At 33.7% G+C, this 57,671-nt stretch carries 51 protein-coding genes and 1 tRNA gene (2 of these 52 only partly in view); 41 read left to right on the top strand and 11 right to left on the bottom strand.

The genetic code is table 11. From position 1 onward, the window contains the following. Positions 1-158 carry the 5' portion of a dihydropteroate synthase gene (folP, locus tag Q0951_RS08400; protein ID WP_299336146.1) on the bottom strand. The gene continues 613 nt to the left of window position 1, outside the view, so only the first 158 of its 771 coding nucleotides appear in the window; its start codon is at positions 156-158; its stop codon lies beyond the left edge, outside the window. 130 nt (positions 159-288) lie between these two features. Between folP and Q0951_RS08395 the strand changes: the two genes are divergently transcribed. From Q0951_RS08395 to Q0951_RS08335, 13 genes are all read left to right on the top strand, one after another. After that, positions 289-828 (top strand): DUF1599 domain-containing protein, encoded by a 540-nt coding sequence (locus tag Q0951_RS08395; protein ID WP_299336125.1) that lies wholly within the window; start codon positions 289-291, stop codon positions 826-828. Positions 829-847: 19 nt separating this feature from the next. After that, a complete protein-coding gene (locus Q0951_RS08390; RefSeq protein ID WP_299336124.1) occupies positions 848-1,942 on the top strand; it encodes a BT_3928 family protein in 1,095 nt (364 codons plus the stop codon). 88 nt (positions 1,943-2,030) lie between these two features. Then, positions 2,031-3,107 carry an ABC transporter permease gene (locus Q0951_RS08385; protein WP_299336145.1) on the top strand — a complete coding sequence of 359 codons (1,077 nt, stop codon included), beginning with the start codon at positions 2,031-2,033 and terminating at the stop codon, positions 3,105-3,107. Between the two features lies 1 nt (position 3,108). Next, positions 3,109-3,600, top strand: coding sequence for a TlpA disulfide reductase family protein (locus Q0951_RS08380; RefSeq protein ID WP_299336123.1), 492 nt, complete (start codon positions 3,109-3,111; stop codon positions 3,598-3,600). Between the two features lie 37 nt (positions 3,601-3,637). Beyond that, positions 3,638-4,387, top strand: a complete 750-nt coding sequence (tpiA, locus tag Q0951_RS08375) for a triose-phosphate isomerase (RefSeq protein WP_299336122.1) — start codon at positions 3,638-3,640, stop codon at positions 4,385-4,387. Between the two features lie 126 nt (positions 4,388-4,513). Next, complete coding sequence (locus tag Q0951_RS08370) at positions 4,514-4,987, top strand: hypothetical protein (RefSeq protein ID WP_299336121.1); 474 nt, start codon at positions 4,514-4,516, stop codon at positions 4,985-4,987. 45 nt (positions 4,988-5,032) lie between these two features. Beyond that, positions 5,033-6,355, top strand: a complete 1,323-nt coding sequence (locus tag Q0951_RS08365; protein WP_299336120.1) for a hypothetical protein — start codon at positions 5,033-5,035, stop codon at positions 6,353-6,355. 53 nt (positions 6,356-6,408) lie between these two features. Beyond that, on the top strand, positions 6,409-7,422 hold the full coding sequence (locus tag Q0951_RS08360; protein WP_299336119.1) for a LamG-like jellyroll fold domain-containing protein: 1,014 nt from the start codon (positions 6,409-6,411) through the stop codon (positions 7,420-7,422). A 58-nt stretch (positions 7,423-7,480) separates the two neighbouring features. After that, positions 7,481-9,418 carry a sensor histidine kinase gene (locus Q0951_RS08355; RefSeq protein ID WP_299336118.1) on the top strand — a complete coding sequence of 646 codons (1,938 nt, stop codon included), beginning with the start codon at positions 7,481-7,483 and terminating at the stop codon, positions 9,416-9,418. Next, positions 9,408-10,043, top strand: coding sequence for a response regulator transcription factor (locus tag Q0951_RS08350; RefSeq protein WP_299336117.1), 636 nt, complete (start codon positions 9,408-9,410; stop codon positions 10,041-10,043). The genes Q0951_RS08355 and Q0951_RS08350 overlap by 11 nt, the downstream gene beginning before the upstream one ends. A 75-nt stretch (positions 10,044-10,118) precedes the next feature. Further along, positions 10,119-10,955: a 50S ribosomal protein L11 methyltransferase gene (prmA, locus tag Q0951_RS08345; RefSeq protein ID WP_299336116.1), complete on the top strand. Its 837-nt coding sequence runs from the start codon at positions 10,119-10,121 to the stop codon at positions 10,953-10,955. A 234-nt stretch (positions 10,956-11,189) separates the two neighbouring features. Then, a complete protein-coding gene (locus tag Q0951_RS08340; RefSeq protein WP_299336115.1) occupies positions 11,190-12,221 on the top strand; it encodes a M57 family metalloprotease in 1,032 nt (343 codons plus the stop codon). Between the two features lie 120 nt (positions 12,222-12,341). Further along, entirely contained in the window at positions 12,342-12,617 is a 276-nt protein-coding gene (locus Q0951_RS08335) for an ATP-dependent Clp protease adaptor ClpS (protein ID WP_299336114.1), read from the top strand. Here Q0951_RS08335 and Q0951_RS08330 read toward each other — a convergent pair whose 3' ends face one another. The 4 genes from Q0951_RS08330 to Q0951_RS08315 form a co-directional block, all read right to left on the bottom strand. Then, positions 12,618-12,887: a heavy metal-associated domain-containing protein gene (locus tag Q0951_RS08330; RefSeq protein WP_299336113.1), complete on the bottom strand. Its 270-nt coding sequence runs from the start codon at positions 12,885-12,887 to the stop codon at positions 12,618-12,620. A 3-nt stretch (positions 12,888-12,890) separates the two neighbouring features. Next, positions 12,891-14,297, bottom strand: a complete 1,407-nt coding sequence (locus Q0951_RS08325; RefSeq protein ID WP_299336112.1) for an MBL fold metallo-hydrolase — start codon at positions 14,295-14,297, stop codon at positions 12,891-12,893. An 87-nt stretch (positions 14,298-14,384) separates the two neighbouring features. Next, positions 14,385-14,798, bottom strand: coding sequence for a DUF6691 family protein (locus Q0951_RS08320; RefSeq protein ID WP_299336111.1), 414 nt, complete (start codon positions 14,796-14,798; stop codon positions 14,385-14,387). Position 14,799: 1 nt separating this feature from the next. Beyond that, positions 14,800-15,360: a YeeE/YedE thiosulfate transporter family protein gene (locus tag Q0951_RS08315; protein ID WP_299336110.1), complete on the bottom strand. Its 561-nt coding sequence runs from the start codon at positions 15,358-15,360 to the stop codon at positions 14,800-14,802. 149 nt (positions 15,361-15,509) lie between these two features. Here Q0951_RS08315 and Q0951_RS08310 point away from each other — a divergent pair. After that, positions 15,510-15,583 (top strand) — tRNA-Arg (locus tag Q0951_RS08310). Between the two features lie 279 nt (positions 15,584-15,862). Here Q0951_RS08310 and Q0951_RS08305 read toward each other — a convergent pair. Next, a complete protein-coding gene (locus Q0951_RS08305) occupies positions 15,863-16,507 on the bottom strand; it encodes a response regulator transcription factor (protein WP_299336109.1) in 645 nt (214 codons plus the stop codon). A 391-nt stretch (positions 16,508-16,898) separates the two neighbouring features. On the opposite strand from Q0951_RS08305, the gene Q0951_RS08300 reads away from it, so the two are divergent. Genes Q0951_RS08300 through Q0951_RS08205 form a run of 20 tightly spaced genes read left to right on the top strand, consistent with a single transcriptional unit; the run spans position 16,899 to position 43,265 of the window. Further along, positions 16,899-17,528, top strand: coding sequence for a DUF4255 domain-containing protein (locus Q0951_RS08300; RefSeq protein ID WP_299336108.1), 630 nt, complete (start codon positions 16,899-16,901; stop codon positions 17,526-17,528). A gap of 3 nt (positions 17,529-17,531) precedes the next feature. Continuing rightward, positions 17,532-19,466 carry a phage tail sheath C-terminal domain-containing protein gene (locus Q0951_RS08295; protein ID WP_299336107.1) on the top strand — a complete coding sequence of 645 codons (1,935 nt, stop codon included), beginning with the start codon at positions 17,532-17,534 and terminating at the stop codon, positions 19,464-19,466. 26 nt (positions 19,467-19,492) lie between these two features. Then, positions 19,493-19,924: a phage tail protein gene (locus Q0951_RS08290; RefSeq protein ID WP_299336106.1), complete on the top strand. Its 432-nt coding sequence runs from the start codon at positions 19,493-19,495 to the stop codon at positions 19,922-19,924. Between the two features lie 3 nt (positions 19,925-19,927). Further along, positions 19,928-20,380, top strand: coding sequence for a phage tail protein (locus Q0951_RS08285; RefSeq protein ID WP_299336105.1), 453 nt, complete (start codon positions 19,928-19,930; stop codon positions 20,378-20,380). A gap of 19 nt (positions 20,381-20,399) precedes the next feature. Further along, positions 20,400-20,570, top strand: a complete 171-nt coding sequence (locus tag Q0951_RS08280) for a DUF5908 family protein (protein ID WP_299336104.1) — start codon at positions 20,400-20,402, stop codon at positions 20,568-20,570. After that, positions 20,567-21,334, top strand: a complete 768-nt coding sequence (locus Q0951_RS08275) for a hypothetical protein (RefSeq protein ID WP_299336103.1) — start codon at positions 20,567-20,569, stop codon at positions 21,332-21,334. Before Q0951_RS08280 ends, Q0951_RS08275 begins: the two co-directional genes overlap by 4 nt. Before the next feature lie 5 nt (positions 21,335-21,339). Continuing rightward, positions 21,340-23,001, top strand: a complete 1,662-nt coding sequence (locus Q0951_RS08270; RefSeq protein WP_299336102.1) for a phage baseplate assembly protein V — start codon at positions 21,340-21,342, stop codon at positions 22,999-23,001. Position 23,002: 1 nt separating this feature from the next. Next, positions 23,003-23,293 carry a PAAR domain-containing protein gene (locus Q0951_RS08265; RefSeq protein ID WP_299336101.1) on the top strand — a complete coding sequence of 97 codons (291 nt, stop codon included), beginning with the start codon at positions 23,003-23,005 and terminating at the stop codon, positions 23,291-23,293. 1 nt (position 23,294) lies between these two features. Further along, entirely contained in the window at positions 23,295-23,708 is a 414-nt protein-coding gene (locus Q0951_RS08260; RefSeq protein ID WP_299336100.1) for a GPW/gp25 family protein, read from the top strand. Between the two features lie 5 nt (positions 23,709-23,713). Beyond that, positions 23,714-26,842 carry a hypothetical protein gene (locus tag Q0951_RS08255; RefSeq protein WP_299336099.1) on the top strand — a complete coding sequence of 1,043 codons (3,129 nt, stop codon included), beginning with the start codon at positions 23,714-23,716 and terminating at the stop codon, positions 26,840-26,842. Next, complete coding sequence (locus Q0951_RS08250) at positions 26,839-29,874, top strand: hypothetical protein (protein WP_299336098.1); 3,036 nt, start codon at positions 26,839-26,841, stop codon at positions 29,872-29,874. The genes Q0951_RS08255 and Q0951_RS08250 overlap by 4 nt, the downstream gene beginning before the upstream one ends. Further along, complete coding sequence (locus Q0951_RS08245; protein ID WP_299336097.1) at positions 29,871-32,426, top strand: hypothetical protein; 2,556 nt, start codon at positions 29,871-29,873, stop codon at positions 32,424-32,426. Before Q0951_RS08250 ends, Q0951_RS08245 begins: the two co-directional genes overlap by 4 nt. Before the next feature lie 21 nt (positions 32,427-32,447). Further along, positions 32,448-32,987: a hypothetical protein gene (locus Q0951_RS08240; RefSeq protein WP_299336096.1), complete on the top strand. Its 540-nt coding sequence runs from the start codon at positions 32,448-32,450 to the stop codon at positions 32,985-32,987. An 11-nt stretch (positions 32,988-32,998) separates the two neighbouring features. Further along, the gene (locus Q0951_RS08235; RefSeq protein WP_299336095.1) at positions 32,999-34,390 is read left to right on the top strand and encodes a contractile injection system tape measure protein; all 1,392 of its coding nucleotides are present in this window, start codon (positions 32,999-33,001) and stop codon (positions 34,388-34,390) included. A gap of 10 nt (positions 34,391-34,400) precedes the next feature. After that, positions 34,401-35,222: a peptidoglycan-binding domain-containing protein gene (locus tag Q0951_RS08230; protein ID WP_299336094.1), complete on the top strand. Its 822-nt coding sequence runs from the start codon at positions 34,401-34,403 to the stop codon at positions 35,220-35,222. 11 nt (positions 35,223-35,233) lie between these two features. Then, positions 35,234-35,875, top strand: coding sequence for a hypothetical protein (locus Q0951_RS08225; protein ID WP_299336093.1), 642 nt, complete (start codon positions 35,234-35,236; stop codon positions 35,873-35,875). A 12-nt stretch (positions 35,876-35,887) separates the two neighbouring features. Further along, positions 35,888-37,429, top strand: coding sequence for a DUF4157 domain-containing protein (locus Q0951_RS08220; protein ID WP_299336092.1), 1,542 nt, complete (start codon positions 35,888-35,890; stop codon positions 37,427-37,429). Positions 37,430-37,441: 12 nt separating this feature from the next. After that, positions 37,442-41,275: a DUF4157 domain-containing protein gene (locus tag Q0951_RS08215; protein ID WP_299336091.1), complete on the top strand. Its 3,834-nt coding sequence runs from the start codon at positions 37,442-37,444 to the stop codon at positions 41,273-41,275. Positions 41,276-41,284: 9 nt separating this feature from the next. Beyond that, positions 41,285-41,971 carry a hypothetical protein gene (locus Q0951_RS08210; protein ID WP_299336090.1) on the top strand — a complete coding sequence of 229 codons (687 nt, stop codon included), beginning with the start codon at positions 41,285-41,287 and terminating at the stop codon, positions 41,969-41,971. Between the two features lie 10 nt (positions 41,972-41,981). Further along, positions 41,982-43,265, top strand: a complete 1,284-nt coding sequence (locus tag Q0951_RS08205; RefSeq protein ID WP_299336089.1) for an ATP-binding protein — start codon at positions 41,982-41,984, stop codon at positions 43,263-43,265. Between the two features lie 206 nt (positions 43,266-43,471). On the opposite strand, the gene Q0951_RS08200 is transcribed toward Q0951_RS08205, so the two are convergent. Further along, positions 43,472-43,624 (bottom strand): SsrA-binding protein, encoded by a 153-nt coding sequence (locus Q0951_RS08200; RefSeq protein ID WP_299336088.1) that lies wholly within the window; start codon positions 43,622-43,624, stop codon positions 43,472-43,474. Positions 43,625-44,234: 610 nt separating this feature from the next. Here Q0951_RS08200 and Q0951_RS08195 point away from each other — a divergent pair. Beyond that, a complete protein-coding gene (locus tag Q0951_RS08195; RefSeq protein WP_299336087.1) occupies positions 44,235-46,250 on the top strand; it encodes an endonuclease in 2,016 nt (671 codons plus the stop codon). Between the two features lie 45 nt (positions 46,251-46,295). Here the strand turns inward: Q0951_RS08195 and Q0951_RS08190 are convergent, their stop codons facing one another. From Q0951_RS08190 to Q0951_RS08180, 3 genes are all read right to left on the bottom strand, one after another. Beyond that, positions 46,296-48,509, bottom strand: a complete 2,214-nt coding sequence (locus tag Q0951_RS08190) for a M56 family metallopeptidase (protein WP_299336086.1) — start codon at positions 48,507-48,509, stop codon at positions 46,296-46,298. A gap of 2 nt (positions 48,510-48,511) precedes the next feature. Further along, complete coding sequence (locus Q0951_RS08185; RefSeq protein ID WP_299336085.1) at positions 48,512-48,871, bottom strand: BlaI/MecI/CopY family transcriptional regulator; 360 nt, start codon at positions 48,869-48,871, stop codon at positions 48,512-48,514. Between the two features lie 163 nt (positions 48,872-49,034). Next, a complete protein-coding gene (locus tag Q0951_RS08180) occupies positions 49,035-49,877 on the bottom strand; it encodes a hypothetical protein (RefSeq protein WP_299336084.1) in 843 nt (280 codons plus the stop codon). A gap of 168 nt (positions 49,878-50,045) precedes the next feature. On the opposite strand from Q0951_RS08180, the gene Q0951_RS08175 reads away from it, so the two are divergent. Continuing rightward, positions 50,046-50,993, top strand: coding sequence for a calcium/sodium antiporter (locus Q0951_RS08175; RefSeq protein ID WP_299336083.1), 948 nt, complete (start codon positions 50,046-50,048; stop codon positions 50,991-50,993). Between the two features lie 59 nt (positions 50,994-51,052). Here Q0951_RS08175 and Q0951_RS08170 read toward each other — a convergent pair whose 3' ends face one another. Next, a complete protein-coding gene (locus Q0951_RS08170; RefSeq protein WP_299336082.1) occupies positions 51,053-52,066 on the bottom strand; it encodes a glutamine synthetase beta-grasp domain-containing protein in 1,014 nt (337 codons plus the stop codon). Positions 52,067-52,255: 189 nt separating this feature from the next. Between Q0951_RS08170 and Q0951_RS08165 the strand changes: the two genes are divergently transcribed. From Q0951_RS08165 to prfA, 5 genes are all read left to right on the top strand, one after another. Further along, entirely contained in the window at positions 52,256-54,442 is a 2,187-nt protein-coding gene (locus Q0951_RS08165) for a glutamine synthetase III (RefSeq protein ID WP_299336081.1), read from the top strand. Positions 54,443-54,668: 226 nt separating this feature from the next. Continuing rightward, complete coding sequence (locus tag Q0951_RS08160; RefSeq protein ID WP_260097877.1) at positions 54,669-54,809, top strand: hypothetical protein; 141 nt, start codon at positions 54,669-54,671, stop codon at positions 54,807-54,809. A gap of 226 nt (positions 54,810-55,035) precedes the next feature. Further along, complete coding sequence (locus Q0951_RS08155; RefSeq protein WP_299336080.1) at positions 55,036-55,716, top strand: Curli production assembly/transport component CsgG; 681 nt, start codon at positions 55,036-55,038, stop codon at positions 55,714-55,716. A 36-nt stretch (positions 55,717-55,752) separates the two neighbouring features. Further along, the gene (locus tag Q0951_RS08150) at positions 55,753-56,931 is read left to right on the top strand and encodes an AIR synthase related protein (RefSeq protein WP_299336079.1); all 1,179 of its coding nucleotides are present in this window, start codon (positions 55,753-55,755) and stop codon (positions 56,929-56,931) included. Positions 56,932-57,328: 397 nt separating this feature from the next. Continuing rightward, positions 57,329-57,671: the 5' portion of a peptide chain release factor 1 gene (gene prfA / locus Q0951_RS08145; RefSeq protein WP_299336078.1), read on the top strand. It continues 734 nt past the right edge of the window; the window shows 343 of its 1,077 coding nt (coding positions 1-343); it begins with the start codon at positions 57,329-57,331; the stop codon falls past the right edge of the window.

The raw sequence follows: 57,671 nt of genomic DNA, 5'->3' as shown, positions 1-57,671 counted from the left end.
CTTACATGATCTGCATTAGGTCTTGAGCTGTATGCACCTACATCAATAAAGGTAGCACCTTCCTCTAACATTTGGTCTACTTGCCTCATAATTGACGAAGTATTCCTGAACTTTCCACCATCATAGAATGAATCAGGCGTCACGTTTAAAATACCCATGACTTTTGGAGTACTGAGGTCTATTAATTGTCCGTTGCAATTGATACTTTTATTCAAAACTATATAGTGTGGTTAAAGTTTTTAAATCTGATTAATTTATGCGAAATTTACGGAAAATTAAATGTTTTAAATGCAAGATACTTCAAAACAATATGATGATGTGATTTCGCAGTGCCGAAGTCTTTTTATTAATAAAATGAAAGACTACGGAAGTGCTTGGCGAATTCTGAGATTACCATCATTGACCGATCAAATATTCATTAAAGCGCAACGTATTAGAAGTTTGCAACAAAATAGTGAGCGTAAGGTTGATGAAGGTGAAGTGAGTGAGTTTATTGGAATTATCAATTACTGCACAATGGCTTTGATTCAATTAGAGAAAGGTGTGGTTGAACAACCAGACTTGGCTTTAGATGATGCTATAGAGCTTTATGATGATAAAATTGCGATTACCAAACAATTGATGATGGATAAAAATCATGATTATGGTGAAGCATGGAGAGACATGCGTGTGAGTAGTTTAACAGATTTGATCTTACAGAAATTACTTCGTGTCAAACAAATAGAAGATAATGCAGGAAAAACAATTGTCAGTGAAGGTATTGATGCTAATTATCAGGATATGATTAATTATTCGGTATTTGCATTAATTCATTTAAGTGAAGAATAACTAATCAACAACAACACCAATGAAAGCTTTAGTCAATATTTGTCGCATACTCGTAGGAGGGTTATTTATCTTTTCAGGTTTTATTAAACTCAATGATCCATTAGGCTTCTCATACAAACTTCAGGAATATTTTAGTTATGATGTGTTAGATATTCCGTCATTAATACCATATGCGTTAGGTTTAGCAGTTTTTGTTGTGGTATTTGAAGTGGTTTTAGGGGTGTTTTTACTCATTGGATATAAACCTAAATTTACAGTTTGGAGCCTATTAGCCATGATTGTGTTTTTTACATTCTTGACCTTCTATGCAGCTTACTTTGATAAAGTAAAAGATTGTGGATGCTTTGGAGATTTCTTAAAATTATCCCCTTGGCAATCATTTTGGAAAGATGTGATTTTACTTGTAATGATCGTGATTTTATTCATAGGGAAACGCCATATAAAGCCCGTATTATCTACTTTTGGTTTATCTCTTACAGCACTATTGAGCTTCATTATTTGCCTTTGGTTTGGCTATCACGTATTGATGCATTTACCAACTTTCGATTTTAGAGCTTATAAAATAGGTGATAATCTTCAGGAAAATATGACATTACCTGAGGATGCTCAAAAAGCAGTTACAGATTATATATGGACTTACACAATCAATGGTGAAGAAAAAACCTTGACAGATAGAGGTCGCGGACCAAAAACATATGATAAGATTATTGGTGTGGAAACTAAGATTATTGAAGAAGGGGATGTGCCTAAAATTCAGGATTTCTCTATTGAATCTGAGGATGAAGACCTCACACAACAGTTTTTAGCCGAAGATAAACTAGTTATTGTTGTAGCTTATAGTCTTGAAAAAGCTGAAGCAGAAGGTATGAAGTCATTGAAAGCTATGGCAGATGATGCTCTAAATAATGGCTATACTGTTATTGGGTTAACAGCATCTGGAGAGGCTAAGAAACAAGAAGTTAAAGATACCTATAAATTGGATTTTGATTTTTATCTATGTGATGAAAAAGTACTCAAAACTATTGTTAGAGCAAATCCAGGAGTCATTGTTCTTGAAAAGGGGACAGTAACACAAAAAGCACACTATAATGATCTTGACGAGCTTGAGTTTTAGTATAATGTTAAGTCGTCTATAGTTTATTGTTGCGTTGCAATCCCGTGACTGAAGCAGAATCTATTTTTTCACTAAAACACCAAAACACCTGATCAGATACATATTAAATAAAGCCTTTTACGCATTACTTACACTATTTGGTGTAGTAACAGTAATCTTTATCCTATTTAATGTATTACCCGGAGATCCTGCTCAAATGATGTTAGGTCAAAATGAAGATAGCGAGCAAATAGCCGTTGTAAAAGCTAAATATGGTTTCGATAAACCAATTGGAACTCAGTATTTATATTATCTCAATGATCTGTCTCCAATATCTTTTCATTCTACAAACACTCAAGACTACACATTTTTATCCGCTGGAAAATATACAGCATCACAACTATTTACCATAGGAGAAACAACAACAGTTCTCAAGTTTCCGTATTTACGGGAATCATTTACTAAGCAAGGTAAAAAAGTATCTCAGGTCATAGGAGAAACATTACCCAATACGTTTGTTCTAGCCGTTTCAGCTATTATAATTGCTATTGTTTTGGGTATTATCTTCGGAATAATATCTGCACTTTATAAAGACCAATGGATAGATAAAGCCATTCAGATTTTGAGTACCTTAGGTATGAGTGTGCCTTCCTTTTTTAGTGCAATTTTATTTGCATGGTTCTTTGGTTTTGTATTGCACGAATACACGAATTTAGAAATGACTGGAAGCTTATATGAGCTTGACGATTTTGGTGAGAAAGTACATATTAAATGGAAAAATCTGATACTCCCAGCCATCGTATTAGGAATTCGTCCATTAGCAGTCGTGATACAACTTATGAGAAACTCACTATTAGAGGTATTTAACCAAGATTACATTAGAACAGCAAGAGCAAAAGGGTTAAGTGAATTTCAGATCATTAGAAAACATGCGGTAAAAAATGCTTTAAACCCAGTGGTTACAGCTATTTCGGGTTGGTTTGCATCTATGTTGGCAGGCGCTGTTTTTGTAGAGTATATCTTTGGTTGGAACGGACTTGGAAAAGAAATCGTTAATGCCTTGAATACTCTTGATTTACCAGTAATCATGGGATCAGTATTAGTGATTGCAATGTTGTTCATAATCATTAATATATTTGTAGATGTGATTTATGGATGGCTAGACCCAAAAGTAAAATTAGAATAATATGAAGCAGCTAATTACATTAGTTTTAGTAAGTGTTTTCTTTATAAGTTGTGAAGCACAACCTGAGCCAAGTGAGTTTTCAGAAGCGGCTCTCAATGATACTTTTCTAAATTTAGAAGGAGATACAATGACCTTAGAATCTATTTTAGAACAATACAAAGACAAAACCATTTTAATTGATGTTTGGGCAACTTGGTGTAGAGACTGTATTGTTGGTTTACCAGACCTCAAAGCGATTCAAAGTGAGCATCCCGATGTGGTTTATTTATTTTTGTCAATGGATAAAACTCAGGAAAGCTGGAAAAATGGAATTGAGAAGTACAATATCACAGGCGAGCATTATTTTATGCCTTCAGGTTGGGATGGTCCTTTTACCGAATTTGTAGATCTAGATTGGATACCAAGATATATGATCATAGATAAAGAGGGCAAGATCAAATTATTTAGAGCCATAAAGGTCAATGATCCTAAAATTAAAAAACATTTAAATTAGATAGTAATGTCTTCGGAAACATAAAAAATATAGAACGATGAGAAAACATATTGTAGCAGGAAACTGGAAAATGAATAACGGTTTAATTCAAACGGAATCATTGATTGCAGAGCTAAAAACCAAGCAGAAAACATCAGATGCAGAAGTGATGATTGCACCTTCATTCACTAATTTGTGGCATGCTTTTGAATCTACAAGGCAACATGATATTGAGGTAGTAGCTCAAAATATGCACTTTTCAGAAAAAGGCGCATATACTGGAGAGGTTAGTGCAGGTATGCTAAAAAGTATAGGTATTAAAACGGTAATTTTAGGTCACAGTGAACGTCGTGCTTATTTTAATGAAACCGATGAATCCCTCGCTAAAAAAGTCGATACTGCGTTAGCACACGACATGCGAGTTATTTTTTGTTTTGGCGAAGAATTATCAGATCGCAAAGCTGGTAATGAAGAGGCTGTTGTTGAAAGTCAGATTAAAAATGCGTTATTTCATTTAGAAGCAGATGCTTTTAAACATATCGTATTGGCTTATGAGCCTGTTTGGGCTATTGGAACCGGAGAAACTGCAAGTCCGGAACAAGCACAGGATATGCATGCTTTTATAAGAAAAACACTAGAGAGTAAATATGGACACACTGTTGCCGATGACATGACCATTCTTTATGGTGGAAGTGTAAAACCAAATAATGCAAAAGAGATTTTTTCAAAACCAGATGTTGATGGTGGATTGATAGGAGGAGCATCGCTCAAAGCAGACGATTTCTATGCCATTGTAAATGCATTTTAGTTAGCAGCTAATTCCATCCGAAATATCTAAGGGTATTCACTGAATTTTTTAAATCAGAGAATACCCTTACTTTTTTTTTAGATACTCAATTTAACTTGCAACTAGTTAATTTAAAAGTATTTAAAAATGAAAAATCAAAAATTTTATTTGGCAATCTTACTCATGTGTTGCTTGTCACTTTTTAGTGTGGATTGTGAAAACAATAATGGTATAATTGAAGGTGAAGAAGGCATCATAGAAGAAAGTAATCCACCTGAGATTACAGTGCTCAGTCCTAATGAAGACGCACAGTTTTATACCGAAGGCGGTACTGATTCTCCTGACTATATAGTCATTGAAGCTACTGCAACAGATGAATCTAAAATTGAAATAGGTTCAGTGACCATCTTTAATAGTTCTGGTGTGCAGGTAGATTATTATGAAGAAACCTCTGCAACACAAAATGGTCAATCAATAACTTCAATTTACACCTCATTTAGCACCTTCGAATCTGGAGACTACACGTTGGAATATAAATTTATGGATATGGCAGGAAATGTGTCTTTTGAAACAAGACAAGTAACCTGCATTTTTTCTGAAATCGAAGGAAGTGAGAATTAATCTCAACATAGAAGTATAAAAATTGAATAATCTAATACAGGTATCATGAAAACATTTACAAAACTCTTATTTATTATTAGTTTGAGTATTATTACAGCATGCTCTGAGGACGCTAATTTTACTGAAATAGAGGATCTTTCATTAATAGATATTGTAATAACAATTGACGAAAACCCCGAACAAGGACAAGTTCTTGGTAGTGTAGAAAATGTAGAAAACTTAAACGGTATAACATTTCAATTGATATCACAAACTCCAGAAAATGCATTTGGAATAGACCTAGAGAATGGGACATTCTATGTTAACGATGAAACACTTTTCGATTTTGAAGAAAGGCAAGTCCTAACAGCAATTGTTAGCGCAAGTTTGGGAGATAGGTCATCAGAATCTACAATTACAGTCAATTTAAATGATGTTGATGAAAATACTATTTCACTGCAATTATTTGGATCTGATAGAGAGTATGAAACTGTACTTAGAGTTGATTTTTATAATAATGGAGATGTTATAGAAACAGAGTTAGCAAATACTGTCAATGATGCAGAAGGTATAGCTTTATATGCTAATAATAGATTGTATTATGGGTCTACATCTAATACGTCTGAAGTAGATGTTCACTCGGTTAATACAGATGGTACAGGATTACAAAGTTACAGAGTTTCTGAGCAAGATTATTTGTTTAGTGCAGTAGCTTCAGATCAAACACAGCAAATGACTTATTACTTTTTAGAAGGAGGAAATCTTGATGTTTTAGATCATCACAGACTGTTTAAAATGAATTCAGATGGAACAAATCAGGAACTCCTTGTTCAAACTAGTTTTGGTACGAGAGCTAATGCTGTCAAAAAAATAATCATTGATGAAAATAATAGTTCAGGAACCAATAATGAGAGAACACCTTTTTTATATATGCATGATCGTCACTCAATTTTTGCTTATGATCCAAATAATGATAATAATCTAGAAGATACAGCAATCTTTAGTTCTAATCAATATGATATTGTTGATATGGATATTGATTTTAATACTGGTATGGTATATATGGTGTTATCCTATTTTTCAGGTGTAGACAAACATTATATAATTGCAACTACAAATTTAACCGGATCCGAAACTAATTTCAATGCTGGTACTGTTGCAGAAAATGATCCTGTGACCTCAATTTTTTATCCGCATAGAGTAAAACTGGATATCGAACATCAACAAGTGTATTGGTTTATTGAGACTGAAGATTTACAACAATCTATTTTGAAACGTTCCAATTTTGATGGCTCGGAAGTAACAACAATCTGGGAAACAAATACTTGCTTATGTGTTGGCGAATTGGAAGATATTAGGATAGAGGATTACACAATTTTTATTCCATAGAGACTCAATGGGGTTTAATTACAACAGAAAGAATCAACAATAAAATTTTTAATATGAAAACTATAAAACAAATATTGACCTTGATTATCATCACATTTTTTGCAACGCATGTTTATAGTCAATGCGCAGATCTTCCTACAGATGCATTGAGTTGGTGGACTGGTGAGAATAATGCTAATGACATCATAGGAACAAACAATGGAACAGAGCTTAATGGTTTAAATTATACCAATGGAATGGTTGGAGATGCATTTTTATTTAATGGTATTGACGATCTGGTTTTAGTACCTGATAGTGCGAGTTTAGATTTAACCGGAGATATGACTTTGATGGCATGGATTAGACGAATTGGATATGATAATCCGCATCAAACTGTAATTTGTAAAGGAGCTGGTTTTGTGCCAAATGATGAGCCAGCCGTATTTGTTTTGCGTTTTGAGTTTGATCTCACTGAAGTCTTGTTTGAAGATGTCAATGGCAATAATGTCATGCTTAATGGACCAGCTTTTGAAGATTCTGCATATCATCATTATGTCTATGTACGTGAAGGAAATGAGCATAGACTCTATGTTGACGGGTTTTTATTCGATAATCAAACCTTTACTTCGTCTCCAGCTAGTACTGTAGGTTTGCCATTAACTATTGGTGCACAATATCACAATCCATCAGGAGGTTCTAATGATTATGATTTTAATTTTCATGGGGAAGTTGATGAAATAATACTATTCAACAGAGGCTTGTCAACTAATGAAGTTACATCTATTTTCGATGCAGGTGTATTTGGTGCCTGTCAGGATGGATTAAGTGTTGATGAGGTTACCTTAACTCATTCTGATGTCATGGTCTATCCTAATCCATTTTCCGAAGCTACCAAAATACAATTGGAAAAACCGTTGCAGAATGCCAATTTAGTGATTATTGATATGTATGGTAGAGAAGTGAAACGAAAAACTGCACTTTATGGATCAGAGATTATTTTAAACGCAAAGGATTTAAATAGTGGTGTTTATATGCTAATTATACAGCAAGGAACATCTAAAGTCTCTACCAAAATTGTGGTAAAATAAATTCAGATAAATACATCACTAAGATTATTATTAAATTAGAGCATAAATCCACCTTATTTTGAAATACATCACTTTTTTGTTCTTCCTCATTACGTCTATTCTTTTTGCTCAGCCTCAAAAAGACATTGATAGTATGTATCAAGTTGTAAGAGAAAGTTTAAATGATACTATTAAGGCCAATACGCATTATGAATTAGCCTGGTCTTTGAAACTAAAGAATTTGCCTAAGGCAAAAGCACATATGGATTCGGCCATGTCGTTCTATCAAGGTTTGAAACTGCCAAGAAAAGTAGCGCTTAGTCATTTTCAATATTCGGTTTTGCATCGTATTGCAGGAGATTATAATAAAGCAATAGAAAGTTTAACCAAGTATCAAAATTATGTGGAGACAGTTAATGACACTACAAATTTGACTTATGCTTATTATGAGAAGGGTGTAATTTATTCTCAAAAGGGTGATTTGCATGAAAGCCTGGAGGCGTTTTACAAAGCCAATACCTTATCTGAAGCTACTCAGAATTTAGATATGTCAGGAACAACTTTAAATAGTATAGGGTTGGTTTATAATGACTTGCAGAAGTATGACGAAGCAATAGAAGCTTTCAATAAAGTATTAGTTATTTATAAAGAACTAAATATTACATCAGAGCATTTGGGAGATGTTTATAATGGTATGGGTTCGGCTTATAAACATCAGAAAAAATATAGTGAAGCTAACATTTATTTTGATAAAGCATTAGCAAATTATCATGACAATAATAGTGCTTTTGGTGTAGCCATTTCAAACTTTCATAAGGGTTTAATTTGTAATGAACAAAAACAGTACAAGAAAGCACTAACATTCTTTAAAATAGCTTACGATATTCAGAAAGAAAATGGTTTTGAAACAGAATTGATTTTGACTTTGTCAAGTTTTGCTGAAGCACATTTCGAATTAGGTCATTATTCAAAAAGCGAATCGTTATTGAATGAGGGGTTAGGTTTGGAGATTGAAAGTAAGTTATCTGCTAGAGACCTTTATTTTGAACTGTATCGAATTAACGCTAAAAAAAACAATTATAGTAAAGCACTTCAGTTTCATGAACTATATGTAAAATATAAAGACAGTGTATACAATGAAGAGAATATAAATTCTATTAATCTACTTCAGAAACAATTTGAAACTGAAAAGAAAGACAAAGAAATTGTAACTCAGAAGTTAGCCTTACAAGAACAAGAAAATGAAATACAAAAACAACACACCCAATTGGGTTATATCACAGGAATTGCCATTTTTTTACTTATTGCGGCATTGCTTACTTGGCTCTTATTTCAGCAAAAACAAAAACGAAAAAACCAAGAACTCATCGCGCTTAAAAGAGAGTATCAGATCAAATCTCTGGAGTCTTTGATAGAAGGAGAAGAAAAAGAACGTTTCCGAATAGCAAAAGAATTGCATGATGGTGTTAATGGCGACCTGTCAGCGATAAAATATAAGTTATCTTCACTACTAGAAATGAATAATAAAGTTATTAAAGAAGCCATAACAATGATCGATAGTTCCTGTGAGCAGGTAAGAGCCATTTCACATAATTTGGTGCCACCTTCATTGGATAGTTTTAATTTAGTAGAAGCTACAGAAAATTACTGTATTAATCTAAATGCCACTAATAAAGAGCGCATTACATTTCAGCATATTGGCAGTGAAGTACAATTATCGAAGAAGGCAGAAGTTAATGTATTTAGAATCATTCAGGAACTTGTTTTCAATGCTATAAAACATGCCGAAGCTGATGAAATTAGCGTACAGATAAGTAGCAGAGATAATCAGGTGCAAATTACTGTTGAAGATGATGGAAAAGGTTTTGATAGCAATGCCAAGCAGACGGAAGGTATTGGATTGAGTAATATTCAATCAAGAATTGATTATCTTAACGCAAACTTAGATGTTGTATCTAATAAAGAAGGAACATCTTATTCAATTGAGATTGATTTAAACACATTAAATGAAGATTAAAATTGCAATAACCGATGATCACGTCATGGTATTAAAAGGTATCGAGACCATGATGAATACTACGTCAGAGGTATCTGTTGTAGCAACTTTTACCAATGCCCAAGATACTATAGATGGACTAAAAAAAGGCACTCCTCACGTGTTGTTACTAGACATAAATTTACCTGACATTAATGGGATAGATCTTAGCAAGAAACTTCTTAAAGTGTATCCTGAACTCAAGATTATAGCACTTACAAATTTTGAAGATATTTCTTTTGTAAAACGCATGCTAAAGAATGGAGTACATGGTTATTTATTGAAAAATGTGGACAAAAGCGAATTAGTTGAGGCATTGCAAACAGTATTATCGGGTAATTTATACATTCAAAAGAGTATCAATGATAAGTTGTTGAATCAAATGTCTTCTAAACCAATTAGCAACGGATTAAATATTAAATTAACCAGAAGAGAGCACGATGTTTTAGTTGGAATTTCTGAAGAACTTACCACTCAACAAATCTCAGAAAAACTATTTATTAGTCCTAAAACTGTTGAAACGCATCGCATGAATATTATGAGTAAGCTAGGTGCAAAAAATAGTGTTGGTATTATTAAAATAGCAATCGAAAAACAGTTATTGTAGGTTACTCTTTTTTAAAAGTTATTAGGTATTTGTATGGAAAAAATTAAATGTAACTTTACAGCCTAAATAAGTAGCATGTCAAACATCATCTATATAGGTTATTATTTCAAAGTACAACCACTTCAACCTGCTGTTGAAATTCTTATCGCTGAATTAGGTTATGCTGGTTTTGAAAGCTTTGTTGAAACCGAAGACGGTGTCACCGCTTATATTCAAAAAGAGGAATGGAATGACAGTATTCTGGATGATATTCAGATTTTAAATTCTGAAGCATTTGAGATCTCATATACGTTTGAAGAGATAGAGCAAACCAACTGGAATGCAGAATGGGAAAAAAACTTCAACCCAATAGTCGTTGATAACGCTTGTTCAGTTCGTGCACCTTTTCATGAAAAACCAGACACCAAATACGATATTATTATCGAACCTAAAATGAGTTTTGGTACTGGGCATCATGAAACTACGCATATGATGATTCAATATATTATAAAGAATGATTTTGAAGGGAAGTCAGTGTTAGATATGGGGTGTGGTACTGGAGTTTTAGCGATTCTTGCTGAAATGAAAGGCGCTAAACCAATTGACGCCATTGATTATGATAACTGGTGTTATCTCAACAGTCTTGAGAATGTTGAACGCAATAATTGCAAGCATATTACTGTTCTTGAAGGTGATGCAAGTTTGTTGCCTGGACGACACTATGATATTTTAATTGCTAATATCAACCGAAATATCTTACTCAATGATATGGAGACTTATGTTAATGCACTTAATGAAAACGGACTCATGTTTTTAAGCGGATTTTACAATGACGATATTCCGATTATTAAAGCCGAATGTATGACTTATGGATTAAAACATATCGAGACTTTGGAGCGTAATAATTGGGTGGCATTAAAATTTAAAAAATAAGGATTACACAAGGTTTTTGAAAAACTCCGACGAATTACTTAAAATTTTAACATAAAAATGATGCTCATTACAAAAATTACGGAAAAACCGTAATTTTTTTATTTAACGTTTCTTTAACTTTGTTGTGGTAATTATCAAAGTCTAAATAACCTGTTTTTTTAAAGTATGAATTAACAAATTTATTTAGCTCACCCAATTTACGTAAATACTTTTATTAACTTAATTTACTCAAAAATGAAAAATTTAAAATTTTTGACCTTAGCTGGTCTATGTCTAATATTTTCTTTTCAATCTTGTGAAAAAGAAAGTGTCACTGAGGACATGTCTAATCTAGATGAGGACATAATTATCAATATGAACAATCTGGAGAATAGAACTTTAATTACTGACACAGAATTATTGAATGCTATTCATACCTTGGATATCGATGTTGGTATTATTTCTAAAGGAGACTTTCACTTACCAGACGGAACTGTAGAAGAACGAATTTATATTGGTAGTGATATTGTTTTTACAAGAGAAGAACTAAATACGTTAGCAGGTATAGGTGATGGTTTAAATCGTCAATATAGAACCTTTAATTTAGTATCAGCAAGTAATCAAACTATAAATATCTTAGGATACACAGGAGGAAGTCAAGCATTATCTAGTAAGGCGCAAACTGCTTTAACTAGAGCTGTTGCTAATTATAATAACATTAGTAATATGACGCTTCAATTTAATTTATCGTTTGGTACTAATTATCAAGCAGCAGATATGGTGGTTTATGATAATTCTATTAATAACCCAGGAAATGGAGGAGTTGCTGGTTTTCCGAACTCATCTGGCCAACCTAACAAGTTTGTTCAGATTTATGGTATAGAGCAATTTTCAACTAATGTCAATGAGCATGTCATTACTCATGAGATAGGGCACTCTATTGGTTTCCGTCATTCAGATTGGTTCGATCGTTTAAGTTGTCCATCATCAAGTCAAGGTAATGAAGGGTCAGGTTCAGATGGTGCTGTACATATATCTGGAACGCCTACAGGAAGAGATTTAAGTTCAGTTATGCAAGCTTGTTTTTCTACAAGTGTAAGTGGTAATTTTAATGGAAATGATGTTACAGCTTTACGTGCCATGTATCCAGCAAGTTCTTCTGGTCCTTGTGATGGTGTTTCCGAATGGCAAAGTGGAGTAAGTTATAGTATTGGAGACCGTGTTACTTATTTTGGTAACCTTTACGAACGTGTTAGTGGTGGTTGGACTTTGATAGGATCATGTTAATTTAATATAAATCATAAGTTCAAATCCTAGCACTACAATAATTATAAAAGACTTCTGTTCTATGAATAGAAGTCTTTTTTATTAATGAGTTTTTTTTTAAATTTATATAAAAATTAGTTGATGAGCACCAAAGAAAAAATCCAGGAAGAACTTCTCGTTGAAACCTCGGAGTTACCTTTAAATGAAATTGTGTTATACAATGACGATGTCAATACGTTTGACCATGTTATTGATACTTTGATTTACGCTTGTGATCATACTCCTGAACAAGCTGAACAATGCTCAATATTAGTTCATTATAAAGGACAGTGTGTGGTTAAAACTGGGGAATATAAAGAGCTCGAACCTCGCTGTACGATGCTTTTAGAAGCTGGTTTGAGCGCAGAGATTATTTAACTATTTATTCATTCTTCCCACTGCACAGCTTACAAATGACTTTGCTTTTTTAGTTAATGGATTGGCTTCGCCTTCTACTGGATAACCTAGTGTAGATAATAACGTTTTAACAGTTTCAATTTGTGTCTCATTCTCATGATTGAAACTAACAGTATGGTTATCATTATCTACAATTACTCCTGTGATTCCGTCTAAGTTCTCTAAACGCGTAACTATGGTGTTAGCGCAACCTCCACATTTAAGGTTTTGTATATTGAATGTACTTTTCATAACTTATAATGTTGATGGACAAACAAAGTCCGTAGTTTTTAAATCTGTTTTTTTGATAGCTCCAAAACCTCCAGCAATATCTACTAAATTATGAAACCCTCGAGCTTTTAAAATGGATGCAGCGATCACACTTCTATAACCACCTGCACAATGTATGTGATACGTTTTGTCTTTTGACACTTGATTCATATTGTCATTGATATAATCTAGTGCAAAGTGTTGAGCATCTTCAAGATGACTACTTGCAAATTCACCATCTTTTCTTACATCTAATATATTGAGCTCGTCTTTTTGGGCTCTCTTAGCAAATTCTTCAGCAGAAATTGATTCTAAAGTATCAATCTCTCTTCCTGACGCAGTCCAAGCTTCAATTCCACCAGCTAAATAACCAAGTGTATTGTCGTAACCTACACGGGATAATCGTGTAACGGCTTCTTTACTTTTTCCTTCAGGAACCACTAACAAAATAGGCTGCTTTATATCAGAAATCAATGCGCCAACCCAAGGAGCAAATCCACCATTTAATCCAATAAAAATAGAATTTGGAATGTGCCCTTTTATATAATCACTTTGAGGTCTTACATCAAGAACCATTGCTTCTTCATGATTAGCCATGGCTTCAAAATCTTCGGGAGATAAAGCAATATTTCCAGTTTTTAAAACAGTATCAAAAGTTGTATAACCTGTTTTGTTCATCATTGCATTTTTTGCAAAATATTGAGGAGGAGGTGCTATGCCTTCCAATACTTCTTTTACAAATTCATCTTTGGTCATGTCTTCTCTAAGTGCATAATTGGTTTTTTTTTGATCACCTATAGTGCCTATGGTTTCTTTACTCAGATTTTTTCCGCAGGCAGAACCCGCACCATGTGCAGGATAAACAATAACGTCATCTGCTAATGTCATTATTTTATCTCGCAGAGAATCATATAACATAGCGGCTAGGTCTTCTTTGGTTAGATCAGACTTTATAGCTAAGTCTGGTCGTCCCACATCACCTAAAAAGAGAGTGTCTCCGGAGAAGATTGCATGATCTTTTCCTTTATCATCAATTAATAAATAGGTTGTTGATTCTAAGGTGTGACCTGGCGTATGCAATGCTTTAATAGTTATGTTTCCAAGCTTAAATTCTTCATTGTCTTTTGCTGAGTAAATATCGTATGAAGTTTCAGCACCTGGACCATAAATAATTGTAGCTCCTGTCTTTTTAGCAAGATCCACATGACCAGAAACAAAATCGGCGTGAAAATGCGTTTCAAAAATATATTTGATTTTCGCGTTGTCACTATTAGCTTTATCAATATATGATTGGGTTTCTCTTAGAGGATCTATGATAGCCACTTCACCATTTGATTCTATATAATATGCTCCTTGAGCCAGACAGCTGGTATATAATTGTTCAATTTTCATATCTATTTATCTTAGTCTTTATTATCATTACTTCATTACACTAAAGATACGAAGTAATATTTTTAATCTTATTTATATAAAGTTTGATTAATGAGGTAGTTTGTCTTTTATTAACCCATAGACAAAAGTGCCTAACACAGCAGCTAGAATAACAATTAGCATGGGTAAAGCACCTGTGCCTACTAATATATACATTGGTCCAGGACATGCACCAGATAGAGCCCAACCTAAGCCAAAAATGCTACCACCAATAATATATCGCGTCAAACCTCTGTCTTTTAGAGGAACGCGCATTATTGAACCTTCAGTATTTTTAAGTTTCAACTGTTTTGATAGTAGTAAAAGGATAATTCCTGTGAGTACTGCAGTACCAATAATACCATACATATGGAAAGATTCAAACTTGAACATTTCGTAAATTCGATACCAGGAAACCGCTTCCGATTTTACAAGTACGATTCCGAAAATTATTCCAATAATTAAAAATTTTAAATATTTCATATTAACCAAAAATTAAAGGGAATAGTAAGTGAATCATGATCAGGCCACCAATAAAGAATCCAACCACAGCAACCAAAGATGGCAATTGTAAACTACTCAATCCTGTAATGGCATGACCCGATGTACAACCTCCAGCATATCGCGTTCCAAAACCAACAAGGAATCCGCCAACAATAAGTATCGTCATACCTTTTAAACTGAAAACAGCATTCCAGTCAAACAGTTCGGGAGGCAATAACGATTGTCCGGCATTTTCAAATCCTAAAGTACTTAGAGTTGTAATAGTTTCTGGATTGAGATCAATATTTGTGGGTGTTGATAAGTAAAAGTGAGCTATAAAACCCCCGATTACAGCACCTAGAACTACTGTAAGATTCCAAAGCTGTGTGCGCCAATCAAAATCAAAGAACTTTGCTTTTTTTCCTGCACCACCTATGGTACAAAGTGTTCTTAGGTTAGAAGACATGCCAAATGTTTTTCCAAAATAAATCAGAATAAACATAATAATGGCAATAAGAGGCCCACTTACAAACCAAGGCCAGGGATCTAGGATAAATTCCATCACAATTTTTTTGCAAATATATACAGTGAAGCACAGAACTTGTGTAATAATTGTTACAAAAACGACTTATTCGTATGATAAGCGATAAAAATTGAAATAATAGTTTGGTTATAATTTAATAAAAATAGTATATTTGCACCCACAAAAATGGCCATGTGGCGCAACTGAATAGCGCACTTGATTACGGCTCAAGAGGTTGCAGGTTTGAATCCTGCCATGGTCACGAATAAACAAAAAAGCAAGCAAAATAAAATAGCTTGCTTTTTTTATTTTGTGGCTTTTTTGTTTTCAAAGCGGAGCTTTGTCAGGAAGGGCGAAGCCAATCCTGATCACAAAGTTGAAGCTTTGTCAGGAAGGGCGAAGCTAATCCTGATCACAAAGTTGAAGCTTTATCAGGAAGGGTAAAGTCAATCCAGTCATTATCAAAGCAGAACTTTACTGGCAACAATTCAGTTTAGATGCTTACTTATGGACGACTCCCGTTCTTAAACTGTCAAAAAAATTAAGGTGTAAAGATTTTATTTTTGATTGCATAGATCACTAGACCAACTCTATTTTTTGCATCTAATTTTTGAAATAAATTACTTCTGTATCCATCAATGGTTTTTGGACTTAAATACATTTTGGTAGCTATTTCTTTGTAGGTCAATTCAGAACAAGCATATTTAATAAATTCTAATTCGCGTTCTTTTAATTCGGCTTTTGGTCTCTTATATTTCGGTTGAAGTAATTTGACCAAAATATTAGCTACTTTTTTGGTATGGTAGTAACCGTTATAGATCACTTCACTTAAAGCTGTTTCTAATATGCTTTTTTCTACATCTTTCAGTAAATAGCTACAGGCACCAGCTTGTAGCATCTTTATAATTGTTTCTTCATTTTCGTCAACTGAGAGTGCTACTACGTCAATGTCTGGGTGTTGTTCTTTAACTAGTTGCGTAGCATATATACCATTTAAAACAGGCATATTAACATCCATTAAAATGATGTCAGGTTTCAAAGGGATATCATTTAGTTTATTTAATAGATCTCGACCATTTATGCATGTATAGAGAACTCTAAATTTCTCAAAGGAGTTTACTAGACTTTCCAGGGCTTGCGACAAAAGCATGTGATCTTCTACAATTACAATAGAATGCAACTTCATAACATATGTATTAATTCAATTATATAAATTCAATTATAAGTTATGAGTCCAAGGTGAGGATGACTCAAAATAGGCTAAATATTCAACCTAAGTGTCAACAAAAGTTCTAATAGGGAGGGACTTAAAGATACTAAAAAAAGTTGTGAGTTCAACTCAATTTCGTAAATATTAACAACCTCAGATAATTTTTTTGAAGGGATATTAATACATAGTTCATTGCAAAGGCTCTACAGATACGAGGTTGTGATTTCTGATACACTTTATACAGATTTAAAAAAAGGTGGTTTTTCCTAATTAAAAATTAGGTTATTTCCCAAGATATTCTGGGAATTATACTCTTACTCATTGTTTAGATTAATTGGAATTTTACAACAATCATAAATCGAACAATGTGGCAAACATTTTAAAACAAGCACTTGATTTTTTAAAACTCAGAGTTGATACTTATAATGGAAGCCTATCTCCTGTGGTTGAGATTTCAAATATAGCAACCTTGAATGATGGTGACGAATTTTTAGATTCTACTTCACCGATAATTTTGTCTGTAGTGAATTTAGAGGAAGACACAACGGCACGTTCGCCTAAAGTCTATTTACCTAATCCAAATCGAGATAGTCCAGCTAAAAAATATAACAATCCAACACAGCACTTTGTAACCTCTTTATTGTTCACTGCATACAATAAGGTACAAACAAATGATAAGTATTTAGATGGTATAAGTAAACTTGAACATGTTATTAGATGTTTCCAAGAACAACGTGTGTTTATGCTTAACGGAACAACCAAATTGATTTTAGATTTAGAGAGTTTAAAAATTAGCGAATTAAATCAATTGTGGTCAATGCTTGGCAATAAATATATGCCATCTGTGCTATATAGAATGCGTATGATAAGTATTCAACATGATGAAAAAGATGGCGCCGAAATTATAGAAGAATTCAAAATTAAATTATGGGAAAATAATTCAGAAGACACAACTGGACTTTTGGAAGAAACAGAGTATATAACAAAACAACTTTAAATTATGATTAGTTCATTAGCAACACCAGGCGTTTATGTCAAGGAAGTAAACGCATTTCCACCAAGTATAGCTCAAGTGGCAACAGCCATTCCAGCGTTCATTGGATACACAGAGAAAGGCGTGAAAGACAAACCTACAAAGATCAATTCTTTGTTAGAATTTGAAACACACTTTGGAGGCTCACCAGCTCCAGATAGTATAATTAGTATCAATGTTGATGCCGAAGAGTATTCAGTAGACGAAAGTAAATTAAAGCTTTATAATAGTCTTCGTTTGTTCTATTCTAATGGTGGAGGCGAATGTTACATAGTATCTGTTGGCTATTATTCTGAAAAACCAGCTGATTGGACAAATTCTGCTGTACGTGATTTGTTTACAGCTGGGATTGATAAACTGGAAAAAGTAGATGAGGTGACACTTATCTTGTTTCCTGACGGCATAAATCTAGGAGATGCACATCTTGGAATTGTCCAAGAACATGCTTTAGCTCAATGTGCTGAACTCATGGATCGTTTTGCAATTATGGACGTCATTCAGTCTAAAAGTGATGGGACAAGTCTGGAAGATGATAGTCTAGCATTCAGGAATGCAGTTGGAAACAAAAACTTAAAATATGGTGCTGCATATTACCCGTATTTACAGGCAAGTTTCCCTTTTCAATTCAGATTTACAGATATTCAGAATAATTATGATTTTAAAGTATCAAATCCAAGTATGATCAGTAAAATTGATGCTTATTTGGCATTAAATGCTAGTGTAAAATCCTTTACAAACAATTGGAAAGCTGCACCTATGCAAGCTCATAAAGCTAAGCCTGATGCAGCAGACCTTCCAATTGATGATGAAAACAAAGTTGAAGATTATATAAGAAAATGTTGGAGTTTACTTGCTTTATTTGATGATCCTTCTGGTTTGCCTGAAGATGCTGCACATAACGAACAATTCAATCTTAAAATTGATACGGTAAAATTAATTCAAAGTTCGCTGAAACCATTAGCTCAAAAAACATTTGATTTTGAAGCTAAGTTTAAATCCTTGGAAGCTGCATATACACTTATTCTTGGAAGTGATTTTGACGACAATGACTTTGACGATACCAGTTGGAAAAACGGAGCAGATTTTGCCGAATCTGCACCAAATCTTTACGATAAGTTATTAACGTCTAATCCAGAAGCAGGAGATGATACAGAGAGTTATCCTCTAATTCAAGGTCAGCTTAATAAATTACATACCCAAATAGTAGATACTGTCAATGGTGTGGTGTCGGCTCTTGAAGATTTAGATTCTAAAAAAGAATCGGAACTGGTTTCAGAATTGCCAGATTACCCTAAAGTTCTATCAGGTTTATCAAAAAACATGAATACCATTCCGCCAAGTGGAGCAATAGCTGGTATTTATGCAGATGTTGATGCAACTCGAGGTGTTTGGAAGGCTCCAGGTAATGTGAGTGTTAGTGGTATTATAGGACTTACCGATGATATCAATGATAAAGAACAAAGAACCATGAATAAACATGAGACAGGTAAGTCAATAAATGCTATTCGTGCGTTTACTGGACGAGGTAAACTGGTTTGGGGAGCAAGAACTTTAGATGGCAATAGTAATGATTGGCGCTACATCAATGTTAGACGATTAGCAAATATGATTGAAGAATCTACTAAGAAAGCCTGTATGAATTTTGTGTTTGAGCCTAACGTAAAGCAAACTTGGGTGAACGTGAAAGGGATGATCTCTAACTATTTGACAACACTTTGGGGTGATGGCGCTCTAGCAGGAGCTAAAGCAGAAGACGCCTTTTTTGTAAGTGTTGGTCTTGGTGAAACAATGGATGCTAATGACATTAATAACGGCCGTATGATCGTGAAAATTGGATATGCACCATCTCGACCTGCTGAGTTCATAGTGCTTGAGTTTACTCAAATGCAGCAAAAATCATAAATAACATTAATTAAAACATAAAGATCATGACAGATTTTCCGTTACCAAAGTTTCATTTTAGCGTAGAATGGGGTGGAACACGAATAGGGTTTCAAGAAGTTTCAGGTTTGAACAAAGAGCTAGATGTATTAGAGTACAGAGAAGGTTCAAGTAAAGAGTTTTTCAAAAAGAAAATGCCAGGAATGCATAAACTCAGTAATATCACACTTAAAAGAGGTGTATTTCATGACGATAACGAGTTTCTTGAATGGTATAATACCGTTGCATTGAATACCGTAGATAAAAGAGATATAACCATATCATTACTTAATGAAGAGAACCAACCAGCATTAGTTTGGGTTGTAAAAGATTGCTTTATAGTATCTCTTAAATGTACTGATATGAATGCAGATGAAAATGCAAATGCAATTGAGACTGTAGAAATTGCGAACCATGGTTTCACTTATGAACATGTGTAATTTATGCCAGATCCAATGCCACTTAGCGGATTTCATTTTTCAGTAATCTTTGAATTACTGCCTCAGTTTAGTATTGATACTAAATTTCAAAGTGTTAGCGGACTTAAGTCAACCATGGAGTTTGACACGATTACCGAAGGTGGTCAGAATCAATTTAAAATTTCATTACCTAAACAAAATACTTTTGAAAATCTAATACTAAAGCGAGGCTTAACTAAAGAGATTTCCGGATTAAGAATGTGGGTAAATAATGCCTTAGACAGTTTTGTGTTTCATCCAGCAAACCTTGTAGTGTCATTGCTAGATGAAGAGAATGATCCAGTGAAAGTATGGTATATCTCTCAAGCTATTCCTTTGAGTTTAGATGTTTCAGATTTCAATGCTGAAGAGAGTCAGTTGGTCATAGAAACTCTATCTCTAAAGTACCAGTATTTCAAAGAAATACCTGTTCCGTAAGATCTAAAAAGATGAGATTATGCCAATAGAAATAAAGGAATTAAATATTAAAATCAATGTTGAGGAGACAGTTCAGCATCAAGAATCACAAAAGTTTAGTTCGTCAAAAATAAGCGAATTAAAAGCTGAAATAACCAAAGCGTGTACCAGAAATGTCATAGAATACATTAAAGAAAAACAAGAGCGATGATTGAAGGGTTATTAGGTATTGTAGATAAAATGCGAATTGAGGTATATCCGAGTATAGAATACAAAGAAACGGAAGCCATCAAGACAATTTTTGTGCAAGTTAATCCAGAAAGTTACACATTGAATCATGAAGTGGAGTTTTGTGAAGGACAAGCTATTGGGTCTTCCAGTCAAGAACTACAGTTTAATAGAATTGGTAGTGAAGAGGTCTCTTTTGATTTTGTCTTTGATAGTTCTGGTGTAATTCCTCCAGCTAAGATAAAAGATGGTAAAGTTGAAAGTTTACCGTTATCTGAGACCTTAATCGATGTTTTAGAGCCTGCAATTGCTAACCCTTTTGAACAAGCAGCAACAATTGAAGAGGAACTTGAAGAATTTAAGGAATTACTCTCAGGCTTTAATGGTGATACACACCAAACCAGATACCTCAGATTACTATGGGGAAAGTTTCAATTGGAATGTCGCTTAACTAGTTTAAGTGTAGAGTATAAAGTATTTGGTAAAGATGGAAGGCCTATTCGTGCAAATGCAATTTGCAAATTCAAAGGCACACAGTCTTACGGCGAAATGCAGGCAGAACAAAATAGACAATCTCCGGATGTAACCCACAAAAAAACAGTTAATCAAAACGATAAGATTACACTTTTAGCCGAACAAACCTATGCTCTTAATTCATACTATGTCGATGTGGCGAAAGCCAACAAGTTGTTGAGTTTTAGAGAGTTAAAAACAGGGCAAAACTTACGTTTTCCACCAATTAAATAATTAATATGCCTTTAGAACCATTCATACCATCTCAGAGTACGTTGAACATACAAATCTTAATCAATGGTGAATTGTCTGGATTGCATACGTTTTTAAAAAAAGTGGATTGTCACTATGAATTCAATAAAATCCCCTTTGCTAAATTACTATTTATAAGTTCTAATCCAGATACAACCAGTGAGGAAGACCTTCTGGAAAGTGATACTCTTGCAGTGACTGATGCTATTGAAATTCAAGTGAGTGAAGGTAATGAAACCAAAACTCTGTTTAAAGGGATGGTCTACAGGTTAGAACGCAATGTAGGCAGCAACTGTGGATTTGAAACTAAAGTAGAATGTAAAGATGTTTGTGTCAATCTAATGAGTCAGCAAGATGTTGTAGCTGATGAAACCTTTAGCACAAAAATGGACAGATTTCTTAATCATTTACAGATTTCTAACGAAGTGGATTTACAAGTTGGAGGTGATGAAATAGTTAGTAAAACATCAAATACCACACCATGGGATTATATATTGAGTTATCTCGATACACTTGGTCTTATGACAACAATTAAAGAAGGTGTTTTTAAAGCTTTTGATAGTACAGCTCAAGCTTTTCAACCATTATATCTGGCTGAAAATGGAGTGAATGTCTTTGAGTTTGAAGGCACTCAAGAATCTACAGTGTCTAATGTAGTGATTAGAACCTGGAATCCGGAAACTCAGGAAATTGAAACACAAGACAATGAAACTAATGTAGAGAATAGTGAAGGCTCTGAAGTTATTGATTTAAGTCAGACCAATTATAGCAACCAAACAAAGAATCAAATATCAATTGCCAGAGCAGCAAAAAACAGATTGGCAACTACTAAAGGGAAGGTGAAGACTTTTGGGAACCTTCAGGCAAACTATGGAGATTACATTCAGTTTGAAAAAGTGAATCAAAATATTGATGCTAGTCCATTAATAATATCTGCTGAGCACCATACTATCGAAAATGGGTGCTGGCAAACGGAATATAGTTTTGGTTTAGAAAACAATAATTCCTTTGCTGAAAATGTCAGAGGCTCCAGATCTTCAAATGAGGATATATTAGGACAGTCTAATACTATGCAAGGACTACAAATAGGTGTAGTAACCAAAATAGATGGAGATTCAGAATTTCGTATTAAAGTTAGAATACCATCAATATCAGATAGTGGAGAAGGAGTCTGGGCAAGATTAGCTTCCATACAAGCAGGTCCAGATCGTGGAGGATTCTTTATTCCGGAAGTTGACGATGAAGTTGTCCTTGGATGTTTTAATAACAATCCTGATACACCAGTTATACTAGGTAAATTGTATAGTAGTGCGAGACCTGCTCCTTTCAGTATTAAAGAAAAAAATTACATACAAGGTTTCGTTTCTAAGGAGGGAACCAAAATTATTATAGATGATGAGAAAAAGACGGTGGAGATTAGTACAAAGGCCAATCAACAACTAATCATTGGTGATGATAAAAAAGGGTTCTACGTACAAGATAAAAATAATGGAAGCACCATTTCAGTAAATGATAAAGGAATCACTTTAGATAGTAAAAAAGACATCATTTTGAAAGCTGCTGGTAATATTAAAATTGAAGGCATTGAGAATTCGTTCAAGGCTTCTGGTAATATGAACCTTGAAGGAGCATTTATAAACTTAAACTGATATGAAATTTGCAGCACGATTAAATGATTTGCATGTATGTCCTATGGTTGATGGCACCAAACCTCATGTTGGTGGACCTATTCAGGCAGGAGCAAATACAACTGTTATGATTGGAAAACAACCAGCTTCAGTAGTTGGTGATATGTGCACGTGTACTGGTCCGCCAGATACAATTGCTTCTGGGTCTTCAACTGTAAAAATTGGTAAAATGCCTGCAGCTAGAATGGGAGATAGTACTGCGCATGGCGGAAAAATTGTAAAAGGATGTTTAACCGTAATAATTGGAGGTTAGAATGGACGATAATAATTTTTTAGGAAAAGGATGGAGTTTTCCACCTGCTTTTGATCTAATTGAAAGATCTGTAGTAATGGTAAATGATGAGGAAGATATCCAACAGAGCTTAAATATTTTACTTAATACAGGCTTAGGTGAACGCATTTTGAGATCTGATTTTGGTTGTGGAATTAATACAATGCCATTTGAAAATATTACAACAACACTCTTAACTAAAATGGAAAGGATAATTGAAAAAGCCATTTTAAAGTACGAGCCAAGAATAGATTTAGAACATATATTTTTTTCTAAATCCAATCCTTTAGAAGGTGTTTTGTATATCCAAATAGAATACAAAATAAGGGCTACTAATTCTAGAATGAATTATGTATATCCGTTTTATATAAAAGAAGGAACACATATTAATAATTAATTTTAATGTCTGATTGCAATCCACATATAGAGACACATAGAACTAAGGGGTTAACTCAGCTGAGTCGTTCACCTAAAGCCCTAGATAGTGAATTCATAAAAATTGATGAACGAGCTATAGAAGACCTGATCGTATCAGCTTACAGGTTGTCAACTCATTTGCATTTTTACGATGGTGAAAATGTGATCTTAGGAAATTGGAGTTCATTTTTTGGATGGGAATCAACATCTATTCTTGCTCAAATCGCAAGCCTAGATATTCAAAAGTTTGCGGCTAACTACAAGACCAATAAACAAAAACTTATTTTATTACCATCTGATGATCATCGCAAAATAATTGATCCTTATTTTCAATCTATTAATATCCTGTTCAAGGATCTATTCCAAAAAGTAAGTCAGCTTCCCTTAGATCTTTCTATTAAAGATTACTTTAATTCAACAAAATCTACACTGAGTGTGTTGCTCGAAGCAATTATGTTGCAAGTCAATCAACCCGATGATTTAAATATTCTTTTTCAAAATCATTTATTCAATAAGAAAATTCAAAATTTATTCGGGCTTTTGACAGATTGGAAACAAAGGAGTAGGGAGCAACTGCATAAAAATTTAGAGTCTTATCCAAAGCATTCACCTCAATACGCGCTTTATATTGCATTTTTAAAGCTTTTTGAAAATGCCCAGACTGATCTAAACACGTTTACAAAACGGCATCTTGATTTCTATTATAAAGATGTTCTTCATTTAAGTCCTCAAAAAGCAAGCCCAGATTATGTGCATTGCTATATTGAACCACACCTAGGTACATCAACGTTTTCTATTGAAAAAGACAGCGTTTTTCTAGCAGGGAAAGCTAAAGACGGTAAAAAGAAATATTATGCTTCAACAGCAGATGCTACAATAAATAAAGCCGTAATAGAAACTATATATGGCGGTTTTAAAAATAATAGTAGATACTATTTTAATGATCTAACGGAAACAAATGCTCAAGGTGAAAGTTGGAAAGCATTTACAAAAGATGCTATTGCTGATCAGCTAGGTTTTGCAATGGCAAGTCCACTATTTTTTCTTAAAGGAGGAGACCGAGTCATACAAATAAATTTCAGTAAGCATAATGGAGAGACATTAGAACTTAATGTCAATGATTATAATTTTTATATCAGTGCAGAAGAGGAATGGTTTCAAATTAAAAACCCAACCAATATTGAAGGTCAGTTACACCTTTCTTTGGCTAATGAAGATCCTTCGATAATTCCATTAAATAGTGAAGTTCACGACGGAATCTCAATAAATACACCATTCCCAGTCTTAAAAATTATAGCAAAAAACGGAAAGCTGTCAAGTTTCAGATGTAATAAAATTCTAATTAAAGTCGTAGTTTCTAACTACAGACAATTTAAGCTATTCTCTGATACAGGGACGATTGACCATACCAAATCATTTGAACCCTTCGGACTCATTCCCAAAAACGGGCACTCCATTACATTTTCAAACAAAGAATTTTTTCAAAAGAAAAAAGCAAAGGGTAACCTAAATATTGAAACCAGTGACAATTCGTGGAATATTTACCAAAATACCAAACTTGAATATTTAGAGAATGGCATTTGGACAGCGGAAAATAACTGGAATAGAAATGATCAGCTGTTCAGACTTCATAATAGAGGTCCTATCGATTTTGATTTTACTGATGATGAAAAGTTAACACCCAGTGATGCCAACGGATTTTTTAAAATCATCCTCAATAAAGGGTATGCAGGTGAAACCTATTTGAATACATTTATAAAACAGTCTAAGTTGTCATCTCCTGTTTTGCCTTACATTCCTACCATTAGTGATGTAACATTCGCTTATGAAGCAGATTCGCAACATAACCATGTGTCATTTTTCAATATGTATCCTAAAGGCTATGAAAAGCTCTCTGGAACTAACTTTACTATCGTACCCAAAATAGATAATGATGGCGAATTGTTTATTGGTATCAAAGATATTGATGCAGGAAATTCTTTAAGCCTCTTGTTTCAAGTTGCAGAAGGAAGCGCAAATCCCAGACAGCTACCAATTGAGTTGAGATGGACCTATTTAGAGGGCAATCGTTGGGTTCCTTTTAGCGCAGAGTCTATAGGAGATGAAACCAATGGACTTACACAGTCAGGGATTGTTCATTTGCAAGCTCCTGAAGATTTAGATCATCAGACACAAACTAAATTCCCAAAAGGGATATGGTGGATAAAGGTCGAGGTTGCAGAACGTGTTGATGCAATTTGTCACTTAGTAGGTATACACACACAAGCATTAAAAGCAGTATTATTTGATCACGATGAAAATGGATTGGAATTTCAGGAAAATCTAGCACCTGAGACCATTTCAAAACTATTAAAACCCAAGAATGAAATCAAAAAGGTCAATCAACCGTATTCTTCTTTTTACGGACGATTGAGAGACACAGATTCAATGTTTTATAAGCGTTCAAGTGAGCGTTTGAGACATAAGGAAAGAGCAATTTCAATTTGGGATTATGAAACCTTAGTTCTCGATAATTTCCCTGAAGTATTTAGAGTTAAATGCTTAAATCATTATCGCTATGATGCACACGAAATTGACAACTCTTCTTCTGGTTATGTCACCATAATTCCTATTGCAAAAGGACTTGGTGTCAATGTGCCTGTGTATTGGAAACCTATTGTTCCAATTGGAACAATGAAACGTATTAAAACATTTTTAGAATCGAAATCTTCACATCATACACGAATTAATGTAAAGCCTCCTAAGTTAGAACAGTTAGAAGTTGTTTTTAATTTCAAACATCATGATGTTCCAGGAGCAGATTCCAGACTATATACGCAACGTTTAATTGAGACGATCAATACGTTTTTAAGTCCGTGGGCTTACAACAAGGATTCCAGTGTCGAATTTCAAACTGAAATAGAAAAATCCAAACTTATACAGTTAATAGAAATGCAATCTTTTGTAGACTATATCTCTGATTTTAAGGTTAATCACCATATTTTAGATGATACTACCAGCGTGGTTTTACAATCGTTCAATGATGTAGAAAAAATTGTCCCTAAAACAGTGTACTCTCTTTTTGTGCCGCATGAGCATTCTATTACAACAATTAATAACGTGTGTTGCTCATGAGTGTAGTAAGTTACATAGATAAAAAACGGGTGTTGTCTCAAGCTCAAAACTATGAGTTTTTAAGAGCAGAGGGGCAAAAGTATATTGAATCTTTATCACACAAATTGTGGACCGATTTTAATGCACACGATCCTGGTATAACTATACTTGAAGTATTATGCTATGCCATAACTGAACTTGGTTATCGTAGTAATTTTGATATTGAAGATTTATTGGCAAATGATCAGGGAGTTATAGATAATAAAACGTTCTTTAAAGCTAGCGAGATCCTTACCAATGCACCATTGACACCTATAGATTATCGCAAAGTACTTATAGATATTGAAGGTGTAAATAATGCATGGCTTAGTTATTCAAATGGAACTAAAGATGCATTAGATTATTCAAATCCTCTGGATAATGAAATTCCGGTTTTTATAAATCCGCGAGAGGATAAATTAAGTTTAAAGTCTGTAGATAGATTTGATAATACATTAAACAGGCTTAAAATAAGAGGTTTAAATAAGATTATAGTCGAGCTTGGAGAAGACATTGATTTGGGACAACTTAATGAAGTTGAAATTCAAGACTCCTTTTCAATAGAGGAGTTAGGTGTTACTCGTTTTGTGGCCACAGATATTGCTCTCGAATTTGATAATTGGAAACATCAAAAAACAGCCTGGCTCAACCTGATGAGCAATCCATTAAAAATAAAAATCAAAACTATTGTTATTGATGAAAATACAGTATCTGTAACCGTTCATAAAAAGTCAAATCCAACACATACATTAACACTAAAGATAACAGTAGTTGATCCACTTGAAACCTCATTAGTGGAGACCTATTTCAATGATATTGAACACATAACAGACACCATTTCTAAATTCAATGCCAAAAAGCAAATTGTGGATGGTATTTATGCTGAAATTGATCAAATACTAAATGATAATAGAAATTTTACTGAAGACTGGTTATGTATTGAAACTATAGACACTATCGATATTGGTGTATGTGCAGATATTCATATAAATACCAGTGCAGATGCTGAAGCTGTATTAGCTAAAATTCAACAAGCTATAGATCTTATCCTTAATCCGCCTATACGCTTTTATACGCTTAACCAAATGTTAGATAAGGACCTAAGTCCAGAACAGATCTTTAATGGGCCATCTTTATCACATGGTTTTCTATTAGACGAAGAAGTTGAAAAATCGCAATTACCTGAGTGCATTCATGCGTCTGATATTATTGCAGCATTAATGAGTATTGATGGTGTGTTAGCAGTAGATAACATGCTGCTTACTGCTTATGATAAATTAGGTCAGCCTCTTGAAAGCGCAATGAATAAGCCTTGGTGTTTGCAGCTTAATGGACAGCAAAAGCCAGTATTCAGTTTTAACAAATCAAAGTTATTAATGTTTAGAGATGGCATTCCATTTATAATTCCTGAAAGTGGAGCATTTGAATTGAGTGATGGAGTGTTTTACCTTAAAACCGATAATAACACTTATAAACTTAAAGGTGCTGAAAATGATTTTACGTTTCCCAAAGGACAATATTTTCAATTAGATGACTACCATAGTATCCAAAATGATTTTCCTGTAACTTATGGTATAGGGAAAGGTCATCTTTTAGGAACAGAACCAGTATCAAGAAAGATTAAAGCTAAGCAACTAAAAGCATATTTGCAGCATTTTGATCAACTTTTGGCAGACTTCTTCAAGCAGCTTTTTCATGCAAAAGATTTGTTGGATATCAACACTATTGACCGCACTTATTTTGTACAAAAATTAAAGAATATCTCAGGAATAGATGAAGATTTGTTTGCTGATGAGGTCTACTCAGCTACATTTGAAACCACTCTATTTAATGGACAAAATGAAGATGATAGATCTCATTATGAAAATGACAAGCTATTTTTTGATAGACGTAATCGTTTTTTAGATCATCTTATGGCTCGTTTTGGTGAGTCGTTTAGTGATTATGTTTTCATGATGCATACCATGCAGGAAAATGCAAATGGATTAGCAGAAATCACGCTTCAGGATAATGAACTAATTCATGACAAAGAGCAATTTATAGCTAAATATCCTCAACTTAGTTATCCTAGAGGTTTAGGAATGAATTATTTGCAAGAACATTCCGTAGATATAGAACATCCTTGGGGCATAAGTGAAAGAGGTGGTTTTGAAAACCGTATTGCAGCTTTGTTGGGCATCAATACATTTACACTTTCAGATATAGTTGATGATCAGCCTAAATCATTTTGGACCTATAATACTGTAATTGGGCCACTGAGCTTCAGTCTTCCAAATACCAATACATTTACTTTAAATGAGCGATGGGAACTTGCGCATATGCTTATAAATAATGTGTCGGCTTATCGCGTGGTCACTTTTGCTAATTCGTTTATTTATTTTGTAAATAGCGATCATATAAAAATTGCCAAATTTGAAAAAGCTTTTAACAGTGTAGCCGAGGCCGAAGAATTTATTCCAAAACTTTATCAGGCTCTGAATTCCTATTTAGAAAACTTCTATTGTATTGAACACATACTATTAAGGCCTTTAATTGATAATGATTTAACAGATGATGATTTACTCACTGTTTGCCTCAATGATGATTGCTATTCCGAAGCAAATAATGATCCATATTCTTTTAAGGCAACTGTAATTTTGCCAGGATGGTTGTCACGTTTTAGAAACCGATATTTTAGAAATTATGCTGAAACTTTAATGAGATCTGAAGCACCAGCTCATACGCTTTTAAAAATTTGTTGGGTAGGTCGAGACGATATGATAGGCTTTCAAAATGCTTATAAAGCGTGGCTGATTGAGTATAAGAAATTAAGAACAAAATATTGTTTAGACACTTTAAGCCTGAGTGCGAAAAAAGCTTACAATAAAAAACTATCCAATTTGATAGCCCAATTAAAACGATTGAATACCATATACGACGAAGGGACGCTTCACGATTGTCTAGAGAGTGAATTAACCAATCCTATATCATTAAATAATAGTTCTTTAGGAACTCTGAAAAACATAGAGCCATGACACCAGTAATAACAGATTATCCAGTATTTGAAGCCGATCAGGTTTTAAGCCAAAAGCATTTAAACAAACTCATTAGTTATTTAGAAGAACAAGATCGTATATCTAGAGTTGCACTGTTAGGTATGGGGATTGTTTGTGGTCTTGACATTAAAAGACCTAATGCAAGAACCGTTGATATTGGTTGTGGGACTGCTATTACTTCTCTGGGTTTTCTTATTCCTTTTAAAGATTCAAGATATACACATTTTAAAGCAACTACTATTTCAGAATATTTTTTGCATCCTGACTTGGAAAAGCATCCATATCTGGAGACAATGTATGACTATGCTAAATTATATGAGCCCTTTGAAAATTGTTTAGAATTACTTCCTTCAGATAGTGAAGACGATGGAAAAGAGATCTTGACTCAAGATATTTTAGATGACAAAGTCATCATGTTACTTCTTGAAGCTCCATTAATTGATGAAAAGAATTGTGTCGCTATTGATTGTGCAGATAAGGGAAAGAGATTGGAGTTTAAAGCAAGACCTTTGCTCATTGATAGAGAAGAACTAGAAGACAGTGCCATAAGATTAAACCAATGTCAGAATACATATTTTGCTAAGAAGGTATTACCAAAGTATAATGTTCCCAGAACAAATCTTGTGACTGGTCAACATGTTTTGGAGGCTTTTAACTTACAGATAAATAAGAGTAAACAAATTCTCCATGATGCAATCAAATCAGTACACGACCATTATCAACAAGAATTGGGAGATGTGTCAAACTATTCTAGGCTTTCTAATGTATTAGCACAGGTTAATACATTACATGCCCAATATAGAAATGACATTTACATTCAATATGTGGTAGATTGGATAGGAGATCTGCTAGCTACGTATCATGAAATTGCCAAGTTCAATACTTGTAATCCATCTATTTGTTGTCCAAATAATGATTTATTTCCTTTTCATGTATTACTAGGCTTAGCCGAATTTGAAACTCAAGATATAGGGACAGAAAATGATTTGTATCGTTTTAGAACTCCTTTCATAAAAACTGGAATTCTTGCCGAGGAATACAAAGTGAAAAAAGAGGAATTAAAGGGATTAATTCATAAGCTCATACATCAATTAAGTTTTTTTGATATTCATTTAAAAACAGTTCGATTAGACGGAATAAAGATCACACCATCTCGATTGGGTACTGAACCTCTATCAGAACGTGCTATCCCTTATTACTACGGAAATATTAAAGATATGGTGGGTAAATGGTCTCCAATATTGAAAATGAAAGGACTTCACCAACACATATTAAGTTACCATTCTAAGCTATATAATGATACAGATGATCATGTTAATAACCCGTTAGGATATGATTCTGAACCTTTTAATTTCTATAGAATTGAAGGGCATATTGGTAAAAACTATAATGAAGCTTTAGCAACAGTAATTGCTCAGGTGAATAAAAACAGATTGCCTTTTAAAGTTATAGCACTCAATGCTTCCGATTATCTAAAAAAGACAGTTGATATTTCCAAACATAAAGGCGACTGGAATGACCTTGAATTGGATTATGATATGGCTCGTAAAAAAGTGTTCAGTATAACAGAGTATGTAATTAATTGGGTAAAAAGAAATAAAACTGAAATTCAAGAAAACTATATTCTTATTACAGACAATGTTGTTGATAATCTTTCAAATATTCTTGCTGAAACCAGAGAATTACTGTCAGATAATCTACAAGAGTTTTTGTTTAATTATAAAGACTTTTATGATGTGTTTAGAGCGCTCAACAGGCTTTTTGTATCTCATAGAAGATGCTTGTTGCTTCAAAAGCCTGAGGATTTTAGTAGGATAGAAGAAGATTTAATCGATCACTTTGATGAAATTAATAGCCTGTTTTTGGAAGATCCATTTACAGTTATAGTCGAAGAAGCACATCGCCGTTGGAAAGAGCAATATAAAAACCTGTTCCTATCTAAATTTTTAGAATCTCATCCTGGAATAGAACACAAAGCAGGTGTGCCAAAAGGAGGTACTTTTATTATGCTTTATACAGATTCTTCCATTTTTGCTAAGCCTAAGTTTATCAATCCTACTACTCTTAATCTATTAGAAACTATAAATATATATCAAGCGTCTCTGTTTGATAATGCAGAAGTTGAAATTGCTGAGAATATCACATTTAATCAATATGTAAAGCCATTCATTGTAAATCCAAAAGATGATAAGCCAGAAGATGAATGCACAAAAGAAGTAGAACGTGTTAAAGGCAATTTACTGGAAAATGCAAAACTAAATTTACCAGCAAACATTCCTTTGTCTGTTAGAGATTATCTTTTTGATAATATCAAAGATGTATTTGATCTAAATCCAGAAGTGCTTCCAAATAATAATAAGATACCAGAACGTGTAGTGATTGCAGACTTTTACCTGCCATATATCTGTTGTGGTAATGGCGACACTATAAACATTGCTTTACCGCCAAATGATGAAAATCAGACCATTATAGCCGATTTTGATCATCGCGATTTTAGTGATGACGATTTTTTTACAAATAAACCTGAATAAACAATTTAAACATATATACTCATGGCAACACGACAAGACGTAGAAACAGCTATTCAAGCCATTGAAAACGGTGGCAATAATACAGCAAAAGAAGTACGGGATGTACTAACAAAACTTTTAGACTATACAGAAAACAATGAAGTTGAATCTGATTTAATACCCTTTGAAAATAATAATTTCAAAAAGCCTGTAAAATCGGGTGGAAATGCAGTTATGTTTTATTCTTTTAGAGGTTTTGAAAAGTTTAGTGTGAACTTTACAATGGCTTTAAAAGTCCTAAAAAAGAATGAAGGGAATCTAAGTTTTAAATTAGAACCTGGTCTTCTTCCTAAATTAAAAGAAATCATTGCACACAATAAGATTTCATTCATCGTGCCATACACTGTTCGTCAAGGCATGAATAATTTAAATAACAATATTGTGAATATTGGACCAGTTCCAATGGTTTTTGCATTAGAAGAACCAAATATATTGAAGCTTGATTTCCCAGGAGTTGGATTGAGTAAGTCAGATATGATTTACACATCCATACAATTGCATGTTCCAGCTCATATAGAATAAACAGTTACGCCATGTATCTCATTCATAAAAATAGCATAGAGCTTAACTGTACTAAAGAGCCTTTAGGGAAGCAGTTCAAGACCGATATAAATCAAGTTCTGGAATTAGAGTTTTATCCAAGACTTGAGAAGTTGCTATTGCAATATGATGATGCAGATACAATTTGGTTAATCGATGATTTACCAATTGTGCTAAATGATTTGAGTTCCAAATACTGGAAAACCGAATTTGTCGATCAAAGTATGCTCCAAATAGAGTCATTTCTGAAAGAATACTTGCCCATGAAAAGGCGAGTTGATGAAGAAAAGCCTACTGCTAAATCAGGTTGGAAAATGGATAAAAAGGAGCGTGCAAAACAGTTAATTATAAAGTTTCTTGAAACAGGAATAATAGAAACCAACATACAAGCAACAGTACTATCAACACTCTATAATGATATAGAGATTGATAAGCATTTTGTAAAAAAAATGAAGACTGTTCTAAAAGATGAAATTAGAATGATTTTAAGATGGAGTTTAAATCTTCCTCGTCATTTTAAATTTAAATTCTTAGAAGCCGATGGGATTACTCATGATTTTGATTTTGCTGTTAAAGCCATAGATAGATCTCCACAATTAAATGACTTTTTAGAATTTTTATACTGGATAGCCTATTTCAATGAAGAATCGTCAATGCTTAGTCAGCACTTTATGACCAGGATCAAGCGTATTGCTGAAGAATATTACAATATTGAAAGTTCATATGTTGATAAATTATTGTATCAAAATGATGAAAGTGATAGCTCGATTATCAAACCTGTAGCCTTAAATACATCAGTAGATGAAGAATTATTTGAGGGTATAAATTTTTCACATAAAGAAATTAATACAAATGAAAATAATAAGCTATTTGACCAGGATAAAGTATTGTTTGTAGAAAATGCTGGCTTAGTCTTGTTACATCCTTTTTTACCGAAACTATTTTCAGAATTGGGATATCAGGAAAATGGAATTTGGAAAGACGTGCTATCACAACATAGAGCAGTATTGGTTTTACAATATCTCGTTGGTTTTGAAGAGGTCATTTTTGAAAACCAATTGATTTTAAACAAACTCTTTTGTGGAGTTAACCCTATAGATACAGTTCAAACTAAGTTTGAAGCCAGTCAAATAGAAATAAGAGTGTGTCAGGATTTACTACAGTCAGTTATCAATCATTGGACAATTCTAAAAAACACTTCTGTTTCAGGATTGCAGGAAAGTTTTATTAAGCGATCAGGTAAACTAGCCTTGAGAGAAGATGAACACTATGAACTCACAGTAGAAAACAAAAGTTACGATCTACTGTTAGATCAATTACCATGGGGAATAGGAATGATAAAAACCCCGTGGATGGAAGACTATTTAATTTGTAACTGGAATTAAATTCTAGATCATGAAAAAAAATAAATATCTAAAAGAATTAAATATTCCTAACACTCAAAGAAAGAATGGGAATAATAATAGTCGTAAAGAAGTAAGAAAAATACAATCATGGTTATGTCTTCAAGAACGTATGAATCCTGGTATTGGATCAATGACAAAAGTTGATGGTGATTTTGGACCTGCAACAGAGATTGCTGTCAAAAATTTTCAAAACTTCATTGGTGTTACTCAAAATGGGATTGTATCTAAATCGCTGTTTGACAAATTGGTCAAGCCTTTGAAAAATGCATTTGAAGGGGCAACGAAGCACCATAGTATGAGACATACAATTGTTGAGGTTGCTCGTCAACATCTGGAAGAACTTCCTTTTGAATTAAAGATAAATGGAGAATCAAATTCTGGCCCATGGGTTCGAAGTTATATGGATGGGCATGAAGGACAATGGTGGTTCTGGTGTATGGGCTTTGTACAGGCTATTATTGATCAGGCATTTACATTGCATGATAAGAATTTCAAGACAATGATGCCTTTAACCTATAGCTGTGATACCGTAGGAGTTAGAGCTATGGAAACTGGCGCATTGATAAGAAATTATAAGATTAGAGAAAATCCAGGTTTGATACAATCAGGTGATATTATGCTCATAAGAAAGGCTCATCTTGATTGGACACATACTGCTATTATTATTGATGTTGATTCAGATACTTTTACAACCATTGAAGGAAATACAAATACCGAAGGGTCAAGAAATGGGGATGGGGTTTATATGCGTGTTAGAAATTTTAGAAAATCTAAGCTGGATGTGTTTTCAATAGAAAACTGGGTCAATTAAATAGAATCAAAATGGAATTAAATGAAATTATACTTACAACCGCAGGATCAATACTGTTTCTGTTTGCATTGGCTTTGGTTGTTTTATTAATAAGAAAGGATAAACCTTATTTGAATGCCATTTGGCTCATACTTATTTCTTTTTTTATGATGGGATTTTCAGCTATTTCAAATGCAGAAGTTTTCGGCTTATTTAAATATGAAAAAGAGAAGAAATTAATAGAGCTTAAAGAACTTGCTGAGGCCTCTGAATATTGTCCGGATAATTATGAAATAAAAACCATATTAAATAAAAAAATCAGTGAATTTGAAACGACGGAAAAGGCAAAAACAGCTGAAGAAAATGCAGTTTTAGGTTACGCACACTATGTTGTAGGCAACGACGCAAAGGCCATTAAATATTCAAAAGAAGCACTCACAAAAGATAGTACCAATCAAAAAGCTAAGGCAACTATTGAATTGGCAAATACAAAAAAAATCATCGAAGATCCTGTTTTAAATAAGAATAAGGAAAACTTTCAAATAGAGCTGAATAGGAAAATGAAAGAACTTGAAAATAATCCAATAATTGACCCTAAACAAATTGATAAATTACGAGAAGATGTCAATAAAAGGAGGCAATTAATTATTGAATCAGGTCAAATTAATCAATAATAATTTAGAAGTATGAGTAAAGAACCACTTCATAATAAAGAAGATAGAACTAATGCTACAACAAACTTAAAAAAAGTGCCAGCATTTATTTCAGCCTCTGTAATTCAAAAAAAATTAATTATTGGTTCACAAAATGACGCTTATGAAAAAGAGGCAGATCAAGTTGCAGATCAAGTAGTAAATACATCATATTTAGATAATACAAAGTCATCTAAAAGTACTTTAGTACAGCGAAAATGTTCTGCTTGTGATGAAGAACAGGTTCAAAAAAAAGCATTACATAAAAAAGTATCACCACTAATTAATAAAAAACAAACGTCTTCTGAGAATGAAGTAATGACTTCAGATAGTGTGAATTCTAAAATTAGTTCAACAAGGGGGTTAGGTTCAACTATGGATAATGATACAAAATCTTTCATGGAAAACAGATTTGGCAGGGACTTTTCTGATGTAAGATTACATACAGATACAAATGCTAAACAATTAAGTCAAGAACTCAATGCACAAGCATTTACGGTAGGAAATGATATTTATTTTAATGAGGGAAAGTATAATCCCGAATCTAATTCGGGTAAACATTTACTAGCCCATGAATTAACACATACCATCCAGCAGGAGAGTGGGCTAAAAATTCAAAAGAAAGATGATTTGTGCAAAACTTACAACGAAAGTCAAAAAATTTCACAAATTGAAACTCAGGTTTCAAAGATTGATTCTTTAACTAAAGAAGATAAATTAATTTTGATTAAAAACCTGAAATGGATTATTAGATGTGCCAGCTCCGAAAAGCTTTTAGAGATAAAGAAGAAGCTACAGAGTACTGAAAAGGGTAAAATAATATGGGCAGAAGCTAATACTGCTTTTGGAGGCCATAGTGGTATGTATTCAGGCTATTATTCTGGTGGGAGATCAAAGTTAAAGAATCTTGGTCTTTCTGAAATTGAAAGCTTTGATGCAAAAGGTTTGGCAGCTCCTAAAACATTAGATACTGCTGCACTCGAAAGCGCAGCTAGAACAGAAGCTCCTGTAATGGAAGCTACAGATATTTTGTACTTCTATGGGCATCAATATGCACAGTATAATCATCCAGGACTTTTTGCAAATGGAACACAAACACAATTTATTGATTTACGAAAGTTAATAGGTAAAGGTGATTTTAGTCGTGTCAAGCTAATCATAAGTACATCTTGTGCTACTATTTGTAAAGAGGCTATTGAAGTTTTTGCTCCACTTTTTCCTAATGCTGTCATTCTTGGGTACCGTAAATCTGCGCCTTTAGAAGGTGGTAAGGTTAGAAGTACTTTTCAGAAAAAAATAAAAGCATTAAACAAACCATTATTGTTAAACCAGTCTTTCGATGTTCAGTCAGTGATAGATGTTTGGAAATCAACAATGAAACAATATCACCCCAAAGAAAAGACTAGACTTCCTGGATATTACAAAGGTGGTCAAGTTTACTATCTGGAAATGGGGACATGGAAAAGTATGACAGCATTAGATAAAGGGAATTCATGTAAAAAGAAAGGAAGTTCAGCTGAAGACGCAATGGATTGATAAAAAAACAAAATGATATTTTCAAACGAGCATAATAAGATTAATAATATACCCAATGGTGGTCTGTCTTCAGCAAGGCCAGGATTTATTAAATCTGCTCCAATCATTCAAGAGAAGCTGGAAATAGGTGAGTCAGATGATAAATACGAAGTTGAGGCAGATCGAATGGCTGATCAGGTAACCCAGATGAAACTTACTGCAGTTGAGAAACCAATACCATCTACTGGAAGAATACAACGTAAATGTAATAATTGTGAAGAAGATGAAGAGCGTATACGTAAAAAGCCACTGTCAGAGCAAATTACACCAATTATTCAGTGTAAATCATCAAGTCTCTTAAGCGACCATACTACTACAAATGATATTACTAGTAAAATTTACAAATCAAAGGGTGGTGGTAAAGCATTGGATAAGCAAACTAAAGATGTGATGGAAAGTGGTTTTGATACTAATTTTTCCAATGTCCGTATTCATACAGATTCTAATGCCATTAATTTAAGTAAAAAACTCAATGCTCAAGCGTTTACAGTAGGTAATGACATCTATTTTAATGAAGGAAAGTACAATCCTAATTCTCATTCGGGGAAACATCTATTAGCGCATGAACTAACACATACAATTCAACAAGACGCAGGAGATAAAACGAGAATTCAAAAGTATGATCTTGAATATGAGCAAATAGATGAGCTTCCATTACAATCCAGATTACTAAATACACCTTATTTTCAAAGAATTTTGAGTGAGCCTGGACGGGTAGTTACCAATTTTACTAATAATAGTAATATAGGAAGGTTACAACAAGCTCTAGTGATATTAAACTATATTTTGGATGAATTTGGTGTTGATAGCAAGTTTGGAGGTGAAACTGAAAGGGCTTTAAGAAATTTTCAAATAGAAAGAGGAATTGGGTCAGATTCGCATGGAAGATTAGACGCCACTACCTTAAGAGCTGTTGATAGTGCGTTAACCACTCAATCGTATTCAAGGAGATCAGCCTCTTACAGTGGAGAGGGGCAATTGTATTTGGTTTTTAGGATTCCGATAGACAGAATTGTAGATAGAAGAACATATTTTACAAATTCGGTAATGCATATGCTTAATGTTTCTGAGCGTGAAGCAGATATATTAAGAACAGAACATAACTGGCATCTTACCAATTACACCCCTTTGACTGATTTAGATGTTGAGAGAGGCTTCAGAAACATGAGAATTCGTAATGATTTATATCAGAGTATACATGGTGAATATTTTGATCGGAGGTATAATTCAAGAGACGAATCACAAAACTCTGCAATTGAAGGAGTTCAAGATAGTATTTTTGACCTCTATGGAACTGATTCTATTTATGAATTAAATAAGAGAATAAGTGAGCTTGAGAATACTATAATGTTACTAAGTTTAGGTCATGATCCCAGAGTTCGTGGAGAAGATCTTAGGATTGAATTAAGAGCAGAGAAGAGTCGACTTATTGCCGAAAGAAACAGATTATTACAAGAACGAGGAATTAGTTTAAGTATTTATCGTCAATCAGAAACCGAATTTAAAAATTCATTTGGTCGATATGCTCAGACCGTGGCAGTAAGAATGTTACGAAGTAACGAGGTGAGCGCTAATATTGAAAGTCAAAGGTACCAGAATAGCGAGAGCTTACTTAGTTTGTCTAGAATAGTCAAACAACTTGCAGCTCATTACAGCTTGGCAGCAAGAGAGCGAAGTGCTGGTATTGTAGAAGAGATGCCATATCACGTAACTGGAGTTGAAATGGGAGGCGGATCATTAGGGAATCCTAGAGCTGCTGCAGAAAGGGTTTATGAACACTATAAGTTTGGTACAGGCAGACGTGGTGGTAATGATCATTTCATTAATGCTTATGATGCTAATCAACGTGCTTTTGACTTGACCGAGGCACATGCGCCAAACTTCTCTATTTTAGCTCATCCTGATTTTCATAAAGCGCTCAAGCGTCATGCCTCATCTTATGAAAGTCTTGAACCAGAAGAGTTAGGAGCAAGGTTGCTTCCTCATATTAGTAGTATTACAACAGATATAAAAAATAATATTGATCAGATTGTTGGATCAATAGATAGCAATAATATATGGGAATTAGATGTAGTTATTGCACAAACCAAACTCGAACTAGGTATTCAAGACGGTACTATCCATGATACCTTGATTAATGATGCTGTACAAGACCATAGAGATAGTGAATTTGCTAGGGATATATGGCTAGCTGCACTAGGTATAGGCTTAGGCTTATTAGCCTTAGCTAGTGGGCCAGTTGGTTGGGTGGCACTTGCTGGAAGTGTTACTGTTAATGTTATCGATGCCGTAATTCAGTATCAAGAAGCATCTTTTACAAGTGCTGCCCATAGAACTGCAATAGATCCATCTAATTCGTTAACTAATGTTGATGCTTCTTGGTGGGGATTTGGATTAAGTCTACTTGGTCTTGGATTGGATGTTTTTGATGCTTTCAAACTTATAAGGGCTATAGGGAGAACAGGTGAGGCTCTAACGGAGGTCACCGAAATTCAAACAGCTGCTGTGAGAGTTATAAATGAGTTAGAGCAATCGACAGATGAAGCACTAAGGCTAGCAGATCCTCAAGCTGCCAGAGCATTGGTTCAAACAGAGGAATTTGCCGAATCCTTAGTCATGCTTAATCGACTAAATCAAACAGGACTTTTAGCTAGAATTAGTCAGAATATTTTGGATAACCCAAATCTGATTCGCGCACTAATTCGACTTCAGGATGAGAACTTGACTACAGTTATAGATTTTTATACTGGTGTTGGAGCACAATGGTTAAACCAATTGCCAGAAGTGTTACACGTTATTGATGCAGGTCAAATAGCAACACGTAATCCACAACTTTATCAATCAATATTGACCGATCCGAGAATCCAGAAAGTACTACTGGATCATTATGAGGATCCAGAGACATTATTAAGAGCTTGGGATACATGGCAAGCTGCAAGAAGAAGACCTAGAGATCCTGTATCAAGTAACTTCCTTCAATATTTAAGTAGAGGTTTAAACTTTAGTACACGTATAGATGGAGGAGTTAGATCTAGTCAAACTTTAATTAACCGCTTTGGACGTTCATTTTTACAATTAAACAATTTCCAAAAAAATCTTTTATTGTTGCGAGAATCAGCTCCACGTTTAGTAGCTGCATTTCAAGCAAATACCTTAGCTCAGCGATTTCCTGATATTCATAGAATGTTAGATGAATTATTAAATGAAGATATTATAAGAAATGTATCTGTTCTAAGTAATGCTAGAGGTAGGGTGGTTAGCAGAGTTAATCGTCTTGTTGGAGAGCAAATCACAGATGTTAATGACTTTAAATATATTACTGACTTACTTGATCAATCTGGCTCAATAGGAAGTGTTGGAGAGCATTTTGCAAGAGCACAGAATTTGTTACAAGCTCAGACAAGAGTAATACAACCTAGAATAGCCGTTGAAGGTGTTGAAGGATTTAATGCAAGAAAATTTATTATTCCAGATCAAATTAGAATTCCTCCTCCAAGAACGTTAGATATCAAAACAGGATATGAAGGCACAAATATTGACCCACAACAATTGCAATATTATGGAGAGCTAATTACACGCTCTAATAGAGGGCAGCAAGATGTAGTTAATGCTCTTGAAACAGTTCAGCCTGGTTTAAGTAGAATAGATGGTCACGATTACTTATTTTTACCTAGAGGAGCTAATGGAGATGCTTTGATTGCAGCTCGTAGAGCATTTGACGTGATAAGTGGGACTGATTATAGTCAGTTTTTTAAAGTGTTTTATTTAGATGTAGATAATGTTGTAAAAGAATTTACAGGAATTTAAAAATTAAAAATGGAAGCAATAGAGTTATATTTAGTAGATGTTAGAGATAATTTTAACGATAAAGATGTTCTTAATGAAATTATTAGTGTCATTCTTGATAACCCATTCATAGAGGTTGAAGTAGCAGATTATGAACTAAAGTATTCTTACAATGATTCTATTAATAAAGAGGATTTGTGTAAGCAATTATCGAGGAAGAAACAGACGTCATTTAGATTGTTTTCCAAACCTGATTCAAAGGAGTATATCAGTGTTGTGAAAACTAAACATAAAAATGTGATTCATTTTCATCTTAACAAAAATGAATCGTTAAATCTATTAAATAATGAACTTAATAGCTATATACTTCGGTTAGCTAATTCCTTACCACAATTTCATACTGCAACAATAAAGTTAATCAAAGGAAATGAAATAGGAGACTTTTATTATGAAAATGAAATCACTAAAGTGCCGTCAAAGTCTTTCGGAGGAATGTATGTTGAATTCATGCATTTTATAGCGCCATCATTGTATTTGGATGAATATGGAAAGAAGGATCTTCTAGCGGCTCCTGCAGTCATGGTTAAGGAATGCGAAAATGATATAATTCAAATTCAAGGATATTCAGATAGTAATACTCCTAAAAGTAAAAGAACTGTAGAAGAACTCAAAAGGTTGACCCCATATTTAAGATCGAAAGCAAAATGGAATAATTAACACTAAAATTATGGTCTTAGACAACTTAAAACACTTCATCCTACAAGCCTTCAATAAGGAAGGAAACGGACAAGAATTCAACTTTCAAAATACATTTTCGGAAGTGTTGAACCGCAATACTACACACGAAGAATCACTGATTATGTTAATGGTCTTAGCACCACACATACTACCAGGATTTTATGATGCTATTATAAAAGAGTTGTATCCCAATGGTGGCGAATTTCCAGAATGGGGAGGTGTTAAAACAGAACCTTATCGCAGTATGCAGCCAACAGGTGAGACTATACTTTATATTCTTGGAGGTTTAGATATTCAAAAACGTGCAGCCATTCAACACTATTTTGAACCTGATCATTGGTTTTATAAAGATCAAATTTTATATATAGAACATGTTAAAGAGGGAATGCCTGTTATGAGTGGTAAGATTATTTTGCCACCAGAGACGCTTAGCCTTTTGGTTGATGGAAAAATTTCAAGACCTCAATTTGGACCAAGCTTTCCAGCAAAAGAGGTTAGTACTCTTATGGAATGGGATGATTTAATCTTAGGAAAAAATACTATAGACCAACTACAACAACTTAAACTTTGGATGAAGCATCACGAAGCCTTAAGATATGACCTAGGTCTGGAGAAAAGAATTAATCCTGGTTATCGTGCGTTGTTTTGTGGACCCTCAGGAACAGGAAAAACACTTACTGTTTCTTTACTCGGTAAAGAATTTAAAAAACCTGTGTATCGTATAGACCTCTCTCAAATTGTATCTAAGTATATCGGAGAAACTGAGAAGAATCTTGAAAAAATATTTTCCAGAGCAGAACATAAAGATTGGATTTTATTTTTTGATGAAGGTGATGCTCTTTTTGGTAAACGATCTACCACTCGTACTGCACAGGATCGTTTTGCTAATCAAGGTGTAAGTTACTTGTTGCAGCGAATAGAAACCTTTAACGGAATAGTAATATTAGCTAGTAACTATAAAAATAATATAGATCAAGCATTCTTAAGGCGTTTCAATAATATTATAAACTTTGTAAAACCAAATGCTGATGAGCGACTTAAATTATGGCAAAAGGCTAAGCCTACACATATGAGTTTGGATGAGGCAATGCTTCCCGAAATAGCAAGAAACTATGAGTTAACTGGTGCCCAGATTGTTAGTGCTATGACATATTCATGTTTACAAGCTTTAGAACTACAAACTAAAGTACTAAGCATAGACAATGTGTTGAAAGCTGTTAAAATTGAATTCCAAAAAGAAGAACGTATGTTTATTGAATTAAATTCTAATTAACGTTACGATTCAAATGATTTGTACACTAATTTTTAAAACGCGTATTTGCGTAGATTTGAAAAAACAAATGAAAAGAACGGGAATTTACATAATTGCTACAAATCGTCCTATCAGAACTGTGTTTTGGTAGCATAATTTTTTTACTCTAAAAATTAAATCTTCTGTATAAAGTAAGGCTTTCTTTTAAAGAAGCCTTTTTTATGGTACTATCCTAAAGCACGCTTGGTAACATAAACTCTCCAGCCAATAATAGCTAATTGGAGTTTAGTTGCCTTGCTAAGGTCTAACTGTTGTTTGGAATAACTAGGTAAGAGTATTTTGTTGAGTTTGGCTAACGCCTTAAAGAACTTTTGTGTCATACAACTAAGGTTTGTAGATTCAACCTGAGTGTAAAATTAAGCATTTAGATATAAAAGAACTTTTGTTTAAAATGATGTAAAACTTATTCTAGACTAAGTTTTACAATCATGTGGTTGGTTTAGCTAATCGAAAATAAAATATCGATCATTAGTTTTGCAAGTGTCATCATAATGTTTTGGTTTTAAGGTTAATATTTATCTCATTTTCTTGATTGAGTTTTCAATATAGAATTTTGGAAATCTATTCTCCAAATGATTTTATCAAAATCTATGAATTTGAATATGAAATTATAACTAAAAAAATGGTTTTAATTTCAATAAATATGTGACCCTCTTTAGTAAAGTAATAAAATGTAAGTTTAAATATTTATAAACGTTACATTTTGTAATAATTCAAGGGGGTTTTTTAAGTGTTTTTTCTAAACCAAGGGGCTTTTCGTTATAAAATTGATCAAAAACTGATATTTCATCTTTTTTAGTTTTTAATTTTTGAATATTTATAGCATTCAAATTGAGATCAAAAACTGCCTACTTTGTTAAATTCTATAATTTATTAAACTCAGAATGGCAATTAGCTTAACTAGTTGATTACATTTGTAAAAAACATGTCATGAAAAGACCGCTATTATTTTTCATTTCCATATGTTTTTTTCAGCTTTCGTATTCACAAGTTGTTATCAACGAATTAGATTGTGATACTCCTGGAGTTGATAATATGGAATTCTTAGAACTACTCAGTGATACTCCAAACTTTCCCTTAGACGGCTATGTTGTTGTCTTTTTTAACGGATCATCTTCCGGAATGAACTCCAGCTACTTTACTGTTGATCTGGATGGCTACGAAACAGATGTTAACGGACTTCTACTCATTGGTAGTAATTCAGTAAGTCCAGTGCCGCAGCTATTGATTTCTGAAAATGTATTTCAAAATGGAGCCGACGCTGTAGCTATTTATCAAGCTGATGATATAGATTTCCCAGAAGAAACTGTTGCTACTATTGAAAATCTTGTTGATGTTTTGATATATGATACTTCAGATGCTGATGATCTGGATATGATTGCTATTTTTAATCAGGATCCAAGATTTACGAATATCCAGCAAATCAATGAAGGTTCGGCAAATAACACAAACTCTATCCAGCGCTTTGTTGATATGGATGATAATGTAACGTATTCATCTACAACACCAACACCAAGGCAACTTAACGATGGTAGCGGTATCGTACTTAACGGAATAAGTATCAGTATTGCACAGTCACAATACAACGAAGATGAAAGTTTTGATATCACGTTTACTTCGGAAACACCTGTGACTGAAAATCTCAACTTTAATATTCTTTTAGATAACAACGGATTTGATACTTCTGATTTCACTGGAAATACAGCCATTACCATTCCTATAAATCAAACTACAGCATCTACTACAATTACTTTAGTAGATGATACCGATGATGAAGGTGATGAGGTGACCAGAGTTCGATTTGAAAATTTACCTGCAACTTATTTAGCACTCAATAACAATTTAGAAATTCGTATTGTAGATAACGATTTTACAATGGCCAATTTCGGTACACCTTTAAATCCTACCTTCGGAAATGTAACTAGTACACAACCTACAGGCTATTACAATTCACTAGATGGATTGGCTGATACAGCGCTTCGTCAAGCTTTGCAGGATATTATTGCAGACCCAAATGTCGTGAGAGCTCAAACATATGCTGACGTTTTAGATATATTAGTGGAAGCAGATCAAAATCCTTTAAATAGTAATGAAGTTTGGTTATTATACACAGAACAAGGACGTCCAAAATTAGATCTTCAAACGGGTTCTGATAACAATGGAAAATGGAATAGAGAGCACACGTATCCACGTTCAAGAGGTGGGTTTAATGATATTGAAGACGATGAGATTGCTGATGGTAGAGATATCTTTTGGACAACTAAAGCTGATTCGTTACGTCACGGAAATTCTGATGCGCATGCGCTTCGTGCTGCTGACGGACCAGAAAACAGTTTACGAAACAATAAACATTATGGAGATCCTTTATTAGGTGGTTATGATGGTTCTGAGGCTACAATAGGTGATCCTTTAAGGTTAGGAGAAAGTTTCCGAGGTGATGTGGCCAGAAGTGTCTTGTATATGGAAATTAGATATAATGGTTTAGCTGTGGTTAATGGATATCCAGAAAATGGTCCTGGAGAATTAGGAGACTTGGCAACATTGTTAGATTGGCACAGAAATGATCCGCCAGATGATTTTGAGATGAATCGCAACAATGTGGTGTACACTTGGCAGTTTAACAGAAATCCATTTATAGATCAGCCAGATTTAGTAGAATATATTTGGGGAACTAATGTTGGTGATGTATGGGACCAGCCTTTAAGTATTTCTGAAGTGAATACTAGTAAAATTTTAGTGTTTCCTAATCCAACTAATGGACGCGTTTCTTTTAAAGGTCTTGATAGAGAAACTAAGATTGATATTTATTCTGCTGATGGTAGACGAGTGAAATCTATAGCTATTGAAACAGACTTTAGTATTGATTTAGATCTTGATAGTGGTTTATATTTCATTAGAATGCTATCTGGTGACAAAAAAACAATAAGGAAACTGATTGTCAATTAAAAATAATATCAACAAAAAAGCGTCCAAATTTTGGACGCTTTTTGTTTAATAACCTATTGCTCTTACAAAGAGTTTATCGTCTTTTGATTTGCCCATCACGATATCAGGAATGGCTTCATCTTTATCCCTCCATGTTGCACTAGATTTTCGTCCGTTATTATCGTTTAGAGATATTTTGATACTTGTAATCTCTCCAGCTTTATTTCGTCTTACTTTTGAAAATTTTGCATCGATTCCTTGTGCTTTCAAATCTTTTTTCTGCTTATCTAAAAACGCATCTGAAGAATTTTTTGAGATCACAAATTCTATAGTTTCTATAACATCATTATCATTAACAATATACACTGAAGACACAGCCGTTTCAATTCTATTAGGCGATTCTTCTCTTATTTCTACAATAACAGGTTTACTATCTCCTGTTAGAATGTTGTTTTTATGTGTTCTCACGATTACAGCACCATTTTTAGCTTTTTTTCCGTAGGCCTTTATCGCTTTGTCATCCTTGATGATATCAATGCTTTCGATGTTATTAGGATTTATATCTTCCAATTCTTTTTTGGAAATTGTCTTTCCGTCAATAATAAATAAAGGTTGCTGACCATCATCTTCGATGAACGTTCCATTGGTTTTTAAAATAATTCCTTTACTGTTTTGTTCATTTGTAAAGGTGTTTTTAGAACCCTTTGTCGTCATAATCACAACACCATTTTTGGCTTTAGTACCATAGAGTGTTTGTGCATTTTTTCCTTTTAAAACATTTACGGATTGAATATCTTCAGAATCGACATTTTCGAAAATCGATTTATCCACCGCACTTCCATCAATAATAAATATAGGATCCTCAGAACGTGTGATAAATACATTAGAATTTCCTTTTTCAGAAGCATCTATTGTTATTTTCTCTCCATCCTTGTTTGTCCATGTTTTGGTTCTATAGACGATGGTTTTTACATCTTCTTCACTCTTGGGTCTGGATTCAGAGCTATTGTCTTCCTCTTCATCATCACTTTCAAAAACATAAACGTTGCTTCCTGTAGATTGTACTTTAGCAGTTCCGTCTTTTGATTCAAAAACAAACGTATTACTGTCGTTGTCAATAGTGCCTATACTAAACGAGTCTTCAGTGCTTTTAAAACGAAATGGCTTAATACCATCATCACCTTTGATGTTATAGTTGGAACTGTTCTTATCATTTTTAAAATCGGTTTTAATACTTGTAATTTCACCTTTGTCATTACGTTTAACACCACTATAATCAAAGGTAATTCCTTCTTTTTTCAATTCAGATTGAATGGTTTTTAATTCCTCATCTGTAGTGTCTTTAGTGATGATAATTTCAATATCTTCACTAATTTGATCAAGTGCTTCAAAGATGAATTCATCTTCAGCTAGAGGAGTTTCGATGTAGACATTTTCGGTACTAAAACTCATCATAAAGACTCCTAAAATAGGAAGTACAAGCGCAAATTTTAGTTGATTTAATTTGTGAGATTTCGATTTGTGTAACATGATTATTCGTTTTTTAATTAATGATGTGTAGAAATTGTTTGTCAGTGTCAATTGATGATTTTGAACACTGGCTTTTAATAGTACAGTTTGATAGCTTTTTTGACATTTTGAAATGTATTGCGCTTTTTGGTCTGCTATAAACTCAAGATTTTGTTGTAATGCTTTTTTGTAAAGCCATACGATAGGATTGAACCAAAAAATAATGCAGGATAATTGCGCAATTATTGTATCTATAGAATGTAATTGTTTGGTATGTACCATTTCGTGGTTGATCACGTGGTCTAACTCTTCGTTTTTAAACTGATCTGGATTGTATACAATGTGATTAAAAAATGAAAAAGGGGCTACAACATCCTTAGTCTCTAAGAGTTTGTAGGAGCCTTGTGTTCTTGGCTTGCTATTGCTTAGTATACGCTTTAGAGATAGAAATTCTACGATTAATTTTCCGCAGAAAAAAAGAATACCAGCAAAATACATCCAGAAAATGAGTTGTGTGTAATCAAATGATGATTCTTGAATGTCGACAGGAGTAGGAGTGATATTAGTTGTAGTATAGATAAATTCTGGTGTTTCAATTGGTGTGTACTCAATATATATAGGAATAACAACAAGTGGAATACAACATGCCATGATGAGGCCTGATAATAAAAACCAACGGTTGGCCTGAAAAAATGTTTCTCGCTGAAGGAATAGTTGATAGCAAATATAAAATATAATAAGTACTGCTGATGCTTTGATTAAGTAGTCCATGATTAGTTCTTTTTCTCGATTAAAGCTATGATTTCTTTTAGTTCATCAACACTGATTTTTTCTTCTTTAGCAAAAAACGAAACAACATTTTTATAAGAATTATTGAAGTAGTTCTCAATGGCTGTATTCATAAAACGTTCCTTGTAAGCTTCTTTACTCACAATAGGAAAGTACTGATGAGTTTTTCCGTAGGCATTGTAGCTCACATAGCCCTTTTCCTCTAAATTTCTGATAATAGTAGAAAGCGTATTGTAATGTGGTTTCTCATCTTTTATTTCGGCAAGAACATCTTTTACAAAGGCTTTTTCAAGCTTCCATAAGATGTGCATGATCTCTTCTTCTTTATTTGTGAGTTTTTGCATTTTGACTGATTTTAATGTGCTTAGCAAACCTATAACTATTTTTATAGTTATACAACTATTTGTGTAGTTATTTAACTAAATTTTAAGTTATAATGTTTAGTTGATAATAAAAAAAAGACGCTTTTTTAAGCGTCTTTTTGTCTTTGATTTTGAGATAATGTGTTTATTTGGTGGTGACAATGATTGCGCCGTCTTTAGCTTTTTTTCCATAGATACTCATTGCAGTTTCAGGTTTTAGTATATCCACTTTATCAATTTTGTCAGCTTTGGCAAGTCTGTTTAAAGTTTCAAAGTTTGAAGTTTCACCATCTATTATAATGACTTTCTCTTTATTTGGGTCATCTATAAAGTTATATCGTACTGAGCTATTGGTTTCATCATCTGAAAATAGATAAGAGAAGCGATTTCCAGATGGGTTTTTAAAACTGAAATTCTGCATCATTTTATCTTTGAGCTCTTCGATGGTCATAGAGTCACCATCAAACATAAACATCGAATTGTTATCGTTAAAAAAATCATCAAGGTTGAATTGTTTGAATGATTTGAAATGCTGAGAAAAAATAGAATCGCTTTCAAAAGCAGAAGGGAATTGGCTATCTTTTCCTAATAACATAAACATGTTGTAAGGCTGATCTCCTTGTCCGACATAGAGGCTACTGTTTTTTCTTCCGAAGGAGATCTTATTGATAGGAACATTGCTTGACATCTGGCTCATAGCTTGTTGTCCGTTATTTGATTTTAGTTTTATACTTATTCCTGTAATCTCTTCAAGATCATTTCTTTGTATGTTGTTAAATTCAACATCTATATCATAATCAAGCAGTAGCTCTTTAATATCATTCAAATCGCTTTCAGAAGTAGATTTATCGATAGTAATGTTGATGTCATCAATAATTTCCTTAGTGGATTTATCACTAGACTGTGCTCTTAAATTAAATGAGGTTAAACCAACTGATATGGCCAGCACTATGCCCAAAACTAATTTTGTAAGTCGAGTTGTTTTCATTTTAATTATTTTTTTGAGATTAACATATCAAATTTAAAAGTAGAATATATTCAAGTCCAATTTTTAACTAAACTTTAAAATCGATGTTTAAAAAATTGTTAATGTGATATGATCTAAACTATTTAAGAGCAATTCATTTTGTAGTATATTCGCAAAAATTTAAAATTCATGAGCTTAGTCTGGATCATTTTAGGATTGATGTTATTAGTTATAGGAGGTGAGTTCCTGGTGCGTTCTTCTGTGGCTTTATCATTTAAACTGAAGATATCAAAAATGGTTATTGGTATGACTGTAGTTAGTTTTGCTACATCAGCTCCAGAGTTATTGGTGAGTTTAAATGCTGCCTTGACAGGTTCTCCAGCTATTGCAATTAATAATGTCATAGGATCTAACATCGCAAATATTGGTTTAGTACTAGGTATCACAGCACTTGTGAGTTCTATTGCTGTAGATAAATCGTTTTACAAACTCAATTGGCCAGTCATGATGGTCTTTTCAATAGTTTTATATTATTTCTTAAAAAATGATGATCATTTACGACCTCTAGAAGGTGCAGTTTTGTTTGGTGGTTTGATTCTATTTTTAATTGTACTTATTAAATCTGCAAAGAAAGATACTATACCTGAAGAGGTTGATGAGAGTTTAGCCATTGTTTCAAATTTTAAGATTACCTTATGGCTACTTATTGGAGCTGTAGCTCTATATTTTGGATCTGAATGGCTTGTTGATGGCGCTAAGGAACTCGCGACAATGTTGGGCGTTAGTGATGCTGTAATTGCTGCCACAGTTATTGCTATAGGCACTAGTGTGCCAGAATTAGCCGCTTCTGTTATTGCTGCTGTTAAAAAAGAAAAAGCCCTATCTTTAGGTAATCTGATTGGTTCTAATATTTTTAATATTGGTTCAGTATTAGGATTGACCTCAATTGTAAAAACAATTCCAGTTACAGATGCAGCTATTTTAGATCATGATATTTTCTGGATGTTAGCTTTTTCTGCTGTATTGATTCCTTTGATTATACTTCCAAAAAGACTAAATATATCCCGATATAAAGGGCTTTTACTCGTTGTAGCTTATGGTGCCTTTATCTTTTTAGCGTTTAGATCTCAGGTATAAAAAAACGCTCTCTCCATGACGAAGAGAACGTTTTTATGAACAAAACGATATTTTAAAGTCTAGCTAATGTTAGCAGATTTCACAGTTTTTACAATTCTACCTGCAATTTTGTAAGGATCACCGTTAGAAGCTGGACGTCTGTCCTCTAGCCAGCCTTTCCAACCTTTTTCAACTGTAATAATAGGTATACGAATGGAAGCACCTCTATCAGAAATACCATAGCTAAACTCATCTATAGATGCGGTTTCATGGTCTCCTGTTAAACGCTCGTCATTAAACTCACCATAAACAGCGATATGCTCTTTTACAACTGGTCTAAAGGCTTCACAAATTTTCATATAAGTTTCTTTATCGCCACAAGTTCTCAATGTTGTATTAGAGAAGTTGGCATGCATACCAGAACCATTCCAATCACCTTTTACAGGTTTTGGGTGGTATTCAATATAGTAACCATATTGCTCAGTTAAACGATCTAATAAGTAGCGTGAAATCCAAATCTCATCTCCAGCTTTCTTTGCACCTTTAGCAAATAATTGGTATTCCCATTGTCCTGAAGCCACTTCTTGGTTAATACCTTCAAAATTTAATCCAGCAGCAATACATAAATCGGCATGTTCTTCTACAAAGCTTCTACCATGTGTGTGTCTACCACCAACAGAACAATAATACATACCCTGTGGACCAGGATATCCACCGATAGGAAATCCTAAAGGTAATTGTGTGTGTTTATCCATGATAAAGTACTCTTGTTCAAAGCCAAACCAGAAATCATTGTCATCATCATCAATAGTTGCTCTTCCATTGGACTCATGTGGTGTTCCATCAGCATTTAAAACTTCGGTCATAACTAAATATCCATTTTCTCTGGCTGGATCAGGATAAATTGCTACTGGTTTTAGTAAGCAGTCAGAATCTCCTCCTTCGGCTTGCCTAGTTGAACTTCCATCAAAAGACCATATTGGACAATCTTCTAATTTTCCGCTAAAGTTATCTTCAACTTTAGTTTTACTTCTCATGTTTTGAGTTGGTTTGTAACCATCTAACCAAATGTATTCTAACTTCGATTTACTCATGCTGATTTAATGTTTTTAAAATTTAAAGCACAAATATTAAAAATTTTAAGTTTCAGTCAAAAAAAAGAGGGGTGTTTTAGATAAAATGTTATTAACAATTGTTTATACCCTATTTTTTTAGGGGTTTGTCCTGTATATTTTTAAATATTAATTAGATTTGCCCTAATAATTCGAAAACAAGGTAAGATTATGTCAACTTTAAGATTTCATGCATTAAAAGAAGTATTTAAACATCAGCCTATTCATATAGAAGAAAATAAAAGACGGTCAGAATTGTTTGGAGCTAATGTTTTTAACGAATCAACAATGCGTCAATATTTAACAAAAGAAGCTTTTGAAAGCGTCATGAATGCCATAAGTGATGGTTCAAAAATTGATAGAACAGTTGCCGACCACATTTCAACAGGTATGAAAGAATGGGCTATCTCTAAAGGAGCTACACATTATACACATTGGTTTCAGCCTTTAACAGGTGCAACAGCAGAAAAGCATGATGCGTTTTTTGAAACTATAGGAAATGGGCTTGCTATTGAAAAATTTGGTGGCGGACAATTAGTACAACAAGAACCAGATGCTTCAAGTTTTCCTAATGGTGGTATTAGAAATACGTTTGAAGCTAGAGGCTACACAGCATGGGATCCTACATCTCCTGCTTTTATATATGGAACAACATTGTGTATTCCAACAATATTTGTCGCTTACACAGGAGAAGCGTTAGACTACAAGGCACCATTATTAAGAGCACTTCAAGCAGTTGATGCAGCTGCAGTAGCTGTTTGTAAATATTTTGATAAGAATGTCAAAAAAGTTAATGCGTCATTAGGATGGGAGCAAGAGTACTTTTTAATAGATAGCGGTCTGGCAATGTCAAGACCAGATATAGTACTTACTGGCCGTACTTTACTGGGACATTCTCCAGCTAAAGGACAGCAGTTAGATGATCATTATTTTGGGACTATCCCAAATAGAGCAATGGCTTATATGCGTGATTTAGAGACCGAATGTATGCTGTTAGGTATTCCTGTAAAAACAAGACATAATGAAGTAGCTCCTAATCAGTTTGAGCTTGCTCCTATATATGATGAAGCAAACCTTGCTGTGGATCATAACTCTCTACTTATGGATGTTATGGATAAAATAGCAGAGCGTCATAATTTTAAGGTGTTATTTCATGAAAAACCATTTGCAGGTGTAAATGGTTCAGGTAAACATAACAACTGGAGTTTAGGAACCAATACAGGTGTTAACTTGTTGAGTCCAGGAAAAACACCAATGAGTAACCTTCAATTCCTTACATTCTTTATTAACACCATAAAAGCAGTCTATGACAATGAGGAATTATTAAGAGCTGCCATAGCTTCTGCAAGTAATGATCATCGTTTGGGAGCTAATGAAGCACCACCTGCTATTATTTCAGTGTTTATTGGAGATCAATTGACTAAGGTGTTGGATGAGCTAGAAAATGTAACTGATGGGAAATTATCGCCTCAGGAAAAAACCGATCTCAAATTAAATGTAGTTGGTAAAATTCCTGATGTATTGTTGGACAATACCGATAGAAACAGAACGTCTCCATTTGCATTTACTGGGAATAAATTTGAGTTCAGAGCTGTAGGCTCAACAGCTAACTGTGCAAATCCAATGACTGTTTTAAATACTATTGTAGCGAAGCAGTTAATTGATTTTAAAACAGAAGTAGATTTACTCATTTCTAAAAAGGACATGAAAAAAGATGATGCGATATTTAATGTGTTAAGAGAATACATCAAAAAGTCTAAGCATATTCTTTTTGAAGGTAATGGTTATGGCGAGGCTTGGGAAAAAGAGGCAAAAAAACGAGGCTTGAGTAATAACAAAACAACTCCTGAAGCGCTCAAAGCTAAGGTGTCTAAAAAAGCAATTCGTCTTTTTGAAGATTTAGGTGTGATGAACAAAATTGAGTCTGAAGCACGATATGAGATTGAGATGGAGGAGTATGTTTTAAGAGTTCAGATTGAGGGTCGAGTTCTAGGTGATATTGCTAGAAATCATGTGGTTCCTACTGCAGTGCGTTATCAAAATATTTTAATCGAAAATGTTAAAGGATTAAAAGAAATTTATGGTACATCCTTTAAAAAACTTGCCAAAGAACAACTCAATTTGATAGAAGACATATCCAGTCATATTGAAGGTATTAATTCTAATGTGACTAAAATGACCGAGGAACGTAAATCAGCTAACTCTATCAATAATCTGGAAAAAAGAGCCGATGCATATTGCAATAAAGTAAAGCCTCTGTTTGACGATATTAGATACCATTGCGATAAATTAGAACTGCTGGTTGATGATGAACTTTGGCCACTTACAAAGTACAGAGAATTATTGTTTACAAATTAGTTATAACCAAACTGGTACCTATAGCTTAAAAGCCTCATTTAATGAGGCTTTTATGTTTTTTATGATCATGAAAGTGTTGATAACTACGTAGTCATACGTATATACTGACCATAATTATTGCATTTCAACGCATAATTTTATCAACTAATCGAAAATATAGTTAAACCTAAGTAAACACTGGTGCAAATAGTTAAGTTTGTAGTGCTATTAATCAATTTTTTGTAAAATGAAGAAGTTACTACTAAGCGTAGCTGCTCTTATGTTTGCTACCTTGTTGTTTTCTCAGGACGATTCTAACGACGTGAAAGATGACCTTACGCAGGACAATGTTGTTAAAACTGAAGCGAGATTTCAAGCAGAATCGTAAATGATTTTTGATGCTTACAAAAATTAGTTGGCATTGCTATCATTGCCAATTAGAAAGACAAATGGGTTTTATAAAATTCATTTGTCTTTTTTTATGCTCCATAGTTAATTTTTGATAAAAACATAACTCATTGAAAATTAATTTTTTATATTGCCAGCCCTTTGCCCAAATCTTTTGAATCTAATGTCTATTTGTTATTGGTTTAGTTTAACCAAAACAAGATTTGATGATAGCACAACAAATTCGTTTACATTTACTAACACTAGTAGCATGTTTAACAGTGTTTCAAGCCTTTACTCAAGAGGATACTGAAATACCAATTGAACCTAAAACCAAATTTTACGATATAAGAGGAACAAATGCCTTTGATGTGGCCATAGGTACATCTGTTATTAATGGTGATTTTGTGGATCCAATGTTTGAGATTTACAGTCATTTTGGATACAAAAGACATTTAACACCACATTTAGCAATAGATTTTGGATACCATAAATTTAATCTCGCATATATAGATATCTATAATGAAGGATTCATGTCCTTTGACCTAAATATGGAGTTGTTATTAATTCCTCATGAGCGCTTTTCTCCATTTATTTTTGGTGGAGCAGGTTATAATGCTTCCAATCACTTTAAAGAAACAGCAGCTAAAGTTCAAGGTGGTATTGGATTAGAATGTGTGGTTTCAAATAAATTATCATTAAAAATTTATACAGATTATAACTATGTGTCTAGTGATACGCTTGATGGTTTGGAAGCCGGAGCATCTGATGATACGTATTTCAGAATTGCCTTTGGAACTAATTTCTATTTTGGAGGTGCTGAGAAGAAAGCTAAAATATTAAAGGATTATTCTACCGTTATTGAAGCAAATTCAATAACAGATGATAAAAATAGGCGTAAATTGTAATTAACAATTCTTATTTTTGTGGCTCAAAACAAAGCCATGAGCCAAGATATCAGTAAACGTTATGCGCAAAGGGGTGTTTCAGCCTCTAAAGAAGATGTGCATAATGCCATCAAGAATATAGACAAAGGGTTATTTCCAAAAGCATTTTGCAAAATTGTTCCCGATTATTTAACCAATAATGAAGACTATTGCCTGATTATGCACGCTGATGGTGCAGGAACCAAAAGTTCACTTGCCTATATGTATTGGAAAGAGACTGGAGATCTTTCTGTTTGGAAAGGGATAGCTCAAGATGCACTTATCATGAATATTGACGATTTGTTATGCGTTGGCGCTACCGATAATATCATGCTGTCATCAACTATTGGTCGTAATAAAAACTTAATTCCAGGTGAAGTTATTTCAGCAATAATTAATGGTACAGAAGAACTTATCAAAGATCTTAAGTCATTTGGCGTTACCATCCATTCAACTGGAGGCGAAACAGCCGATGTTGGCGATTTAGTGCGTACCATCATTGTAGATTCTACAGTGACAGCTCGTATGAAACGAAGTAATGTTATTGATAACGCAAATATTCAAGCTGGTGACGTGATTGTTGGTCTTGAAAGCTTTGGGCAAGCTACATATGAAACTGAGTACAACGGAGGTATGGGTAGTAATGGCTTAACATCTGCTCGTCATGATGTGTTTCATAAGTATTTGGCTGAAAAATATCCTGAAAGTTTTGATGCATCTGTTCCCGAAGATTTGGTGTATTCCGGACAAACAAAACTAACCGATGCTGTAGAGCATTCACCTATCGATGCTGGTAAATTAGTATTGTCACCTACACGAACTTACGCGCCAATTATTAAAGCTATCTTATCTAAATTTTCTTCGGAAAGTTTGCATGGTATGGTTCATTGTTCTGGAGGTGCTCAAACTAAAATCTTGCATTTTATTGATAATTTGCATATTGTAAAGGATAACATGTTTGCTATTCCGCCATTATTCAAATTGATACAGGAGCAATCTGAAACCGATTGGAAAGAAATGTATCAGGTGTTCAATTGTGGTCATCGCATGGAGTTATATGTGTCTTCTGAAATAGCCGAAGATATTATAGCGATATCAAAATCTTTTAATGTCAATGCGCAAATCATTGGACGTGTTGAAGCTTCCGAAGTAAAAAAACTTACGATCAAAAGTGAGTATGGCGTTTTTGAATATTAAATAAAGCCTTTTATTAACAGTAAGAAGGTCGTTGTCAGAAAACCATCAAAAAGATAGATTACGGTAAAAAATTTAATGTTTGAAACACCACTAATTCTGTAAAAACGTAAACGCTGTCTTACCTTTCGGTCACTTATCATAAACCACAATACAAAGACTAAAAATAGTTTTGTTGATAACGCTAAAATGAGCTCAGGGTTGATTATAGTAATTCCCAGCGTCACAATAAATGACCACAAAGCCATTGATTTGTAGTAGTTTAGTATAGATTTTACTTGCTTTCGCATGAGGATATAACGTCAAAAGATATAAGAATATTTTTGAAGGCAGTAACAACTTATTCACTATGGCTAATCCATAAATTATCGTATTTTTGAATCTCAATTTTAGAAGATAGATGTTAGAGAAATTACAAATAGTTAAGCAACGTTTTGATGAAGTGAGTGATTTGATCATTCAGCCCGACATCATAACTGATCAAAAACGATATGTACAACTCAATAAAGAGTATAAAGATTTACGTTTGCTGATGGATAAACGTGAATTATACATAGAGCTTACCAATAATTTAAAAGAAGCAGAAGAGATTATTGCAGATGGAAGTGATCCTGAAATGGTAGAAATGGCTAAGATGCAATATGAAGAGGCCAAAGAAGGAATTCCAAAATTAGAAGACGATATACGGTTTTTACTCATACCTAAAGACCCTGAAGATTCTAAAAATGCTGTTGTTGAGTTGC

The organism is uncultured Psychroserpens sp. (assembly GCF_947501425.1).
Classification (GTDB): Bacteria; Bacteroidota; Bacteroidia; order Flavobacteriales; family Flavobacteriaceae; genus Psychroserpens.
Note: the sequence above shows the minus strand (reverse complement) of the source record. Positions and strands in the feature narration are given on the sequence as shown.

Bases quoted from the DNA above. Each gene is read 5' to 3' on its own strand.
- Q0951_RS08390 (WP_299336124.1), top strand. From the start codon at position 848: ATGAAAGCTTTAGTCAATATTTGTCGCATACTCGTAGGAGGGTTATTT.
- Q0951_RS08275 (WP_299336103.1), top strand. From the start codon at position 20,567: ATGATTGAAGGGTTATTAGGTATTGTAGATAAAATGCGAATTGAGGTA.
- Q0951_RS08380 (WP_299336123.1), top strand. From the start codon at position 3,109: ATGAAGCAGCTAATTACATTAGTTTTAGTAAGTGTTTTCTTTATAAGT.
- Q0951_RS08225 (WP_299336093.1), top strand. From the start codon at position 35,234: ATGGAATTAAATGAAATTATACTTACAACCGCAGGATCAATACTGTTT.
- Q0951_RS08320 (WP_299336111.1), bottom strand. From the start codon at position 14,798: ATGAAATATTTAAAATTTTTAATTATTGGAATAATTTTCGGAATCGTA.
- Q0951_RS08280 (WP_299336104.1), top strand. From the start codon at position 20,400: ATGCCAATAGAAATAAAGGAATTAAATATTAAAATCAATGTTGAGGAG.
- Q0951_RS08165 (WP_299336081.1), top strand. From the start codon at position 52,256: ATGTCAACTTTAAGATTTCATGCATTAAAAGAAGTATTTAAACATCAG.
- Q0951_RS08230 (WP_299336094.1), top strand. From the start codon at position 34,401: ATGAAAAAAAATAAATATCTAAAAGAATTAAATATTCCTAACACTCAA.
- Q0951_RS08315 (WP_299336110.1), bottom strand. From the start codon at position 15,360: ATGGAATTTATCCTAGATCCCTGGCCTTGGTTTGTAAGTGGGCCTCTT.
- Q0951_RS08305 (WP_299336109.1), bottom strand. From the start codon at position 16,507: ATGAAGTTGCATTCTATTGTAATTGTAGAAGATCACATGCTTTTGTCG.
- Q0951_RS08330 (WP_299336113.1), bottom strand. From the start codon at position 12,887: ATGAAAAGTACATTCAATATACAAAACCTTAAATGTGGAGGTTGCGCT.
- Q0951_RS08245 (WP_299336097.1), top strand. From the start codon at position 29,871: ATGACACCAGTAATAACAGATTATCCAGTATTTGAAGCCGATCAGGTT.
- Q0951_RS08215 (WP_299336091.1), top strand. From the start codon at position 37,442: ATGATATTTTCAAACGAGCATAATAAGATTAATAATATACCCAATGGT.
- Q0951_RS08175 (WP_299336083.1), top strand. From the start codon at position 50,046: ATGAGCTTAGTCTGGATCATTTTAGGATTGATGTTATTAGTTATAGGA.
- tpiA (WP_299336122.1), top strand. From the start codon at position 3,638: ATGAGAAAACATATTGTAGCAGGAAACTGGAAAATGAATAACGGTTTA.
- Q0951_RS08285 (WP_299336105.1), top strand. From the start codon at position 19,928: ATGCCAGATCCAATGCCACTTAGCGGATTTCATTTTTCAGTAATCTTT.
- Q0951_RS08195 (WP_299336087.1), top strand. From the start codon at position 44,235: ATGAAAAGACCGCTATTATTTTTCATTTCCATATGTTTTTTTCAGCTT.
- prmA (WP_299336116.1), top strand. From the start codon at position 10,119: ATGTCAAACATCATCTATATAGGTTATTATTTCAAAGTACAACCACTT.
- Q0951_RS08235 (WP_299336095.1), top strand. From the start codon at position 32,999: ATGTATCTCATTCATAAAAATAGCATAGAGCTTAACTGTACTAAAGAG.
- Q0951_RS08335 (WP_299336114.1), top strand. From the start codon at position 12,342: ATGAGCACCAAAGAAAAAATCCAGGAAGAACTTCTCGTTGAAACCTCG.
- Q0951_RS08210 (WP_299336090.1), top strand. From the start codon at position 41,285: ATGGAAGCAATAGAGTTATATTTAGTAGATGTTAGAGATAATTTTAAC.
- Q0951_RS08180 (WP_299336084.1), bottom strand. From the start codon at position 49,877: ATGAAAACAACTCGACTTACAAAATTAGTTTTGGGCATAGTGCTGGCC.
- Q0951_RS08255 (WP_299336099.1), top strand. From the start codon at position 23,714: ATGTCTGATTGCAATCCACATATAGAGACACATAGAACTAAGGGGTTA.
- Q0951_RS08290 (WP_299336106.1), top strand. From the start codon at position 19,493: ATGACAGATTTTCCGTTACCAAAGTTTCATTTTAGCGTAGAATGGGGT.
- Q0951_RS08265 (WP_299336101.1), top strand. From the start codon at position 23,003: ATGAAATTTGCAGCACGATTAAATGATTTGCATGTATGTCCTATGGTT.
- Q0951_RS08220 (WP_299336092.1), top strand. From the start codon at position 35,888: ATGAGTAAAGAACCACTTCATAATAAAGAAGATAGAACTAATGCTACA.
- Q0951_RS08190 (WP_299336086.1), bottom strand. From the start codon at position 48,509: ATGGACTACTTAATCAAAGCATCAGCAGTACTTATTATATTTTATATT.
- Q0951_RS08240 (WP_299336096.1), top strand. From the start codon at position 32,448: ATGGCAACACGACAAGACGTAGAAACAGCTATTCAAGCCATTGAAAAC.
- Q0951_RS08395 (WP_299336125.1), top strand. From the start codon at position 289: ATGCAAGATACTTCAAAACAATATGATGATGTGATTTCGCAGTGCCGA.
- Q0951_RS08365 (WP_299336120.1), top strand. From the start codon at position 5,033: ATGAAAACATTTACAAAACTCTTATTTATTATTAGTTTGAGTATTATT.
- Q0951_RS08185 (WP_299336085.1), bottom strand. From the start codon at position 48,871: ATGCAAAAACTCACAAATAAAGAAGAAGAGATCATGCACATCTTATGG.
- Q0951_RS08295 (WP_299336107.1), top strand. From the start codon at position 17,532: ATGATTAGTTCATTAGCAACACCAGGCGTTTATGTCAAGGAAGTAAAC.
- Q0951_RS08270 (WP_299336102.1), top strand. From the start codon at position 21,340: ATGCCTTTAGAACCATTCATACCATCTCAGAGTACGTTGAACATACAA.
- Q0951_RS08170 (WP_299336082.1), bottom strand. From the start codon at position 52,066: ATGAGTAAATCGAAGTTAGAATACATTTGGTTAGATGGTTACAAACCA.
- Q0951_RS08205 (WP_299336089.1), top strand. From the start codon at position 41,982: ATGGTCTTAGACAACTTAAAACACTTCATCCTACAAGCCTTCAATAAG.
- Q0951_RS08200 (WP_299336088.1), bottom strand. From the start codon at position 43,624: ATGACACAAAAGTTCTTTAAGGCGTTAGCCAAACTCAACAAAATACTC.
- Q0951_RS08340 (WP_299336115.1), top strand. From the start codon at position 11,190: ATGAAAAATTTAAAATTTTTGACCTTAGCTGGTCTATGTCTAATATTT.
- Q0951_RS08360 (WP_299336119.1), top strand. From the start codon at position 6,409: ATGAAAACTATAAAACAAATATTGACCTTGATTATCATCACATTTTTT.
- Q0951_RS08260 (WP_299336100.1), top strand. From the start codon at position 23,295: ATGGACGATAATAATTTTTTAGGAAAAGGATGGAGTTTTCCACCTGCT.
- Q0951_RS08325 (WP_299336112.1), bottom strand. From the start codon at position 14,297: ATGAAAATTGAACAATTATATACCAGCTGTCTGGCTCAAGGAGCATAT.
- Q0951_RS08370 (WP_299336121.1), top strand. From the start codon at position 4,514: ATGAAAAATCAAAAATTTTATTTGGCAATCTTACTCATGTGTTGCTTG.
- Q0951_RS08155 (WP_299336080.1), top strand. From the start codon at position 55,036: ATGATAGCACAACAAATTCGTTTACATTTACTAACACTAGTAGCATGT.
- Q0951_RS08150 (WP_299336079.1), top strand. From the start codon at position 55,753: ATGAGCCAAGATATCAGTAAACGTTATGCGCAAAGGGGTGTTTCAGCC.
- Q0951_RS08160 (WP_260097877.1), top strand. From the start codon at position 54,669: ATGAAGAAGTTACTACTAAGCGTAGCTGCTCTTATGTTTGCTACCTTG.
- Q0951_RS08350 (WP_299336117.1), top strand. From the start codon at position 9,408: ATGAAGATTAAAATTGCAATAACCGATGATCACGTCATGGTATTAAAA.
- Q0951_RS08250 (WP_299336098.1), top strand. From the start codon at position 26,839: ATGAGTGTAGTAAGTTACATAGATAAAAAACGGGTGTTGTCTCAAGCT.